At 72.0% G+C, this 46,588-nt stretch carries 47 protein-coding genes and 6 tRNA genes (1 of these 53 running past the window's edge); 34 read left to right on the top strand and 19 right to left on the bottom strand.

Annotation, left to right across the window (positions count from 1 at the left end; translation table 11 throughout):
• Window positions 1-223 precede the first annotated feature (223 nt).
• A complete protein-coding gene (locus ACFY9S_RS30200; protein WP_391134369.1) occupies window positions 224-916 on the bottom strand; it encodes a DUF6215 domain-containing protein in 693 nt (230 codons plus the stop codon).
• A 172-nt stretch (window positions 917-1,088) separates the two neighbouring features.
• Here ACFY9S_RS30200 and argC point away from each other — a divergent pair, with 172 nt between their 5' ends.
• From argC to ACFY9S_RS30175, 5 genes are read left to right on the top strand one after another with little or no spacing between them, the layout of a single operon-like run.
• Window positions 1,089-2,117, top strand: a complete 1,029-nt coding sequence (gene argC / locus ACFY9S_RS30195; protein ID WP_391134366.1) for an N-acetyl-gamma-glutamyl-phosphate reductase — start codon at window positions 1,089-1,091, stop codon at window positions 2,115-2,117.
• The gene (gene argJ / locus ACFY9S_RS30190; RefSeq protein WP_391134363.1) at window positions 2,114-3,265 is read left to right on the top strand and encodes a bifunctional glutamate N-acetyltransferase/amino-acid acetyltransferase ArgJ; all 1,152 of its coding nucleotides are present in this window, start codon (window positions 2,114-2,116) and stop codon (window positions 3,263-3,265) included. Before argC ends, argJ begins: the two co-directional genes overlap by 4 nt.
• Window positions 3,262-4,185: an acetylglutamate kinase gene (gene argB / locus ACFY9S_RS30185; RefSeq protein WP_102907703.1), complete on the top strand. Its 924-nt coding sequence runs from the start codon at window positions 3,262-3,264 to the stop codon at window positions 4,183-4,185. The genes argJ and argB overlap by 4 nt, the downstream gene beginning before the upstream one ends.
• On the top strand, window positions 4,182-5,381 hold the full coding sequence (locus ACFY9S_RS30180) for an acetylornithine transaminase (protein WP_391134360.1): 1,200 nt from the start codon (window positions 4,182-4,184) through the stop codon (window positions 5,379-5,381). The genes argB and ACFY9S_RS30180 overlap by 4 nt, the downstream gene beginning before the upstream one ends.
• 7 nt (window positions 5,382-5,388) lie before the next feature.
• On the top strand, window positions 5,389-5,940 hold the full coding sequence (locus ACFY9S_RS30175) for an arginine repressor (RefSeq protein ID WP_391134357.1): 552 nt from the start codon (window positions 5,389-5,391) through the stop codon (window positions 5,938-5,940).
• A 261-nt stretch (window positions 5,941-6,201) separates the two neighbouring features.
• Here ACFY9S_RS30175 and ACFY9S_RS30170 read toward each other — a convergent pair whose 3' ends face one another.
• The 6 genes from ACFY9S_RS30170 to ACFY9S_RS30145 form a co-directional block, all read right to left on the bottom strand.
• Complete coding sequence (locus tag ACFY9S_RS30170) at window positions 6,202-7,005, bottom strand: FAD:protein FMN transferase (RefSeq protein ID WP_391134354.1); 804 nt, start codon at window positions 7,003-7,005, stop codon at window positions 6,202-6,204.
• Window positions 6,998-8,083: an FMN-binding protein gene (locus tag ACFY9S_RS30165; RefSeq protein ID WP_391134351.1), complete on the bottom strand. Its 1,086-nt coding sequence runs from the start codon at window positions 8,081-8,083 to the stop codon at window positions 6,998-7,000. Before ACFY9S_RS30165 ends, ACFY9S_RS30170 begins: the two co-directional genes overlap by 8 nt.
• 40 nt (window positions 8,084-8,123) lie before the next feature.
• Window positions 8,124-9,506, bottom strand: coding sequence for a ferric reductase-like transmembrane domain-containing protein (locus tag ACFY9S_RS30160; protein ID WP_180989401.1), 1,383 nt, complete (start codon window positions 9,504-9,506; stop codon window positions 8,124-8,126).
• Between the two features lie 127 nt (window positions 9,507-9,633).
• Complete coding sequence (locus ACFY9S_RS30155) at window positions 9,634-10,332, bottom strand: L,D-transpeptidase family protein (protein ID WP_391134347.1); 699 nt, start codon at window positions 10,330-10,332, stop codon at window positions 9,634-9,636.
• A gap of 3 nt (window positions 10,333-10,335) precedes the next feature.
• The gene (locus ACFY9S_RS30150; RefSeq protein ID WP_102907708.1) at window positions 10,336-10,923 is read right to left on the bottom strand and encodes a pyridoxamine 5'-phosphate oxidase family protein; all 588 of its coding nucleotides are present in this window, start codon (window positions 10,921-10,923) and stop codon (window positions 10,336-10,338) included.
• 140 nt (window positions 10,924-11,063) lie between these two features.
• A complete protein-coding gene (locus ACFY9S_RS30145) occupies window positions 11,064-11,984 on the bottom strand; it encodes a hypothetical protein (RefSeq protein ID WP_391134343.1) in 921 nt (306 codons plus the stop codon).
• A 282-nt stretch (window positions 11,985-12,266) separates the two neighbouring features.
• Here ACFY9S_RS30145 and argH point away from each other — a divergent pair, with 282 nt between their 5' ends.
• The 4 genes from argH to ACFY9S_RS30125 all read left to right on the top strand — a co-directional run bounded on the left by argH (window position 12,267) and on the right by ACFY9S_RS30125 (window position 16,997).
• Window positions 12,267-13,700: an argininosuccinate lyase gene (argH, locus tag ACFY9S_RS30140; protein WP_391134340.1), complete on the top strand. Its 1,434-nt coding sequence runs from the start codon at window positions 12,267-12,269 to the stop codon at window positions 13,698-13,700.
• 151 nt (window positions 13,701-13,851) lie between these two features.
• Window positions 13,852-14,823 (top strand): aldo/keto reductase, encoded by a 972-nt coding sequence (locus ACFY9S_RS30135; RefSeq protein ID WP_391134337.1) that lies wholly within the window; start codon window positions 13,852-13,854, stop codon window positions 14,821-14,823.
• 90 nt (window positions 14,824-14,913) lie between these two features.
• Window positions 14,914-15,465, top strand: coding sequence for a TetR family transcriptional regulator (locus ACFY9S_RS30130; RefSeq protein WP_391134334.1), 552 nt, complete (start codon window positions 14,914-14,916; stop codon window positions 15,463-15,465).
• Window positions 15,462-16,997, top strand: coding sequence for an MFS transporter (locus ACFY9S_RS30125; protein ID WP_391134331.1), 1,536 nt, complete (start codon window positions 15,462-15,464; stop codon window positions 16,995-16,997). The genes ACFY9S_RS30130 and ACFY9S_RS30125 overlap by 4 nt, the downstream gene beginning before the upstream one ends.
• 213 nt (window positions 16,998-17,210) lie before the next feature.
• On the opposite strand, the gene ACFY9S_RS30120 is transcribed toward ACFY9S_RS30125, so the two are convergent.
• Complete coding sequence (locus ACFY9S_RS30120) at window positions 17,211-17,885, bottom strand: lysophospholipid acyltransferase family protein (RefSeq protein ID WP_359637538.1); 675 nt, start codon at window positions 17,883-17,885, stop codon at window positions 17,211-17,213.
• Between the two features lie 385 nt (window positions 17,886-18,270).
• Between ACFY9S_RS30120 and ACFY9S_RS30115 the strand changes: the two genes are divergently transcribed.
• From ACFY9S_RS30115 to ACFY9S_RS30105, 3 genes are all read left to right on the top strand, one after another.
• A complete protein-coding gene (locus tag ACFY9S_RS30115) occupies window positions 18,271-19,461 on the top strand; it encodes a glycerophosphodiester phosphodiesterase family protein (protein ID WP_391134328.1) in 1,191 nt (396 codons plus the stop codon).
• Between the two features lie 90 nt (window positions 19,462-19,551).
• Window positions 19,552-20,046 carry an RNA polymerase sigma factor gene (locus tag ACFY9S_RS30110; protein WP_102907715.1) on the top strand — a complete coding sequence of 165 codons (495 nt, stop codon included), beginning with the start codon at window positions 19,552-19,554 and terminating at the stop codon, window positions 20,044-20,046.
• Window positions 20,047-20,103: 57 nt separating this feature from the next.
• Entirely contained in the window at window positions 20,104-20,601 is a 498-nt protein-coding gene (locus ACFY9S_RS30105; RefSeq protein WP_102907716.1) for a GNAT family N-acetyltransferase, read from the top strand.
• A gap of 52 nt (window positions 20,602-20,653) precedes the next feature.
• Here ACFY9S_RS30105 and ACFY9S_RS30100 read toward each other — a convergent pair whose 3' ends face one another.
• Both ACFY9S_RS30100 and ACFY9S_RS30095 read right to left on the bottom strand, forming a co-directional pair.
• Window positions 20,654-21,085, bottom strand: coding sequence for a hypothetical protein (locus ACFY9S_RS30100; protein WP_391134324.1), 432 nt, complete (start codon window positions 21,083-21,085; stop codon window positions 20,654-20,656).
• Complete coding sequence (locus tag ACFY9S_RS30095; RefSeq protein ID WP_391134321.1) at window positions 21,066-21,425, bottom strand: hypothetical protein; 360 nt, start codon at window positions 21,423-21,425, stop codon at window positions 21,066-21,068. The genes ACFY9S_RS30100 and ACFY9S_RS30095 overlap by 20 nt, the downstream gene beginning before the upstream one ends.
• A gap of 69 nt (window positions 21,426-21,494) precedes the next feature.
• Between ACFY9S_RS30095 and ACFY9S_RS30090 the strand changes: the two genes are divergently transcribed.
• The 10 genes from ACFY9S_RS30090 to ACFY9S_RS30045 all read left to right on the top strand — a co-directional run bounded on the left by ACFY9S_RS30090 (window position 21,495) and on the right by ACFY9S_RS30045 (window position 34,538).
• Entirely contained in the window at window positions 21,495-22,145 is a 651-nt protein-coding gene (locus ACFY9S_RS30090; protein WP_391134318.1) for an HAD-IA family hydrolase, read from the top strand.
• A gap of 376 nt (window positions 22,146-22,521) precedes the next feature.
• Complete coding sequence (locus tag ACFY9S_RS30085; protein ID WP_391134315.1) at window positions 22,522-23,556, top strand: ATP-binding cassette domain-containing protein; 1,035 nt, start codon at window positions 22,522-22,524, stop codon at window positions 23,554-23,556.
• Window positions 23,553-24,260: a methionine ABC transporter permease MetI gene (locus ACFY9S_RS30080; protein WP_391134312.1), complete on the top strand. Its 708-nt coding sequence runs from the start codon at window positions 23,553-23,555 to the stop codon at window positions 24,258-24,260. The genes ACFY9S_RS30085 and ACFY9S_RS30080 overlap by 4 nt, the downstream gene beginning before the upstream one ends.
• A gap of 61 nt (window positions 24,261-24,321) precedes the next feature.
• Window positions 24,322-25,140 carry a MetQ/NlpA family ABC transporter substrate-binding protein gene (locus ACFY9S_RS30075; RefSeq protein WP_391134309.1) on the top strand — a complete coding sequence of 273 codons (819 nt, stop codon included), beginning with the start codon at window positions 24,322-24,324 and terminating at the stop codon, window positions 25,138-25,140.
• A 138-nt stretch (window positions 25,141-25,278) separates the two neighbouring features.
• A complete protein-coding gene (locus ACFY9S_RS30070) occupies window positions 25,279-25,911 on the top strand; it encodes a GNAT family N-acetyltransferase (protein ID WP_102907723.1) in 633 nt (210 codons plus the stop codon).
• 144 nt (window positions 25,912-26,055) lie between these two features.
• Window positions 26,056-27,276 (top strand): precorrin-6y C5,15-methyltransferase (decarboxylating) subunit CbiE, encoded by a 1,221-nt coding sequence (gene cbiE / locus ACFY9S_RS30065; RefSeq protein ID WP_391134306.1) that lies wholly within the window; start codon window positions 26,056-26,058, stop codon window positions 27,274-27,276.
• Window positions 27,277-27,643: 367 nt separating this feature from the next.
• Window positions 27,644-31,738, top strand: a complete 4,095-nt coding sequence (cobT, locus tag ACFY9S_RS30060; RefSeq protein WP_391134303.1) for a nicotinate-nucleotide--dimethylbenzimidazole phosphoribosyltransferase — start codon at window positions 27,644-27,646, stop codon at window positions 31,736-31,738.
• Between the two features lie 274 nt (window positions 31,739-32,012).
• Window positions 32,013-33,254, top strand: coding sequence for a uroporphyrinogen-III C-methyltransferase (cobA, locus tag ACFY9S_RS30055; RefSeq protein ID WP_391134300.1), 1,242 nt, complete (start codon window positions 32,013-32,015; stop codon window positions 33,252-33,254).
• Between the two features lie 63 nt (window positions 33,255-33,317).
• Window positions 33,318-34,136, top strand: coding sequence for a TrmH family RNA methyltransferase (locus ACFY9S_RS30050; RefSeq protein ID WP_391134298.1), 819 nt, complete (start codon window positions 33,318-33,320; stop codon window positions 34,134-34,136).
• Between the two features lie 9 nt (window positions 34,137-34,145).
• The gene (locus ACFY9S_RS30045; RefSeq protein ID WP_391134295.1) at window positions 34,146-34,538 is read left to right on the top strand and encodes an NUDIX domain-containing protein; all 393 of its coding nucleotides are present in this window, start codon (window positions 34,146-34,148) and stop codon (window positions 34,536-34,538) included.
• Window positions 34,539-34,571: 33 nt separating this feature from the next.
• Here the strand turns inward: ACFY9S_RS30045 and ACFY9S_RS30040 are convergent, their stop codons facing one another.
• Window positions 34,572-36,035 carry a protein kinase gene (locus ACFY9S_RS30040; RefSeq protein WP_391134292.1) on the bottom strand — a complete coding sequence of 488 codons (1,464 nt, stop codon included), beginning with the start codon at window positions 36,033-36,035 and terminating at the stop codon, window positions 34,572-34,574.
• Window positions 36,036-36,230: 195 nt separating this feature from the next.
• Between ACFY9S_RS30040 and ACFY9S_RS30035 the strand changes: the two genes are divergently transcribed.
• The 4 genes from ACFY9S_RS30035 (at window position 36,231) to ACFY9S_RS30020 (ending at window position 38,483) form a co-directional block, all read left to right on the top strand.
• A complete protein-coding gene (locus ACFY9S_RS30035) occupies window positions 36,231-36,470 on the top strand; it encodes a hypothetical protein (RefSeq protein WP_391134289.1) in 240 nt (79 codons plus the stop codon).
• Window positions 36,471-36,705: 235 nt separating this feature from the next.
• Complete coding sequence (locus tag ACFY9S_RS30030) at window positions 36,706-36,915, top strand: hypothetical protein (protein ID WP_391134286.1); 210 nt, start codon at window positions 36,706-36,708, stop codon at window positions 36,913-36,915.
• Window positions 36,916-37,117: 202 nt separating this feature from the next.
• A complete protein-coding gene (locus tag ACFY9S_RS30025; protein ID WP_391134283.1) occupies window positions 37,118-38,059 on the top strand; it encodes a phosphotransferase in 942 nt (313 codons plus the stop codon).
• A 79-nt stretch (window positions 38,060-38,138) separates the two neighbouring features.
• Entirely contained in the window at window positions 38,139-38,483 is a 345-nt protein-coding gene (locus tag ACFY9S_RS30020; protein WP_391134280.1) for a zf-TFIIB domain-containing protein, read from the top strand.
• A gap of 54 nt (window positions 38,484-38,537) precedes the next feature.
• On the opposite strand, the gene ACFY9S_RS30015 is transcribed toward ACFY9S_RS30020, so the two are convergent.
• From ACFY9S_RS30015 to ACFY9S_RS29995, 5 genes are all read right to left on the bottom strand, one after another.
• Window positions 38,538-38,609 (bottom strand) — tRNA-Val (locus ACFY9S_RS30015).
• 43 nt (window positions 38,610-38,652) lie between these two features.
• Window positions 38,653-38,724, bottom strand: a tRNA-Val gene (locus ACFY9S_RS30010).
• 24 nt (window positions 38,725-38,748) lie between these two features.
• A tRNA-Val gene (locus tag ACFY9S_RS30005) sits at window positions 38,749-38,820 on the bottom strand.
• Window position 38,821: 1 nt separating this feature from the next.
• Window positions 38,822-38,895, bottom strand: a tRNA-Cys gene (locus tag ACFY9S_RS30000).
• A gap of 36 nt (window positions 38,896-38,931) precedes the next feature.
• Window positions 38,932-39,004 (bottom strand) — tRNA-Gly (locus tag ACFY9S_RS29995).
• Between the two features lie 178 nt (window positions 39,005-39,182).
• Here ACFY9S_RS29995 and ACFY9S_RS29990 point away from each other — a divergent pair.
• The 3 genes from ACFY9S_RS29990 to ACFY9S_RS29980 are packed head-to-tail and all read left to right on the top strand — an operon-like array spanning window position 39,183 to window position 41,924.
• Window positions 39,183-40,211 (top strand): chorismate-binding protein, encoded by a 1,029-nt coding sequence (locus ACFY9S_RS29990; RefSeq protein WP_391134276.1) that lies wholly within the window; start codon window positions 39,183-39,185, stop codon window positions 40,209-40,211.
• An 11-nt stretch (window positions 40,212-40,222) separates the two neighbouring features.
• Entirely contained in the window at window positions 40,223-41,044 is an 822-nt protein-coding gene (locus ACFY9S_RS29985) for an aminotransferase class IV (RefSeq protein ID WP_102912853.1), read from the top strand.
• A gap of 55 nt (window positions 41,045-41,099) precedes the next feature.
• The gene (locus ACFY9S_RS29980; protein ID WP_391134272.1) at window positions 41,100-41,924 is read left to right on the top strand and encodes a GNAT family N-acetyltransferase; all 825 of its coding nucleotides are present in this window, start codon (window positions 41,100-41,102) and stop codon (window positions 41,922-41,924) included.
• Between the two features lie 32 nt (window positions 41,925-41,956).
• Here ACFY9S_RS29980 and ACFY9S_RS29975 read toward each other — a convergent pair whose 3' ends face one another.
• Window positions 41,957-42,481, bottom strand: a complete 525-nt coding sequence (locus ACFY9S_RS29975; RefSeq protein WP_391134269.1) for a DsbA family protein — start codon at window positions 42,479-42,481, stop codon at window positions 41,957-41,959.
• Window positions 42,482-42,656: 175 nt separating this feature from the next.
• Here ACFY9S_RS29975 and ACFY9S_RS29970 point away from each other — a divergent pair, with 175 nt between their 5' ends.
• Together ACFY9S_RS29970 and ACFY9S_RS29965 are read left to right on the top strand one after the other, a co-directional pair.
• Complete coding sequence (locus tag ACFY9S_RS29970) at window positions 42,657-43,085, top strand: hypothetical protein (protein WP_391134266.1); 429 nt, start codon at window positions 42,657-42,659, stop codon at window positions 43,083-43,085.
• 156 nt (window positions 43,086-43,241) lie between these two features.
• The gene (locus tag ACFY9S_RS29965) at window positions 43,242-43,418 is read left to right on the top strand and encodes a hypothetical protein (RefSeq protein ID WP_391134263.1); all 177 of its coding nucleotides are present in this window, start codon (window positions 43,242-43,244) and stop codon (window positions 43,416-43,418) included.
• A gap of 85 nt (window positions 43,419-43,503) precedes the next feature.
• On the opposite strand, the gene ACFY9S_RS29960 is transcribed toward ACFY9S_RS29965, so the two are convergent.
• Together ACFY9S_RS29960 and ACFY9S_RS29955 are read right to left on the bottom strand one after the other, a co-directional pair.
• Window positions 43,504-44,064 (bottom strand): CGNR zinc finger domain-containing protein, encoded by a 561-nt coding sequence (locus ACFY9S_RS29960; protein WP_391134260.1) that lies wholly within the window; start codon window positions 44,062-44,064, stop codon window positions 43,504-43,506.
• Window positions 44,065-44,356: 292 nt separating this feature from the next.
• On the bottom strand, window positions 44,357-44,770 hold the full coding sequence (locus ACFY9S_RS29955) for an SsgA family sporulation/cell division regulator (protein WP_004002642.1): 414 nt from the start codon (window positions 44,768-44,770) through the stop codon (window positions 44,357-44,359).
• A gap of 191 nt (window positions 44,771-44,961) precedes the next feature.
• On the opposite strand from ACFY9S_RS29955, the gene ACFY9S_RS29950 reads away from it, so the two are divergent.
• The 3 genes from ACFY9S_RS29950 to ACFY9S_RS29940 all read left to right on the top strand — a co-directional run.
• A complete protein-coding gene (locus tag ACFY9S_RS29950; protein ID WP_391134257.1) occupies window positions 44,962-45,420 on the top strand; it encodes a TIGR02611 family protein in 459 nt (152 codons plus the stop codon).
• A gap of 46 nt (window positions 45,421-45,466) precedes the next feature.
• Window positions 45,467-45,538: transfer RNA gene (locus ACFY9S_RS29945), tRNA-Val, on the top strand.
• Between the two features lie 902 nt (window positions 45,539-46,440).
• On the top strand, window positions 46,441-46,588 hold the 5' end (the start) of the coding sequence (locus ACFY9S_RS29940; RefSeq protein ID WP_391134254.1) for an extracellular solute-binding protein. Its footprint extends 1,142 nt past the window's final position; 148 of the gene's 1,290 nt are visible here — the first part of the coding sequence; its start codon is at window positions 46,441-46,443; the stop codon falls past the right edge of the window.

Genomic DNA, 46,588 nt, shown 5'->3' with positions numbered 1-46,588 from the left:
ATCCGTATGGCGTGGGCATGCGGCGACGATACGCGCTAATCAGACAAATCTCGCATAGGGGGCGGGTGTGGCGTGGGGGACCACTCGTCCCGCCCAGAGCACCCCCCCCCCCCCCCCCCCCCCCCCCCCCCCCCCCCCCCCACCCCCCACCCCCCCCCCCCCGGGGGGGGGGCCCCCCCCCCGCCCCCCCCCCCCCACACCGGCGCATTGGCCGGGCGCGGGCTCAGCCGCGCGCCTTCCAGCCCGGAACCGCGGGCAGGACCGTCTCCGCGACGCGCAGCAGCACCGCGTCGTCCGGCACCACTCCGTCCGCACGCCACAGAGTGACGTCGAGGGAGCCGCCGCGGTCCTTCGCGTCCTGGGCCACGGTGAGGGCCCGGGCCGGGACGCCGGGACCGCTGTCGGCGTCGCCGCCGTCGAGCCGGAAGCTGATGCTGATGGTGCGGTTCGAGTACAGCACCCCCGGGCGGCCCAGTACCTTCTGCCGGCGGGCGTCGCTTCCGAGCAGCGCTTCCGACCCGGCCACCGGAAGGCCGTCGTAGGTCGCCGAGAGCGTGACCGTGTACGTCTCGAACTCGACCTGCGCCTGCGGTGTGGCGACGTCCTTGCCGCCGGGGGACCCGATGGAGCTGTCGCTGCCGTAGGCGCTCTTCGCGATCTCGGCCGGGGTGCCCAGCAGCGCGGCCAGGTCGGACCGGTTCAGCGCCTCGCACAACTGGGCGCCGGAGAGGTGCTTGCCCTTCGGCGCCGGGGTCTCCCCGTCGGAGCAGGTGGCAGGCTTGGGCTCGCTCTGTGCGGCCGGCGTCTTCGCCAGCCCCCAGAAGCCCGCGCCGAGCGCCCCCACCAGCGCCACCGCCGCGAGCGCCTGCCCCCACGCGTTCGCGCTCTTCATGGGCGCGTCGTCTTCCTCGGCCATGTCCCCCACCCGCCGTGACCCCCTGAAACGTGCCCGGGGACCTTAACCTGTGGTCATGGCCCGGACAAAGCCGGTTTCCGGGGCCGTCGCCGCGACAGCCGCGCCGCTCCCGTATGGGATTGCATAAACGTGCAGCGAAACGTATAGTCATGCCCTCTAAGGAGGAGGATCCATGGCGGTACGTGCGGCAGTGGCCGGAGCGAGCGGGTACGCGGGCGGGGAACTGCTGCGTCTGCTCCTGGCGCACCCCGAGGTCGAGATCGGTGCCCTGACCGGCAACTCGAACGCGGGGCAGAGGCTCGGTGCGCTCCAGCCGCACCTGCTGCCCCTGGCCGGCCGAGTGCTCCAGGAGACCACCCCGGAGGTCCTCGACGGTCACGACGTCGTCTTCCTCGCGCTGCCGCACGGGCAGTCCGCCGCCGTCGCCGAGCGACTCGGCCCCGACGTGCTGGTGGTCGACATGGGCGCCGACTTCCGCCTCACGGACGCCGCCGCCTGGGAGCGGTTCTACGGCTCGCCGCACGCCGGAACCTGGCCCTACGGCCTTCCCGAACTGCCGGGCGCCCGCGCCGCGCTGGAGGGGTCCAAGCGCATCGCGGTGCCCGGCTGCTACCCGACCGCCGTCTCCCTGGCCCTCTTCCCGGCGTACGCCGCCGGCCTGGCCGGGGCCGAGGCCGTGATCGTCGCAGCGTCCGGCACGTCCGGCGCGGGCAAGGCACCCAAGCCGCACCTGCTGGGCAGCGAGGTCATGGGCTCGATGTCCCCGTACGGCGTAGGCGGCACGCACCGGCACACCCCCGAGATCACCCAGAACCTCAGCGCCGCCGCGGGAGAGCCGGTCACGGTGTCCTTCACGCCGACCCTCGCCCCGATGCCCCGCGGCATCCTCGCCACGTGCAGCGCCAAGGCCGCCGACGGCGTCACGGCCGAGTCCCTGCGCGCCGCCTACGAGAAGGCCTTCGCCGACGAGCCGTTCGTGCACCTGCTTCCCGAGGGCCAGTGGCCCGCCACGGCGTCCGTCCACGGTTCGAACGCCGTTCAGGTACAGGTCGCCTACGACGCCGCCGCCGGACGGATCATCGTGATCAGCGCCATCGACAACCTCACCAAGGGCACCGCGGGCGGTGCCGTCCAGAGCATGAACATCGCCCTGGGTCTCGACGAGACCACCGGACTGACGACGATCGGAGTTGCGCCGTGAGTGTGACGGCAGCAAAGGGGTTCACGGCGGCGGGCATCGCCGCCGGGATCAAGGAGAACGGCAACCCGGACCTGGCCCTCGTGGTCAACACCGGCCCCCGCCGCGCCGCCGCCGGCGTCTTCACCTCCAACCGCGTGAAGGCCGCGCCGGTCCTGTGGTCCGAGCAGGTACTGAAGAGCGGGCAGGTGTCCGCCGTCGTCCTCAACTCCGGTGGTGCCAACGCCTGTACGGGCCCCAAGGGCTTCCAGGACACCCACGCGACCGCCGAGAAGGCCGCCGAGGTCCTCGGGCGGGGCGCCGTCGAGATCGCCGTCTGCTCCACCGGCCTCATCGGTGTCCTGCTCCCCATGGACAAACTGCTCCCGGGCATCGAGACGGCCGCCGCCCAGCTCTCCGAGCACGGCGGCGAGAAGGCCGCCATCGCCATCAAGACCACCGACAGCGTCCACAAGACGTCCGTCGTCACCAAGGACGGCTGGACCGTCGGCGGCATGGCCAAGGGCGCGGGCATGCTCGCCCCCGGCCTCGCCACCATGCTCGTCGTCCTCACCACCGACGCCGCCCTCGACGACGAGGTGCTCGACAAGGCCCTGCGCGACGCCACCCGCACCACCTTCGACCGGGTCGACTCCGACGGCTGCATGTCCACCAACGACACCGTGCTGCTCCTCGCCTCCGGCTCGGCCGAAGTCACCCCGGAATACGCGGAGTTCGCCGAGACCGTACGGCAGGTCTGCGACGACCTCGGCCAGCAGCTCATCCGGGACGCCGAGGGCGCCAGCAAGGACATCAAGGTCGAGGTGATCAACGCCGCGACCGAGGCCGACGCCGTCGAGGTGGGCCGCTCCATCGCCCGCAACAACCTCCTCAAGTGCGCCCTCCACGGCGAGGACCCCAACTGGGGCCGCGTCCTCTCCGCGATCGGCACCACCCGGGCGGCCTTCGAGCCCGACCGGCTCAACGTCGCCATCAACGGCGTCTGGGTCTGCAAGAACGGCGGTGTCGGCGAGGACCGCGACACGGTCGACATGCGCTTCCGGGAGATCCACATCGTCGCCGACCTCGCCGCCGGCTCGGAGACCGCCACCATCTGGACCAACGACCTCACCGCGGACTACGTCCACGAGAACAGCGCGTACTCGTCATGAGCAGTGGAGCGACGCGCAAGCACACCGCGCTGCCCAAGGCCCAGATCCTCATCGAGGCGCTGCCCTGGCTGGTCCGGCACAACGGCAAGACGGTCGTCATCAAGTTCGGCGGCAACGCCATGATCGACGAGGACCTCAAGGCCGCTTTCGCCCAGGACGTGGTGTTCCTGCACCACGCCGGTCTCAAGCCCGTCGTCGTGCACGGCGGCGGTCCGCAGATCAGCGCCGCCCTCGACCGGCACGGCATCGTCAGCGAGTTCAAGGCGGGCCTCAGGGTGACCACCGAGGACGCCATGGACGTCGTACGGATGGTGCTGGCGGGGCAGGTCCAGCGTGAACTGGTCGGGCTGCTCAACCAGCACGGGCCGCTCGCCGTCGGCCTGACCGGCGAGGACGCGCACACCATCACCGCAACCAAGCACCAGCCCGAGATCGACGGCGAACTCGTCGACATCGGGCGGGTGGGCGAGATCACCGCGATCGACACGGGCGCGATCGAGGCCCTGCTCGCCGACGGCCGCATCCCGGTCGTCTCCTCGATCGCCCGCTCCCAGGACGACGGTGATATGGGGCATGTCTACAACGTCAATGCTGATACGGCGGCTGCGGCACTCGCTGCTGCACTGGGCGCCGAAACCCTCATGGTCCTCACGGACGTCGAGGGCCTCTACGAGGACTGGCCGAACAGCGACGAGGTGATCAGCCGCCTCACCGCCTCCGAGCTGGAGCGGCTGCTGCCGGACCTGTCGTCCGGCATGGTGCCGAAGATGGAGGGCTGCCTGCACGCCGTGCGGGGCGGCGTCACCACGGCCCGGGTCATCGACGGCCGGGTCCAGCACTCGATCCTGCTGGAGATCTTCACCGACGAGGGCATCGGCACGATGGTCGTGGCCGACGAACAAGAGGGGGAAGCCGTATGACCGCCCATCAGGAGTACGCCGAGCGGTGGCAGGGCGCACTCATGAACAACTACGGCACCCCGCTGCTGCCCCTGGCGCGCGGCGAGGGCACCCGTGTATGGGACGCCGACGGCACCACCTACCTCGACTTCGTCGGCGGCATCGCCACCAACGCCCTCGGCCACGCCCACCCGGCGATCGTCGAGGCGGTGAGCCGCCAGATCGGCTCCCTCGGCCACATCTCCAACTTCTTCATGGCCGAGCCGACCGTCGCCCTCGCCGAGCGGCTGCTCAACCTCTTCGGCCGGGACGGCAAGGTCTTCTTCTGCAACTCCGGCGCCGAGGCCAACGAGGCCGCGTTCAAGATCGGCCGGCTGACCGGGCGAACCCACGTCGTCGCCACCGAGGGCGCCTTCCACGGCCGGACCATGGGCGCCCTGGCCATGACCGGCCAGACCGGCAAGCGCGAGCCGTTCCTGCCGCTGCCCGGCGACGTCACCCACGTGCCCTTCGGCGACGCGCAGGCCCTGGCCGCGGCGGTCACCGAGGAGACCGCGCTCGTCATCCTCGAACCGATCCAGGGCGAGCTCGGCGTGGTCGTCCCGCCGGCCGGCTACCTCAAGGCGGCCCGGGCCATCACGGCCGCGACCGGGGCGCTCCTCGTCCTCGACGAGGTGCAGACCGGCATCGGGCGCACCGGGCACTGGTTCGAGTACCAGGCCCACGAGGGCGTCCTGCCCGACGTCGTCACCCTCGCCAAGCAGCTCGGCGGCGGGCTGCCGCTGGGCGCCACCGTCGCTTTCGGGCGTGCGGCCGACCTGCTCCAGCCCGGCCAGCACGGCACCACCTTCGGCGGCAACCCGGTCGCCTGTGCCGCCGGGCTAGCCGTCCTCGACACCATCGAGGACGAGGGGCTGCTGGACAACGTCAAGCGGCAGAGCGAGAGGTTGCGGGACGGAATCGAGGGCCTCGGGCATGAGCTGATCGATTTCGTCCGGGGGACGGGACTCCTCCTGGGTATCGTGCTGACCGAGCCGCTCGCGCCGCAGGTGCGCCAGGCGGCTCAGGAGGCCGGATTCCTGGTGAACGTGCCCGCCCCCGACGTCGTCCGGCTGATGCCGCCGCTGAACCTCCGCGACGACGAGGTGGACGCGTTCCTCGGGGCGCTGCCCGGCATCCTCCAGGCAGTGAGCGGGGACGGACGATCCGGGGAATGAGACGACGATGAGCCAGGCGCAGGACCACGAGCAGCCGGGGGCGAACGGGCCCGCCGTGCCGCAGACCCGCACCGCCCGCCACCGCCGGATCGTGGACATCCTCAACCGGCAGCCGGTCCGGTCGCAGAGCCAGCTGGCGAAGCTGCTCGCCGACGACGGGCTGAACGTCACGCAGGCGACGCTCAGCCGGGACCTGGACGAACTGAACGCGGTGAAGATCCGCAACACCGACGGCGACCTGATCTACGCGGTGCCCAGCGAGGGCGGTTTCCGTACGCCCCGGGCGCCGCTGGGCGGGTCGGCGAAGGAGGAGCGGATGCGGCGGCTCTCGCAGGAGCTGCTGATCTCCGCGGAGGCTTCGGCGAATCTCGTGGTCCTGCGTACCCCTCCGGGGGCGGCGCAGTTCCTGGCCTCGGCGATCGACCAGGCCGAGCTCCACGACATCCTGGGGACGATCGCCGGGGACGACACGTTGCTGCTGATCAGCAGGGAGCCGACGGGTGGGCAGGCGCTGGCGGATCATCTGCTGAGGCTGGCGCAGAACGGGCACGCGCCGTAGGGGTACGGGCGGGTGGCGGTGTGCGGGTGGTGTGTGGCTGATCGCGCAGTTCCCCGCGCCCCTGAGGGCGTACGCACCCGCCGCGGGCACGCGTGCCGCTCGGGGCGGCACCCGTTCCACAGAAGCGGCACCCTGTTTTCGCCGGGCTGCGTACCCGACCGGTGTCGGCGGGGGCTCACCCCGGCGGGGTAGTCAACCCGCCGGGTGTCGGCGGGGGCTCACCCCAGCCGGGTAGTCAACCCGCCCGGCGTCGGCGAGGACTCACCCCAGCCGCGTAGCCAACCCGCCCGTGCACCGGACCTCGTCGCCGGCCGTGATCAGCAGCGCCTCCACATCCGGCAGCGACTCCAGCCACGCCAGCCCCTGCCGTGAGCCCATCGCGAACGCCGCCGTCGCCCAGCAGTCCACCCACGTCAGCCGGGGGCCCACCACCGTCACGGCGACCAGGTCGGTCACCGCGGAACGCCCCGTACGGGGATCGACGATGTGGTCTCCCCGCTCCGCCGTGCCGGACGTGGCCACGGACAGTTCCGCCGTCCCGGCCGCGGAGACGACCGCCGCGAGGCCCCCCGGACGCAACGGGTCGGCCACGCCCACGCGCCACGGCCGCTGCCCACCCGGTGTCCCGAGCAACTGCACATCGCCGCCGCCGTTCAGGTTCACTCCGCACACCCCGGGCACGTCCGCCAGCCGCCGCGCCGCCCGCTCGACCGCCCAGCCCTTGACGATGCCGGTCGGATCGAGGCGGCCCCGGTACGACGTGCTGAACCAGCCGTCGCTTCTCCGCTCCGCCTCGGCGGCCAGTTCCAGCACCTCGGCGACCTCGGGGTCGCACTCCGCGACGGTCAGCTCCCCGCGCCGCAGGCGGGAGATCTGGCTGTCCTCGCGGTACGTGCTGAACACCTCGTCGACCCGGTGCAGCCCGGCGACGGCCTCGTCCAGGGCCGCGCGCACGGCGGCCGGTTCCCCGCCGCGGACGTCGAAGGAGAAGACGGTCCCCATCGTCTCCTCGGCATGACGTACCGCGGCGGGAGCCTCAGCGGAGTCGGCCACCGTGTCAGCCACCGGCCTGGTCCAGCGCGGACTGGAGGGACTGCTTGTACCCGGCGCTGGTGTAGGTGGCCCCGGACACGGCGTCGATCTGCGCGTTTCCGGCCGCCACGGCCGCCTGGTTGAGGCGGGGGACGGAGGAGGAGGTGACCTGGTCGCTGCGGCCGCCCTTGGGGGCCTGCACGGCCTCGGCCTTGGTGATCTTCCCGCCCGCCACGGTCACCCGCACCTGGACCGGCCCGTACTGCGTCTGCGCCACGCTGCCGGTCAGGGTCCGCGTCGCCGCCTGACCGCCGCCGGAACCCGCCGCCTGACCACCCCCCGAGCCCGAGCCCGCGCTCTGCGAGGAGCCGCCGCCGGCCGGAGCCTTGTCCAGGGCCGACTGGAGGGACTTCTTGTAGCCGGCGCTGGTGTAGGTGGCGCCCGAGACCGCGTCGATGTCCGCGTTTCCGGCCGCCACGGCCGCCTGGTTGAGGCGGGGGACGGAGGAGGAGGTGACCTGGTCGCTGCGGCCGCCCTTGGGGGCCTGCACGGCCTCGGCCCTGGTGATCTTCCCGCCCGCGACCGTCACCCGCACCTGCACCGGCCCGTACTGCGTCTGCGCGACATCGCCGGTCAGCGTCTGCGCGGTGCCCGACCCCTGCTGCGGTCCGGCCGACGCCTTCGCCTTGTCCAGGGCCGACTGCAGGGACTTCTTGTAGCCGGCGCTGGTGTACGTCGCCCCGGAGACCGCGTCGATCTCCGCGCTCTGCGCCGCGACCGCCGCCTGGTTCAGGCGCGGCACCGAGCTGGCCGTGATCTGGTCGCTGCGGCCGCCCTTGGGGGCCTGGACCGCCTCGGCCTGGGTGATCTTGCCGTTGTTCATGGTCAGGCGGACCTGCACCGCGCCGTACTGCGTCTGCGCCGCGTCACCGGTGACCGCGCCGTTCACGCCGCCCTGCGGGGCCTGTCCGGCCGCCGCGGGCGGCGCCTGACCTGCCGCCTGGGCGGAGCCCGGGTCGGAGGCCGGCTTCAGCGACAGCAGCAGCACGATCCCGGAGACGGTGGCTGCGCCGGCGAGCACGGCACGCCGGACGGGGTGAGACTTCCTCATCGTTTCCCAAACTCCTGAAAGACCGTTGGTGGCCCGTCGCTCACATCTCGAACGACTCGTGATGGATGCGGCGTGCGGGTACTCCCGCGCCGCGCAGTGCCTCGTAGACCGACTGGGCGAACCCGGGCGGACCGCACATGAAGACGTCGTGGTCGTCGATGTCCGGGATCTTGCGCTGGAGGGACTCCGCCGAGATGTCGGGGCGTTCTCCCTCCGGGCTGTTGACCGCGTACATCAGCCGGGCACCGCGCTCGTCGGCGATCTTGGCGAGTTCGCCCCACAGCGCCAGGTCCTGGGTGGTGTTGGCCCGGTAGAGAAGGGTGATGTCGCCGGACGCGCCCGGCAGCGTCTCGAACAGCGCCCGCATCGGGGTGATGCCCACGCCGCCCGCGACCAGCAGCACCTTGCCGCGGCTTCGGCGCTGCGCGGTCATCGCGCCGTACGGGCCCTCGGCCCACACCTTGGTGCCGGGCTCCAGATCACGCAGCCGGGAGGTGTGGTCACCGATCGCCTTGACCGTGATCCGCAGCATGTCCGGGCGGGGCGCCGCCGACAGCGAGTACGGGTGCGAACTGAAGCGCATCCCCGGTGCCTTGAACCGCCAGCGGAAGAAGTGCCCGGCCTCCGCGCCCATCCGGTGCAGCTTGCGCCCGCTGATCAGCACGGACACGATCCCGGGGGTCTCCTCGATGACCGCCTCCACCCGCATGCGGTGCCGCATGTTCAGCCGGATCGGGGTGAGGATCCGGTACCAGACGACCAGCGCGGTCACCACGCCGTACAGCCCGTACCAGAAGGTCTTCGCGGCGGGCTCGACGGCGAACTCGTTGCCGGTGGTGATCTGGTGCCAGAACGTCAGGTACACCGCCGCGTACGTCAGCAGGTGCACGTGGTACCAGGTGTCGTACCCGATCAGCCGGCGCACCCCGCCGATCGACAGGATCCCGATGACGAACAGCAGGCCCGTGCCGATGGCGGCCTTGCCCATGTCCGGAAGCTGGTTGATGGAGTCCGTCGTCTGCTGGACGATGTCGCCGAGCCCCTTGCCCGCCTGGAGGGCGTAGCCCCACATGATGAGGAAGACATGGGCTAGGACCAGGCAGAGCGTGTAGCGGCCGGTCATGGCGTGCCAGCGCGCGACCCGGTCGGTGCCCACCCGGCGCTCCAGCGCGGGCACCCGGGCCATCTGGAGCACCACCAGCGCCATGAGGTAGCCGGCGAGCAGGCCGGTGATCCGTCCGGCGGCCAGGATCTTGCTCGTGTTGTCCGCGAGGGACGGTGTGTTGTCCCACCACAGCCACAGCACGGCCGCCGCACCGGCCCACAGGGCGATCAGCAGCGGGACGGCCGGGGAGCGGCGCGGGCGGATGCGGCGCATCGTCTGGCGGCGGGCGGCACGTCCGCCTGCGAGCGTGGTGGTCACGGTTCCTCCGTGGGGACTTGACCCTTGGCCCACAGATACGTGCCGGGACACAGGAGTGTTCAGCTGCGTCCCGAGTCGGGTGCGAACAGGGGTGACCGCTGGTAACGCGCGTTCGGCCGGCGCCCCGTCACAGACGCGTGACGGCCGTCTTCCCGCTCTTCGTCCCGACGGCGATGTGCGGCCGCCGCGAGGGGTCGGCCCAGGTCAGGATCCGCCGCATGGCGTCCTCGGGCACGGAGACGCAACCCGCCGTCGCGCCCCGCCCGTCGGCGTGGAGGAAGATGCCCGCGCCGCGCCCTCGCACGGGACGCTCGTAGTTGAAACCGATGACGAGCGCGTGCGCGTACTGGGCGCGGTAGGTGATCAGCTGCTCGGCCTCGGCGGCCCGGCAGTCGGCCGCGCGCGGCTCGCTCCATCGGTTGTAGGAGCGGGAGTCGTTGTCCTGGCACCACCAGGAGTCCCGGTGCACCCTGCGGTAGCTGTACGCCGTCCCCCGCGGCGCCGCCTTGATGCCGAAGGCGTACGGCAGACCGTAGAGGCCGGTGGGTGTGGTGCTGGTGCCCTGCTTGCGGGAGGCGCCCGCGACGAGCCCGTTCGCTCCGAAACGGGCGGGCGCGGAACCCTTTCGCACCCAGCGTCCGTCCCCACCGCGGTCCCACCAGACCACCGTGCCCGTCGTCGAGGCTCGCTCCGGGGCCACCGCGGTGATCAGCTGGGTGCCGCCGCCGGTGTCCGCCATCCGGGCCGGCAGCGGCGGCGGGGCGGGCTGCCCGGCGCCGAGCGCGATCAGACAGGAGGCGGCGAGGGCGACGGCACCGGGGCGCATGCCTCAGACCGTAGAGGGAGGCAGCGGCAACGGCAGCCCGGGTAGTCCGTCCAGGCTGCTGGCGATGTGCTCCTTCTTGCTGAAGTACGCGCTGAGTGAGGCGTCGTCCTCCCGGGCGAACCGCTTGCCGTGCAGGTCCCGGTCCTCCTCGTACGCCATGAAGGGCACCCCGTAGCCGCAGGTGTCGCGGACGAGTTCGGCGGTGACGACGATGATCGCGCGCAGGCCGTGCCGCGTCGGGTCGATGTCCGGGAAGTGCGCGAGCAGCTCCCCGAAACGGGGGTCGTCGCGGAAGACCGGTTCACCTCTGCCGTGCACGCGGACGATGTTCGGCGGGCCCTGGAAGGCGCACCACATCAGGGTGATCCGCCCGTTCTCCCGCAGATGGGCGATGGTCTCGGCGTTGGAACCGGCGAAGTCGAGGTAGGCCACCGTGAGCTCGTCGAGGACCGCGAAGGAGCCCGTGAGTCCCTTGGGCGACAGGTTGACCGTGCCGTCGGCGGCCAGGGGAGCGGTGGCGGTGAAGAAGACCGGCTGCGCCTCGATGAACGTGCGGAGCCGGCCGTCTATGCACTCATGAGTCTTTCCCATGTCGAACGATTATGCGCGCAGATCTTTCGACTGTCTAAGGAATTGCGGGATCCGGTCACCTCTGCCGGATCCCGCAAGCAGGTGCCGTCCGTGGCCGCCCCGGCCGGCGCTCCCACGGGGCGGCCACAGCGCCTGTCACCTCACTTGGTGAGCGTGCAGGCGGCCAGGGAGTCCAGTCCGGCCGGCTTCTCGGCCGTGCGGCCGATGGCCGTGGCGATGCGGTTGACGGTGGAGATCCGCTTGTCCTCCAGGGGGCCGAGGATGGCGTTCTGGACGAAGTTGGGGCCGCCCTGGCCGACCGTGTCGACCAGGCGCTTGTTGGCCTCGGCGACCTGCGTGTCCAGCAGCGTCAGGTTGCGGTCGACCTCGGCCTGGGCCGAGGCGGGGATCGCCGGCAGCTGGGAGGCGACGTCCGGGCAGCTGATGGTGCCGGCCCCGGCGCCCGCCGCCTCGCCCGCACCGGCGCCGCCCTCCTGGGCGCCCCCGCCGGCCTCCGCGCCGGCACCCGCCTCGGCACCCGCGCCGCCTTCTTCGGCGCCCGCGCCCGCGCCGGCTCCGGCCCCGGCGCCCGCGCCCGCCTCACCGCCCGCCGCCTCGCCCGCACCGGCGCCACCGTCGGCGTTGAGCTGGCAGGCGGCGAAGGCCTCGAGGCCCTCGGGCTTCGCGGCGGCCCGCCCGATCGCGGTCTCGATGCGGTTCAGCGCCGCGACGCGCTTGTCCTCCAGGGGGCCGAGGATGGCGTTCTGGACGAAGTTGGGGCCGCCCTGGCCGACGGTGTCGACGAGGCGCTTGTTGGCCTCCTCGATCTGGGTCTGCAGATCGCCGAGGTTGCGGTCGACCTCAGCCTTCGCCGAGGCGGGGACGGCGGGCAGCTGACCCGTGACGTCCGGGCACGTGATGGTGCCGGGGCCCGCCAGCGTCCGGGCGTTCGCGCCACCGCTGTCGGGGGTCTCCCCGGCGAGGGCGAAGCCGGCGATCACCGTGCCGGACAGCGCCACCGCGGCGGCGCCGCCGATGAACGTGACGCGACGCTTGTTGTACTTCGGAAGAGCCCTGGACATGCGGATGCCTCACTAGGGGGTCGGGGGTGTCGTCGGTGTCGTAACGCGGCGCCTGCGTTCGGCGAGAGGTACGAGCAAGCGGTTTCCCGTGTTCAAAGGATCTTCAAATTCCTCTCACCTGGCCGGAATCCGACCTCTGGTCCGCCTGGATTGACGAATCATGCATTGGACTGCATACTCATGCATATCGAGGATCCGCCCCGAGCAGTAGCGTGACGACCGTCTCCCCGCCCCCGGGCGGGAAGGCGCCGGCACATCCACACCCATCGAGGAGCGCAGCAGGTGAGCAGCAACAGCGGTGACGTCCGGCTCTGGGGCGGGCGTTTCGCCGACGGTCCCGCAGAGGCCCTGGCGAAGCTGTCCGCGTCCGTCCACTTCGACTGGCGCCTCGCGCCGTACGACATCGCCGGTTCGCGTGCCCACGCGCGCGTGCTGCACAAGGCGGGCCTGCTCACCGAAGACGAACTGACCCGCATGATCGCCGGTCTCGACCAGCTGGAGGCGGACGTCGCCGACGGCTCCTTCGTGGGCACGATCGCCGACGAGGACGTCCACACCGCCCTGGAGCGCGGCCTCCTGGAGCGCCTCGGCCCCGACCTGGGCGGCAAACTGCGCGCGGGCCGGTCCCGCAACGACCAGGTCGCGACCCTCTTCCGCATGTACCTGCGGGATCACGCCCGGATCGTCGGCGGCCTCATCGCCGAGCTCCAGGACGCGCTGATCGGCCTCGCCGAGGCGCACTCCGACGTGGCGATGCCCGGCCGCACACACCTCCAGCACGCCCAGCCCGTCCTCTTCGCCCACCATGTCCTGGCCCACGTCCAGTCCCTCTCCCGGGACGCGGAGCGGCTGCGCCAGTGGGACGCGCGCACGGCGGTCTCGCCCTACGGCTCGGGTGCCCTCGCGGGCTCCTCCCTCGGGCTGGACCCGGAGGCGGTGGCCGAGGAGCTCGGCTTCGAGCACGGATCGGTCGGCAACTCCATCGACGGCACGGCCTCCCGCGACTTCGTCGCCGAGTTCGCGTTCATCACGGCGATGATCGGGGTCGATCTCTCCCGGATCGCCGAGGAGATCATCATCTGGAACACGAAGGAGTTCTCCTTCGTGACCCTGCACGACGCGTTCTCCACGGGCTCGTCGATCATGCCGCAGAAGAAGAACCCGGACATCGCGGAGCTGGCGCGCGGCAAGTCCGGCCGCCTGATCGGCAACCTGACCGGCCTGATGGCGACGCTGAAGGCGCTGCCCCTCGCCTACAACCGCGACCTCCAGGAGGACAAGGAGCCGGTCTTCGACTCCATCGACCAGCTGGAGGTCCTGCTCCCGGCCTTCACCGGAATGATGGCCACCCTCACCGTCCACGGCGAGCGCATGGCCGAACTGGCCCCCGCCGGCTTCTCCCTCGCCACGGACATCGCCGAGTGGCTGGTCAAGCAGGGCGTCCCGTTCCGGGTGGCCCACGATGTCGCGGGTGAGTGTGTGAAGACCGCCGAGGCCGAGGGCAAGGAGCTGGACGGGCTGACGGACGACCAGTTCGCGAAGATCTCCAGCCACCTGACCCCCGAGGTCCGCACGGTCCTCAACGTCACCGGCGCCCTGGCCTCCCGCAACGGCAGGGGCGGCACGGCCCCGAGCGCGGTCGCCGTCCAACTGGCAGAGGTGAAGGCGGACGTGGCGGCCCAGCACGAGTGGGCGGTGGCCAGGAAGCAGGCCTGAGGGCATCGCCCTCAGGGGCGCGGGGAGCATCGCGAACAGGCGAAGACGACCCGCACTCGCCGAAACACCGCAACGTTCGAGCTCTGAGGCGAAGGTCATCGCGGGTACGTTGGTCGGAAGCCGTACCGGACCCGACCCAACGGAGCCCGCGATGCCCTTCGCTCGACTGGCAACCGCAACGACCCCCACCTGCCACATCGGACTGGGCCTCGCCGCCGTAGGGCGCCCCGGCTATATCAACCTCGGACGGGACCAGGATCTCGGAGAGGACCGCAGCGTCGAGGCGCTCCGCCACCGCACCCACGAACTCCTCGACGCCGCCTACGCCCAGGGCGTCCGCTACTTCGACGTCGCCCGCTCCTACGGCCGCTCCGAGGAGTTCCTCGCCGACTGGCTCAAGGCGAGGCCGGGGTTCCGCGACATCGTCGTGGGCAGCAAGTGGGGTTACACCTACACCGCCGACTGGTCGACGGACGCCGAGAAGCACGAGGTCAAGGACCACACCCTCGCCACCTACGAGCGCCAGCGCGCGGAGAGCGAGACCCTGCTCGGCGACCTGCTCGACCTCTACCAGATCCACTCGGTGACCCCGGACAGCCCGGCCCTCACCGACAAGGAGTTGCACGCCAGGCTCGCGGAAGCCGCCGAGCGGGGCCTCACCGTCGGCTTCTCCACCAGTGGCCCCGCACAGGCGGACGCGATCCGCGCCGCCCTCGCCGTGACGGTCGACGGCGAACCGCTCTTCCGTACGGTGCAGTCCACGTACAACGCGCTGGAGACCTCCGCCGCCCCCGCCCTCGCCGAGGCGCACGACGCCGGACTCACCGTGATCGTCAAGGAGGGCATGGCCAACGGCCGGCTCGCCGGGCCGCACGCCCCGGAGGCCGTGCGGGAGATCGCCGAACAGACCGGGTTGGGCTGCGACGCCGTCGCCCTGGCCGTGGTCCTCCGGCAGCCCTGGGCCGGTGTCGTCCTCTCCGGTGCCGCGACCACCAACCAGCTCGCCTCGAACCTGCACGCGGCGGTCGTGGATCTCGACGACGACCAGCTGACCCGCCTCGCCGCTCTGGTGGAGGAGCCGCAGGCGTACTGGGAGCGGCGCGCGCAGCTGCCCTGGCACTGATCAACCCCTTCCCCGTCCCGCTGTCCGCAGCCGTGAGTCACGCATGCCCCGAGTGAGACATTCATGTCTCATCTGCGGTAGGTTCGTCTCATGGCTGTCGATCCCGAGCACGTGCTGCGCGCCGCCGCGGCCCTGCTGACCCGCAAATCCACCGCGACCATGGACGAGGTCGCCAGGGCCGCCGGAATCAGCCGGGCCACGCTGCACCGCCACTTCGCCGGACGTGACGCCCTCGTCCGGGCGCTGGAGGCGCTCGGCATCGCGGAGTGCGAGGCCGCGCTGGACGCGGCCCGGCTCGACGAGGGCACCGCGAGCGAGGCCGTACGCCGGCTGGTCGGAGCCGTCGAGCCGGCCGCCGGACTGCTCGCGTTCCTCTACACCGAGAACCAGCTGTTCGAGGGCGAGGAGCAGCACGCGGGCTGGGCCCAGATCGACGACCGGATCTCCGCCCTGTTCCGGCGCGGCCAGCTCAGCGGCGAGTTCCGCATCGACCTCACGCCCGCCTGGCTCACCGAGGCGCTGTACGGCCTGCTGGCCTCCGGCGCCTGGCTGGTGCAGAGCGGCAAGGGCGCCCCCAAGGACTTCCAGCACATGATCGTCGAGCTGTTGCTCGGCGGCGCACTCAGGAGAGACGAACCATGACCAGCACCCTGCAGCCGGTGTCGACGACCGAGGTGGTGAAGCGCCCGGGCCGCTGGCTCGCTCTCGGCGTTCTCGTGCTCGCCGTGCTGCTGGTGGCCGTCGACGCGACCGTTCTCGGTCTCGCGACCCCCTACATCAGCGAGGATCTCAAGCCCTCCGGCACCCAGCTGCTGTGGATCGGCGACGTCTACTCGTTCGTCATCGCCGGTCTGCTCGTCTCCATGGGCAGCCTCGGCGACCGGATCGGCCGCAAGCGGATCCTGCTGGTCGGTGCCACGGCGTTCGGCGCGATATCCGTGTTCAACGCCTACGCGACGACCCCCGAGATGATGATCGTCGCGCGGGCACTGCTCGGCGTCGCCGGCGCGACTCTTATGCCGGCCACCCTCGCACTGATCCGCAACCTCTTCCACGACCCGCGCGAGCGCAGTCTCGCCGTCGGCGTCTGGGGCGCCACCGCCTCCGCCGGTACGGCCGTCGGCCCGATCGTCGGCGGTTTCCTGCTGGAGCACTTCTGGTGGGGGTCGGTCTTCCTGATCAACCTGCCCGTGATGGCCGTGCTGGTCGTGGTCGGGATCAAGCTGCTGCCCGAGTCGCGTACCGCGAACCCCGGCCCCTGGGATCTGGTCAGCGTCGTGCTGTCGCTGATCGGCATGATCGGTGTCGTGTACGCCATCAAGGAAGCGGCGACCCACGGCTTCGCGTGGACCACCCTGGCCGTGGGCCTGCTGGGTGCGGCCGCCCTGTACGGGTTCGTCCGCCGCCAGTTCAGGCTCCCGACGCCGCTGCTGGACATGCGGCTGTTCAGCAACCGCGGTTTCAGCGGGGCGGTGCTGGCCGATCTGCTGACCATCCTCGGCCTGTCCGGCCTGGTGTTCTTCCTGTCGCAGTACCTGCAACTCGTCCAGGGCAGGCGCCCGTTCGAGGCCGGACTGGCCGAACTGCCCGCGGCGATCGGCGCGGTGGTGGCCGGACTCCTCGCGGGGCGAGCGGCCCGGCGCTTCTCGGTGCGTACCGTCGTCTCCGGAGGTCTCGCGGCCATCGGCCTCGCGCTGGCCGCGCTCACGGTGCTCGACCAGTCCACCGGCTACCCGCTGCTCGGTACCGCGCTGCTGGTGGTCGGTGTGGGGGCCGGCCTCTCGTTCACCGTCACCGCCGACGTGATCCTCTCCAGCGTGCCCAAGGAACAGGCCGGCTCCGCGTCCGCGGTGTCCGAGACGGCGTACGAACTGGGTGCCGCGCTCGGCATCGCCGCGCTCGGGTCGATCGTCACCGGCGTCTACCGCGACTTCACCGGTCCCGCGGGCACACCGGCCGCGGCCCACGAGTCGCTGGGCGGCGCGGTCGAGGCGGCCGCGAGCCTGCCGGCCCACAGCGCCGCCGCGATGCTGGACGCGGCCCGCACCTCCTTCGTCGACGGCCTTGCCCTCGCGGCGGGCGTGGGCGCGACGGTCCTGCTGGCCGCGGCGGTGGCGGCGTGGTTCCTGCTGCGGGGCCAGCGCCTGGAGAACGCCGAACCGGACCACGCGTAGCCGAGGACCCAAACCTGACACCGAAGGACGACGCCCTCAGGGGCGGCGCGGGGAACTGCGCAAGAGGCCAGACGCACTCGCACTGGTCCGGCACCGAAGGACGACGCCCTCGGGGGCGCGGGGAACGGCGCGACAAGCCCCCACGCACCCGCACGGAACCTCAGGGGCGCGGGGAACTGCGCGACAAACCCCCACGCACCCGCACCGGAAAACCTACGCCGCTTCCTTCGCCTTGCTCGCGTACATGTCCACGTACTCCTGCCCGGACAGCCGCATGACCTCGGCCATCACCGAGTCGGTCACGGCCCGCAGAACATACCGGTCCCGGTCCATCCCCTCGTACCGGGAGAACTCCATCGCCTCACCGAACCGCACGGTGACCTTGCCCGGCCGCGGCAGCCCCGCCCCGCCCGGCTGGAGCTTGTCCGTCCCGATCATGGCGAAGGGCACCACCGGCGCACCCGTCATCAGGGTCAGCCGGGCGATTCCCGTCCGCCCCCGGTACAGCCGGCCGTCGGGCGACCGCGTCCCCTCCGGGTAGATGCCGAACATGCGGCCTTCCTCGAGCACCCGTCGCCCGGTCATCAGCGCGGCGACACCGCCCCGGCCACCGTCGCGATCCACCGGGATCATGCCGACGCCGGTGAAGAACCAGGCCATCAGCCGGCCCTTGAGGCCCTTGCCGGTCACGTACTCGTCCTTGCCGATGAAGACGACCTGACGGTCGCAGACCAGCGGCAGGATCATCGAGTCGATGAACGTCAGGTGGTTGCCGGCCAGGATGACCGGGCCGTTGCCGGGAATGTGCTCCGCACCCTCCACCCGTGGGCGGAACATCAGGCGCATGGCCGGGCCGAGCACTGCCTTGATGAGCGCGAAGCGGGACAACGGACCCTCCGGTGTCAAGGGGTTCTGTATGAGTCTGTGCAGGTGAGGACGATACTCGTGGCCCCGGGTATCGCGCACATCGGGCCGGGCGACTTCACCGAGACCTTACGCATTGTTGACGCGTGTTTACCTGCGGTGGCGCGCCGCCAGAAGGGCGTAACGCGGCCGACTTGATGTGACGCACATCGCCCCGGAGCACACCGGTCGCGTTCCCAGAACCGTCGGACCGAATCGAACAGACTCGACGAACCGTCAATTCATCCTTCCCGCCAGCCACTACGACATCCGACGTCACCCGCGTGTTCCGTCCGAGGTCTCCCACCGGTCATGTACGCGCCCCTACGATCGGGCCGCACTGACGAGCCGAACGGCAGGGAGGGCGCTCATGGGAACGCACGAGTCGAACGAAGAAACGAGCGGTACCGGGCCGAGCGGAACCGGGCCGAGCGGGACCGGGCGGCGGGCCCTGCTCGGCGCGGCGGTACTCGGCGCCGGGGGAGCGGTCCTCGGCATGGCCGGCGCCGCGCGAGCGGACGGCGCCCGGCACGGCGGCGGACCGGGGAGCCTGCCCAGGCCGACGATCATCGGCCACCGCGGCGCCAGCGGCTACCGCCCGGAGCACACCCTCGGTGCGTACCAGCTGGCCCTCGACATGGGCGCCGACATCGTCGAGGCGGGCGACCTGGTCCCGACCAGGGACGGGCACCTTGTCTGCCGTCACGAGCCGGAGATCGGCGGCACCACGGACGTCGCCGACCATCCCGAGTTCGCCGGCCGCAAGAAGACCAAGCTGCTCGACGGCGTCCCCACCACCGGCTGGTTCACCGAGGACTTCACGCTCGCCGAGCTGAAGACGCTGCGCGCCGTCGAGCGCATCCCGGCCAACCGTCCGCACAACACCCTCTACAACGGCCGCTGGGAGATCCCCACCTTCGAAGAGGTCCTCAGATGGCAGGACGAGCAGACCCGCAAGCGCGGCAAGCGGGTGTGGATCTACCCCGAGCTCAAGCACCCCACCTACTTCCGCAAGCAGGGCCTCCCGCTGGAGGAGCGCGTCGCCAAGCTGCTGCGCAAGTACCGCAAGGACCGGCGGACCTCCCCGGTCATCCTCCAGTCCTTCGAGCCGACCAGCATCCAGCGTCTGCACAGGCTCGTCGACAACCCGCTGGTCGTCCTGCTGTCCTCGGCGGACTCCCGCCCCTGGGACTTCGTCGAGACCGGTGACCCGCGCACGGTCGCCGACCTGGTCAAGCCGGCCGGCCTCAGGGAGATCGCCTCCTACGCGCGCGGCATCGGCCCGACCCTGGACCTGGTCATCCCGCGCGACGCCCAGGGCAAGCTCACCCGGCCGACCTCGCTCGTCTCCGACGCGCACAAGGTGGGCCTGATCCTGCACCCGTACACGATGCGCAACGAGAACCCCTTCCTGCCCGCCGACTTCCGCAGGGGCTCGGACGCGGACGCCTACGGTGACGTCTTCGGCGCGTACCGGGCGTACTTCGCGACCGGCATCGACGGCGTCTTCACCGACCAGCCCGACACGGGTGTGCTGGCCCGCGAGGACTTCAACGGCTGAGCCCGTCAACACCCGAGGTCACACCCCCCGGTCGGGTGGGCTTCGGCCGCCCGGGCAACCCGCAGCCCGGGCGGCCGCGTCGCTCCGCATATGACGCACGACCTGGTCACCGCCCTGCGCCCGCTGCTCACCGCCGAGGCCTCCGCGGAGGCATATTCCACCGGAACCGAGCCGGGCGACCTGGAGCAGGCGGTCTGGCTCCGCCTGCTGGAGCGCCTCGACACCGAGGGCCCGCCGCTCGACCCGCAGCAGTGGCTCCGCCGCGCGGTCCGCTCCGAGGTGCGCCGCACCCGCCGTACGAACCGTCTCGAACGGCCGTACGCGGGTGAACCGGCCGACGACCCGGACCGCGATCCCGAACAGCTCGCCCTCGCCGCGGCCCGCGGCCGGGCCCTGCGCGAGGCCGTGCGCCGCCTCCCGGGCCGCTGCCCCCGGCTGATGGAGGCCCTGCTCTCGCCGGAGGACCCGACATACCGGGAAATCGCAGGGGAGTTGGGTATCTCACAGGGGAGTCTTGGCCCGGAACGTTCCAGATGCCTGGGATGTCTCCGAAGATTGCTCACACCGGAGGTTGCGGCCCGCTGAGGACGGGGATAGGAGTGGAGGACGACTGGTGATCAGATGAGCGGGAGGCGTGCGCACATGGGCATGAGCGTGACCATCTCTGCGGCGACCGAGCAGGACGCGGAGCAGATCTTCAGACTGCAGTACCTGTGCTTCCAGACGGAGGCGGCGCTGTACGGGAACTACCGCATCGACCCGCTCGTCCAAACCCTCGACTCGGTCCGCGAGGAGGTCACCCGCGACTGCGTCTTCGTGGCCCGGCTCGGCGAGGAGGTCGTGGGCTCGGTCCGCGGCTCGGTCACCGAGGACGGCGCCGCCGGGATCGGCAAGCTCTGCGTCCATCCCCGGCTCCAGGGGCACGGCATCGGCGCCCGCCTGCTCCGGGCGGCCGAGACGGCCCTCGCCGACCAGCACGGCGCCACCCGCTTCCGCCTCCACACCGGCCACCGCAGCGAGGGCAACCTCCGCCTCTACCGCAAGGTCGGCTACGAGACGGTGGGCACGTCCCAGGGCTCCGACGGCGTACCGATGATCGTCCTGGAGAAGCCGGCCGGGGCCTACGCGGCGACGGCTTGACACTCAGGGGCGCGGGGAGCTGCGCGATCAATCCCGCACTCGCCGACGCCCCTCAGTCGCTGTCCCCCTGCCGCGCACGCGACGTCCGCAGCCAGTAGATCGCCGACACCGGCAACAGAATGGGGATGAACACGTACCCCAACCCGAAGTCCGACCACACGGTCGCGTCCGGGAAGGCCGACGGCTCGATCAACGTCCAGGTCCCCACCGTCAGTACACCCACCAACTCGGCCACACAGCACGCCAACGCGGCCTTTCGCGCCTTCTCCCCGCCCCGCACCAGCGAGTACGTGATGAACCCGTACACCAGCCCCGCCACCGCCGACAGCGAGTACGCCAGCGGTGCCCGGTCGAACTCCGTCGCGATCTGATACGCGGACCGCGACACCGCGCCCACGACCATCACGCCGTACAGCCACACCAGCAGCGTGCCCGGCCCGCTGATCAGTCGCCGACGGCTCACCTCAGCCTCCCCAGATGTCATGGAGACGCACCTCCAGCACCGCCAGCACCACACCGCCGGCGGCCACCGTCACCGAACCCCACCGCGTCCGCTCGGCCAGCGACAGGAATCCGGCCGCCGGGACACAGGCGAACGCCCCCAGCAGATACGCCACGAAGATCGTCGTCCCCTGCTCCGGCTCCTCGCCCCGCGCCAGCAGCACGATCCCGACCACCAACTGGACCAGCGACAGCAGTGTGACCACGGCCATCCCGATGAAGTGCCAGTCCTTCGTCGGCTGGTCACGGTAGGCGGCCCAGCCGCACCAGGCGGCGAGCAGCAGCGCGGCGACGCCGATCACCAGCGTCAGGGCATCAAGCATGCTGCGACCCTATTACGGCCGAAAAGGCCCGATGCCCGCGGCCCTGGCCTGCACCGTAGGGTCGAGGGCATGACGATCCACGCCCAGGCCCTGCTGTTCGACAACGACGGAACCCTCGTCTCCTCCCTCGCCTCCGTGGACCGCTGCTGGACGCGATGGGCCACGGAGTACGGCATCACGGCCGAGGAGTTCGCCCGGATCGAACTGCACGGCCGGCCGGCCGCCGAGATAGCCGCCGACCTGCTGCCCGCCGAGATCGTCCCGCGGGCCGTCGCCCGCATCGAGGACCTGGAGGTCGACGACGTACCGAACGGCGGTGTGCACCTGTTGCCCGGCACCCGCGGCTTCCTCGACTCCCTGCCCGGCGACCGCTGGGCCGTCGTCACCTCCGCCACCCGGCGCCTCGCCGAGGCCCGGCTCGACGCCGTCGGCATCCTGCCCAAGACGCTCGTCGCGGCCGACGACATCACGCGCGGCAAGCCCGACCCCGAGCCCTACCTCCTCGCCGCCCGCGCCCTCGGCGTCGACCCGGCACACTGCGTCGTCTTCGAGGACGCCCCCGCGGGCCTGGCGTCCGGCCGCGCCGCCGGCATGACCACCGTGGCGTTGACCACAACCCACCAGGCGCACGAACTCCGGGCCGATCTGGTCGTCGAGAACCTGTCGGCCCTGTCCGCACTGGTCACCGACCAGGGCGTGGAGATTTCCCCGCGCGCCTGAACGCTCACGACCTTGTCCACCGCTGTCCAGCATCCGGACAGCGGAGGGTCGGTAAGGACCGTACGCGTGTTTTACTGACGGCATGACCACGACGAGCGACCGCATCCCTGCGACCGAGGCGACCATGACGCCCGGTGCTCGTTGTATGTGTCGAATGTGCGCCTTCTAGAGGGCCCCCGCACCACCCCCTGAGCTCGCGCCCCGAAGCGAGACCGCGGCCTGTCCGCACGCCCTGAGCGCCGCGTGACCCCAAGCCGCCCCGCGCGCCCGTTCTCCCCGGTTCCACTTCCCAGCGAGAACCGTGTCGCGTCTCTGACCGAACGCACCTGTGCCCGGGCACACCCACGCCCGCGCACTCGACAGTGACGGAATCCCAGTGATCACCACCTCGGGCCTGACCAAGGTCTACCGTGCACGCGGCCGCGAGGTCACCGCCCTGGACGGCGTCGACCTGCACGTCCGCGAAGGCGAGGTGTACGGCGTCATCGGCCAGTCCGGCGCCGGCAAGTCCTCGCTCATCCGCTGCGTCAACCTGCTGGAACGCCCCACGGCCGGCACCGTGACCGTGGCCGGGCAGAACCTCACCGCCCTGGCCGGCCGAGGTCCGCGCGCCGGGAGGGAACTGCGGCAGGCGCGCAGCCGCATCGGCATGGTCTTCCAGCACTTCAACCTGCTGTCCTCCCGGACCGTCCAGGACAACGTCGAACTGCCGCTGGAGATCCTCGGCACGGCAGGGCGGGAACGCTCCCGCAAGGCACTGGAGCTGCTCGACCTGGTCGGCCTGGCCGACAAGGCGAAGTCCTACCCGGCCCAGCTCTCCGGCGGCCAGAAGCAGCGGGTCGGCATCGCCCGCGCGCTCGCCGGCGACCCGAAGGTGCTGCTGTCCGACGAGGCCACCAGCGCCCTCGACCCGGAGACCACCCGCTCGATCCTGGCGCTGCTGCGCGACCTCAACCGGCAGCTCGGCCTGACGGTTCTGCTCATCACTCACGAAATGGACGTCGTGAAGTCCGTCTGCGACTCGGCCGCCCTCATGGAGAACGGGCGCATCGTCGAGTCCGGCACGGTCAGCGAGCTTCTCGCGACCCCCGGCTCGGAACTCGCCTCGGCGCTGTTCCCGCTCGGCGGCGAGGCCTCCGGCGAGGACCGCACCGTCGTCGACGTCACCTTCCAGGGCGAGAGCGCCACCCAGCCCGTCATCTCGCAGCTGGCCCGCACCTACAACATCGACATATCGATCCTCGGCGCCGCCATCGACACCGTCGGCGGCCTCCAGGTCGGCCGGATGCGCATCGAACTGCCCGGCCGCTACGAGGACAACGTCGTGCCGATCGGCTTCCTGCGTGAGCGGGGGCTCCAGATCGACGTGGTGGGCCACGAGACCGAACCGGTGAAGGAAGGTGCCAAGTGACCTGGTCCGAGATGCAGCCCCTGCTGGAGCAGGCGTGTTGGGACACGCTCTACATGGTCGGCTGGTCCACGCTCATCGCCGTCGTCGGCGGACTGCCGCTCGGCATCCTGCTGGTCCTCACCGACCGGGGCGGCCTCCTGCAGAACCTCACGGCCAACAAGGTCATCGGGCAGGTCGTGAACATCGCCCGCTCCCTGCCGTTCATCATCCTGATGGTCGCGCTGATGGGCTTCACCCGCTCGATCACCGGGACGACCATCGGCGTCGAGGCAGCCATCGTGCCGCTCGCCGTCGGCGCCATCCCGTTCTTCGCGCGCCTGGTCGAGACGGCCGTCCGCGAAGTGGACCACGGACTCGTCGAGGCCGTGCAGTCCATGGGCGGCAACACCTGGACCATCGTCCGCAGGGTCCTCGTCCCCGAGTCCCTGCCGTCGCTGATCTCCAGCACCACCACCACGATCGTCGCCCTCATCGGCTACTCGGCCATGGCGGGCACCGTCGGCGCCGGCGGCCTCGGCGACATCGCCATCCGCTACGGCTACCAGCGCTTCGAGACCCAGCTGATGTGGGTCACCGTCGCGATCCTCGCCGTCGTCATCTCGGTCATCCAGTTCGCCGGCGACTACGCGGCCCGCTCCCTGCACCTCCGCGGCTCCCACGCGGGCCCCGCCCCCAAACTGCGGCTCCTCAAAGCCGCCTCCTGAACACCCCGTCACCCTCAACGGGGTCGCACCACCCGCAAGGCCATAAGGAAAGGCACTTTTCGTGCGTAACACCGCCAAGATCACCACCGCCGTCCTCGCCGCCGGAGCCCTCACCCTCGGGCTCAGCGCATGCGGCGCCGGCAGCTCCGGCACCGACGGCCCCCTGATCGTCGCCGCCAGCCCCGTCCCGCACGCCGAGATCCTGAACTACGTCAAGGACAACCTCGCCGAGAAGGAAGGGCTCGACCTCCAGGTCAAGGAGTTCACCGACTACGTGACCCCGAACACGGCGACGCAGGACGGCTCGGTCGGCGCCAACTACTTCCAGAACAAGCCGTACCTCGACGACTTCAACAAGAAGAACGGCACCGACATCGTGCCCGTCGTCACGGTCCACCTGGAGCCGCTCGGCCTCTACTCCCACAAGGTCAAGAAGGCCGGCGACCTGAAGAGCGGTGCCACCGTCGCCATCCCCAACGACACGGTCAACGAGGCCCGAGCCCTCAAGCTCCTCGCCGCCGACGGACTCATCACCCTCAAGGCGGGCGTCGGCAACGAGGCGACCCCCTCCGACATCACCAAGAACCCCAAGAACCTCGAGTTCAAGGAGCTGGAGGCGGCCCAGACGCCGCGCTCCCTCGACGACGTGGACGCCGCCGTCGTCAACGGCAACTACGCCATCGAGTCCGACCTCAAGCCCTCCGAGGACGCCCTGATCCTGGAGTCGCCGAAGAGCAACCCCTACGGCAACTTCCTCGCCGTGAAGAAGGGCGACGAGGACGACCCGCGCGTGAAGAAACTCGCGAAGCTCCTCACCTCGCCCGAGGTGAAGAAGTTCATCCAGGACAAGTACGCCGGCTCCGTGCTCGCCTCGTTCTGAGCCGACGCCCGGCACCCGCGCACGGGCCCTTCCTCCATCCACGGGGGGAGGGCCCCGTGATGCGGACCGATGCTTTCATGCTGCATGCTGGGCAGTTCAGCATGCCCAGAAGGTTCACCGAAGGTTACGGAGCGGCGCATGACGAGCACCTTCCCCAACATCTCCATCAGCACGGAGCGGTTGGTGCTGCGTCCCCTCGACGAAGACGACGTCGCCTCCCTGGCCGCGATGATGAACGACGAACAGGTGGCCGCCTGGACCCGTGCTCCCCAGCCCTTCACGGAGGACGGCGCCCGCACCTGGATCACCGACCACGCCCCCGCCGAGCGCACCGGGGGACGCGGAATCGACTTCGCGGTCACCGAGTTCCTCACCCAGCGCCTGGTCGGCGTCATCCAGCTCACCAAGACGAACTGGCGCGTGCGCTCCACCGAGATGTCGTACATCATCGCCCCCTGGGCCCGCGGCGAGGGCTACGCCTCCGAGGCGGCCCTGGCCACCGCCCAGTGGCTCCTGGGGGACCAGAAGTTCGAGCGCATCGAACTGCGCACGGCGGCCGACAACACCGCCTCCCAGCAGGTCGCGCAGAAGATCGGCTGTATCAGCGAGGGCGTGCTGCGCAACGCCTGTATAGCCCGGGCCCGTGCCGAGGACGGCACATGGACCGACGTGCGCACCGACTTCATCGTCTGGAGCCTGCTCCCCGAGGACCTGGAAGGCGTCGGCGAGCAGTTGCGGGACGGCTTCACGTCCTTCGGCGACTGGAACTGACCGGAACCACCCGCAGGACGACGGCGACGACGACGCCGCGGCTCCCTCCGAGGCCTCCACCGGGTACCCTCACGGAGCCCACCCGCGGGCTGCCCCCCACAACGCCACGCAGACGACCTGCGAAAACCCAGGAGGCTGACGACGATGGCCGACCGGGTCACGGTGATCGGCTGGGACGGTTCGCCGCTGACCGCCGCGGCGAGCGCCGCCCTGGGTGCCGCCACGCTCGTGGCCGGTGCCGCCCACCACCTGGCGCTCCCCGAGGTACCCGCCGGCGCCGAGCGCATCCGCCTCGGCAGTGTCGCCCTCGCCGCCCGCCGCATCGCCGGCCACCGCGGCACGGCCGTCGTGCTCGCCGACGGCGACCCCGGCTTCTTCGGCGTCGTACGCACGCTGCGCGCCCCCGAGTTCGGCCTTGAGGTGGAGGTCGTCCCCGCCGTCTCCGCCGTCGCCGCCGCCTTCGCCCGGGCCGGCATGCCCTGGGACGACGCACAGGTGGTCGCCGCACACCCCCGTACGCTGCGACGCGCCGTCAACGTCTGCCGCGCCCACACCAAGGTCGCGGTCCTCACCTCACCCGGCGCCGGCCCCGCCGAACTCGGTCTGCTCCTCGACGGAGTCCACCGCTCCTTCGTCGTCTGCGAGGAACTCGGCACCACCCGCGAGCGCGTCTCCGTCGTCACCTCCGACAAGGCCGCCGACCACACCTGGCGCGACCCCAATGTCGTCATCGTCCTCGGCGGTCCGTCCCGGCCGGACGCGGCGGTGGAGGCAGGCGGCTGGATCTCCGGCCGCGACCCGTCCGCCGGACCGCGCGGCTGGACCCTGCCCGCCGACGCGTACGGCGCGGATCTCGGCGAGGGGGAGACCCACCTGCTGCGCGCCTCCCAACTCGCCCGCCTCGGGCCCCGCGTCGGCGACCTCGTCTGGGACATCGGCTGCCGCAGCGGCGCCTTCGCCGTCGAGGCCGCACGGGCCGGTGCCGCCGTCCTCGCCGTCGACAGCGACCGGTCCGCCTGCGCCCGCACCGACGCCGCCGCCCGCCGCCTCGGCGTCCAGCTCCAGATCGTGCACGGCACCGCCCCGCACATCCTGGAGAACCTCCCCGAACCCGATGTCGTCCGGGTCGGTGGCGGGGGAGCGGCCGTCGTCTCGGCGGTCGCAGACCGACGCCCGCAGCGCATCGTCACGCACGCCGCCACCCGCGACGCCGCCGAACTCATCGGCCGCGACCTCACCGAGCACGGCTACGGCGTCGAGTGCGCCCTGCTGCAGTCCGTCGAACTCGACAGCAAGGCCTGGACGGAGAAGGAGCGGAGCGTCGCGTTCCTGCTCAGCGGCGTGCTGCCGCGGCGCGGCGCCTGACCACGCCGCCGTCCCCGTGATCGGCTTGTCGTACTGCGCGCGGTAGGCTGGCCGATCGCTGCACCGCACAAGGACGCCCGGCGCTTCGTCGGCCAATGTCCGGAAAACGCGCCCGTTTTGGGCTGTGTGTGGTACGGCAGAACCGAAGGGCGCGCAACGTGGCGCAGTCCACAGCGGAACCGTCGCGGATCAAGCTGCCGAGAGGGTGGTACGGCCGCAACAATGCCAGTGAATGGCTTTGTCGCCTTTTCGGGGCGGACCGTTCGTGCCGCTGGGGACGCACGCTCGTTCTTCACTGCGGGGCGGTCGGTGCGCCGTTCCGGGCGAGCAGGTCGTAGGAGCACTAACCGATGGGCGAGGGGTACGCATGACCGACACCGGCCAGGTCCCGGGCGAGGGGCTGCCGGAGAGTGCAGGCATGGTGGAGCAGCCGGGCGTCGCCGCGCCCGGTGCGTACACCTACCTCTCCGAGACCACCGCAGAGGCAGAGGACGAAGACCTGCTGCTGTTGCCCGGTGCCCAGGGCGCCTGGGGCAACGAGGTCCCTCCGCCCGCGCCGGAGCCGGTCCTCGAGGCCGTGCACCAGCCGGGCCCGCACGAGATCTCCGGCCGCGACAGCGGCTCGGTCGACCTCGGCGGCGTCCGTCTGCCCGACCCGCCGCCGATCCCGCCCGTCACCCCGCGCCGGCCCCTGCACCTCGGCCCGCCGCTGCCCGACAGCTCCGCCAGCCCGGTCCGCTCCCTCGCCGACCGCGGCCCCGCGGACGCGCCCGTGCGCCAGCCGGTGCCGTCCGCCGCGGGCCCCGAGTACCTCGACGGCCCCCGCGCTCCCGAGATGCCCGCGCAGCCCGCCGCACCCTGGGGCGTACCGGGCACGCCTCCGGCCCCGGTGAGCGCCGGGGCGGCGCCTGCGGAAACGGTTGTTCCGGCGGCGGAGCCAACGGTGGCGGAGCCGACGGGACCGGCCCAGGCGGTCACGACCAGTGAGATGACGGAGACCAGCCACACGGCACCTCCGGCACCGGCCGAGGCCGGGCAGGTCTCGGTGGGTGACCCCGTCGGTCCGGGCGTCGCCTCTGCCGAGGGCCGGGCAGCTGCGGCTGAGGCCGGTCAGATGGCCGAGCCCGGCCCCGCGGGTGCGGGCGCCGGCCCGGACGGAGCCCCCGTGGCCGCCGCGGAGCAGGTCATGCCCGTACCGGGGGCGGACGCCGTTGGGCCGGGCATGGACGCGGAGGAGCGAGCGGCCGTCGCCCAGGCCGGCACCGTAGCCGCCCCGGCGGTTGCCGTGCCGTCGGCTGCGGAGCCCGGGCACGCCGTGGACGGCTCTGCGCAGGGCGGTGCACCTGCCGGTGTCTCCTCGGAGTTCCCCGTACCGGACGCCGTCGGCGGACAGAGCCCGGTGGCGGTCGCCGAGCAGGCCGCCGCGCCGGCTCCTGCCCCGGAGGCCGGTCAGGTCCCGGAAGCGGTCCCGTTCCCTGAGGCTGCCGCCGCCCCGGAGTTCGCCGTCGTCACTCCGCCCGAGGCCGTCGGTGCGGAGGCCCCCGCCCCGGTACCGGACGCCGCTCACGCCCCCGACGCAGTAGCCCCGGAGGCCGTTGCGCAGGTGCCGGCGGCGGGCGTGGGCGTTGCCCCCGAGGCCGCCGCACCGGGCCCGGCCACGGAAGCCTCCGAGGCCGCCGCACCGGAGCCGGAGGCCACCGCCGCGGAGGCTGCGCCCCAGCCCCCTGCGGCAACTGACGCCACGCCGGTCGCGGTCGCGCAGGAGCCCGAGGCGACGGCTCCGCAACCCGGCACCCCTGGCCCTGAAGCCCCTGGCCAGGGCGCTGCCCCTCCGCCCGCGGAGTCGGTCGGTCAGGAACCGGCCGTTCTGCCCGCGGAGTCCCTCGGTCAGGAACCGGCCGTTCTGCCCGCGGAGTCGGTCGGTCAGGAACCGGCCGCTCCATTCGCCGAGCCGGTCGGCAAGGATGCACTCGCGCCCGTTCCACCCGCCGAACCTGCCGCTGCCGTTGCCCCGGAACCGGCTGCCGAATCCGTCGCCACCCCCGGCCCGGCCCCGGTCGCGGAGACCGTCGCTGCCCCGGTCCCGGCCCCGGTAGCCCAAGGCGCCGAGCCCGCCGGCGCCGCCCCCGCCTCTGACTCCGCTTCGCCGGAGTCGGCCCAGGAGGCGACCGCCCCGGCTCAGCCCTCTCCGGAACCGACCCCCACGGACGCCGTCGCACCCGCTCAAGCACCCGAGGCGCCTTCGGCACCCGGCACCCCTTCGGCACCGCAGACCCCTTCGGTACCCGAGGCCCGCGAGCCCGCAGAGGCCCCCGCGCCCACCGCGCCCGCCGCCGAAGCGCCAGCCCCGGCCCAGGCCCCCGAACCGGTCACAGCCATCTCGGTCGCCGAAGCCGTCGAGCCCGCCGCCGCCCCTCAGGGAACCGCCCCGGGCACCCCGGCACTCGGCGAGGACGTCACCGTCGTACTACCCGCCCCGGCCGCCGAAGAGCAGGCGGGGCAGGCCGGGCCGACCGTGCAGGGCCCGCAGCGGTCCCGGCCGGCGGCGCCCGAGACGCTGGAGTCCCCGGCGGTCGCGGCCACCGTTCCGGCTCCCCGCGACGGCGACGCCGAACTCGCCCAGAGCGCCGACGACCTGGACACCCGGGCCGCCGAGCAGGAAGACATCGCCGACCAGGAACGCCGAGAAGAGAGTGCGGCCGCAGTGGCAGAAGCCCGACAGTCCACCGGCCCCGCGGCCCCCGGCTACGACCCCGCCGAGCGCGAGGCCGTCCTGAAGGTCATGCGCGAACGCCGTGACATCCGCAACGGCTTCCGCAGCGACCCCATCCCGCACGAGGTGCTCCTCCGCGTCCTGGAGGCCGCCCACCACGCGCCCTCCGTCGGCCACTCGCAGCCGTGGGACTTCGTCGTCATCCGCTCCGCCGACACCCGGCGCGCGATGCACGAACTGGCCGTGCGCCAGCGCGACGCCTACGCGAAGTCCCTCCCCAAGGGCCGGGCGAAGCAGTTCAAGGAACTGAAGATCGAGGCCATTCTCGACACGCCGGTGAACATCGTCGTCACCGCCGACCCGACCCGAGGCGGCCGGCACACCCTCGGCCGCCACACCCAGCCCCAGATGGCCCCGTACTCGGCCGCCCTGGCCGTGGAGAACCTGTGGCTCGCCGCCCGTGCCGAAGGCCTCGGCGTCGGCTGGGTCAGCTTCTTCGACGAGCGCGAGATGGTCCGCGCCCTCGGTCTGCCCGAGCACCTGGAGATCATCGCCTACCTGTGCGTCGGCTACGTCGACGAGTTCCCGGACGAGCCCGAGCTGTTGCAGGCCGGCTGGTCCAAGCGCCGCCCGCTGTCCTGGGTCGTGCACGAAGAGACATACGGCCGCCGTGCCCTGCCCGGAGAGGAACCCCACGACCTGCTCGCCGAGACCGTCGCGCAGATCCGCCCGCTGGACGCCAAGGCGCTCGGCGAGGCGTGGGAGCGCCAGAAGCGTATGACCAAGCCGGCCGGTGCGCTGGGCATGCTGGAGATCATCTCCGCGCAGCTGTCCGGCCTGTCCCGCCAGTGCCCGCCGCCCATCCCGGAGCCCGCGGCCGTCGCGATCTTCGCGGGCGACCACGGAGTCCACGCCCAGGGCGTCACCCCCTGGCCGCAGGAGGTCACGGCCCAGATGGTGGCCAACTTCCTCGGCGGCGGTGCCGTATGCAACGCCTTCGCCACCCAGGTCGGTGCCGAGGTCTGCATCGTGGACGTGGGCGTCGCCGCCGACCTCCCGGCCACCCCGGGCCTGCTGCCCCGCAAGATCCGGGCCGGCACGTCCGACATGACGACCGGCCCCTCGATGAGCCGCGAGGAGGCCAGGCAGGCCATCGAGATCGGCATCGAGACCGCCCGCGACCTGGTCGCCGCCGGCAACAAGGCCCTGCTGACCGGTGAGATGGGCATCGCGAACACCACCGCGTCCGCCGCCCTGATCTCCGTCTTCACGGGTGCGGACCCGGCCGAGGTCACGGGCCGGGGCACCGGCATCAACGACGAGACCCTCGCCCGCAAGACCGAGGTCGTGCGCCGCGCCCTGGAGCTCCACCAGCCGGACCCGGCCGACCCGATCGGCGTGCTCGCCGCGATCGGCGGTTTCGAGCACGCCGCAATCGTCGGCCTCCTCCTCGGCGGCGCCTCCCTGCGTACGCCGGTGATCCTGGACGGCGTCAGCGCCGGCGCCGCCGCCCTGGTCGCCCGGGCGATCGCCCCCGAGGTCCTGGCCGCGTGCATCGCGGGCCACCGAAGCGCCGAGCCGGGCCATGTCGCCGCCCTCAACAAGCTGGGCCTGCGTCCCCTGGTCGATCTCGACCTCCGCCTCGGCGAGGGCACCGGCGCCCTGCTCGCCCTGCCGCTGGTCCAGAGCACGGCCAGGGCGATGCACGAGGTGGCGACGTTCGATTCGGCCGGAGTGACCGAGAAGTAGGGCTCCCGCAGCCCGACGTGGACCCGTGAGCGGTCGTTCCTGGACGGAGCGCCCGCCCACGGCCCACGCGCCGACAGACGGGCCGGGCGCCCGGCCACTGGACCACCGTGCCGCCTCGGTGGACGAACGGGGTGCCGGCCACTGGGCCGCCCTCGCCGCGTCGGCGGCCGGGCGGGGCGCCCAGCCACTGGACCACTCGCGCCGCCCTCCCTCCTGCCCACTAAAATCCGCACGTCAGGGCATCGAACACCGCCGCAAACAGGAGCCGCACCTCATGGCCGAACACCCCGCCTACCCTGTAGGCCTCCGCCTCACCGGCCGTCGCGTGGTCGTCCTCGGCGGCGGCCAGGTCGCCCAGCGCCGCCTGCCGGCATTGATCGCGGCGGGCGCGGACGTCCTCCTGGTGTCCCCGGAGGCCACCCCCTCGGTCGAGGCCATGGCGGACGCCGGCGAGATCACCTGGCACCGGCGCCCGTACCAGGAGGGCGACCTCGCGGACGCCTGGTACGCCCTCATCGCCACCAGCGACCCCGCTGCCAACTCGGCCGCCTCCGCGGAAGCCGAGCGCCACCGGGTCTGGTGCGTCCGCTCCGACGACGCCGACCGGGCCACCGCCTGGACCCCGGCCACCGGTCACAGCGAGGGCGTCACGGTCGCGGTCCTCACCACCGACGCCAAGGGGCGCGACCCCCGCCACACCGCCGCCATCCGGGACGCGGTCGTCGAGGGTCTGCGTGACGGCACGCTGGTCGCCCCGCACCACCGCACCCGCACCCCCGGCGTCGCCCTGGTCGGCGGCGGCCCCGGTGACCCGGACCTGATCACCGTGCGCGGCCGCCGCCTGCTCGCCGAGGCCGACGTGGTCATCACCGACCACCTCGGCCCGCGCGACCTGCTCGCCGAACTGTCCCCGGGCGTCGAGGTGATCGACGCGGCGAAACTGCCCTTCGGCAGGTTCATGGCCCAGGAGGCGATCAACGACGCCCTCATCGAGCACGCGCGCAAGGGCAGGTCGGTCGTCCGGCTCAAGGGCGGCGACCCCTTCGTCTACGGGCGCGGCATGGAGGAGGTCCAGGCGCTGGCCGAGGCCGGCATCCCGTGCACGGTCGTGCCCGGAATCTCCAGCTCCATCTCGGTCCCGGGCGCCGCCGGCATCCCGGTGACCCACCGGGGCGTCGCCCACGAGTTCACCGTGGTCAGCGGCCACATCGCCCCCGACGACGAGCGATCCCTGGTCGACTGGCCGTCCTTGGCCAAGCTGACCGGCACGCTGGTGATCCTCATGGGCGTCAGCACGATCGGCAAGGTCGCCGAGACGCTCATCGCCCACGGCAAGTCCCCGGACGCACCCGTCGCCCTGGTCCAGGAGGGCACGACGGCCGGCCAGCGCCGCGTCGACGCCACGCTCGCGACGGTCGCCGAGACCGTGCGGACCGAGGACGTGAAGCCCCCGGCGGTCATCGTCATCGGCGAGGTCGTGAAGGTCGGCCCCGCGGCCCCCGCGCCCCGGAAGTAACCCCGGGTAACACAACCGTACCGAGCCGTTGGCACCACACCCAGGACAAGGCAGTATCACCCTGTGGCCGATCTCATCACCGTCGAGGATCCCGACGACCCGCGTCTGCGCGACTACACCGGCCTGACCGACGTGGAGCTGCGCCGCAAGCGCGAACCCGCCGAGGGCCTGTTCATCGCCGAGGGCGAGAAGGTCATCAGAAGGGCCAAGGAAGCGGGCTACGAGATGCGGTCCATGCTGCTCTCGGCCAAGTGGGTCGACGTCATGCGCGACGTCATCGACGAACTCCCCGCCCCGGTCTACGCCGTCAGCCCGGAGCTCGCCGAGCAGGTCACCGGCTACCACGTGCACCGCGGCGCGCTCGCCTCCATGCAGCGCCGACCTCTGCCCACCGCGGCCGGTCTCCTCCAGACGGCCCGTCGCGTCGTCATCATGGAGTCGGTCAACGACCACACCAACATCGGCGCCATCTTCCGCTCGGCCGCAGCCCTCGGCATGGACGCCGTCCTGCTCTCCCCGGACTGCGCCGATCCCCTCTACCGACGCAGCGTGAAGGTCTCCATGGGAGCGGTCTTCTCCGTCCCGTACGCCCGCCTGGACACCTGGCCCAAGGGCCTGGAGTCGGTCCGCGAGGCGGGCTTCACCCTCCTCGCCCTCACCCCCGACGAGAAGGCCCGGCCCCTCGACGAGGCCGCCCCCCACACCATGGACCGCGTCGCCCTCATGCTCGGCGCGGAGGGCGACGGCCTGTCCACCCAGGCCCTGGTCGCCGCCGACGAATGGGTCCGCATCCCCATGTCCCACGGTGTCGACTCCCTCAACGTCGGCGCGGCGGCGGCAGTCGCCTTCTACGCCGTGGCCACCGGCCGGCCCCAGGTCTAGGGGCAGCACGTGGAGCAGCGCGAAGCCGTCGTGGCCGTACTCCTGCGCGGTGAGCGCCTGCTCGCGATCCGGCGCGGCCCCGGGGTCGCCCGCCCCGGCTACTGGCAACCGCTCAGCGGCAAGGTCGAGCCGGGCGAGACCCAGGAGGAGGCGGTCGTCCGGGAGGTCCGCGAGGAAGTGGGGCTCACCGTCGTACCGGAGGCGAAACTCTGGGAGTCGGAGACCGACGACCATCGCTTCCGGCTCCACTGGTGGACCGCCCGCGCAGACACGGGCGAAGTGGTCCCCGACCCGCGCGAGGTCGCCGAGACCCGCTGGGTCACCCCGCGGGAGTTCCTGGCCCTGGACCCGGTCTTCGCCGGCGACCGGGAGTTCTTCGAGCGGATCCTGCCGGAGTTCTGACGCCCCGCCGACCGGCGGGCCGTCGTCGTACGGCTACGGGTCCCGGGGGTGGTCGTCCTGCTGGACGCGCTCCTGCCGTACGACGCCCCCGTCGCCGCCGAGCCCCCGCGCCGGGCCCTGACAACCCTGCACCAGGGCGATACCGACCGCCACCAGCAGCGTCACGACGACGAACACGAACAACCGCTGCCGCAGCAACCGCGGATTGGCGGGCCGCAGCCTGGTCCCCGTGCTCCGGGACGCCGGACGCCCGGTGCCGCTGTGCGGTGCGGGGCGGCTGCCGCTGCCGCTGCCCGACCGCCTCCCGTTGCGCCCGGTGGGCGTCGGTCGCGACCCGGACCGTGACGAGGTGCCGCCGCGCGAGGCGCCGGGACCCCGCATCGGAGTCCTGCCGCGGTTTCCGCCGCCTGTCGACCGGTTCCCGTCACCGGCCGCCCGGGCTCCGCCCCGCGCACCGGTACCGCTCTGGGAGGCCGGGCCGTCCGGAGACGGCTGACCGTCCCGGGAGGGAGCCGGCCCCCGCGGCGGGGGAGTACCCCGGCCCCGCTGGGCCCCGGACGTCCCGGCGCCCTGCTGCCCCTGCGGACGCCGGGTGCGCTCCGGGTAGGTGTCGGCGAGCCGTTCGGTCTCGGCACCGCGGGGCGCGGGCGGCCGGACACCGGCGAGGTCCTGCGACTCCCGGGCCGCGATCTCCTTGAGCCGCAACGACAGTTGGAGCGTGCTGGGCCGGTCCTCGGGGTCCTTCGCCAGACACGCCCGGACGAGCGGGGCCAGCGCGTCGGGCACGCCGTGCAGCTGGGGCTCCTCGTGCACCACGCGGTAGAGCATCACTTCGGAACTGCCGTGCCCGAAGGGCGAGTCACCCATCGAGGAGTACGCGAGCGTGGCACCGAGCGAGAACACGTCCGTGGCCGGTGTGACGGTCGCCCCGCGCACCTGCTCCGGCGCGAGGAAGCCGGGGGAGCCGACCGCCGTGCCGACGTGGGTGAGCGTCGAGGCACCGGTCGCCCAGGCGATGCCGAAGTCGATGATCCGCGGCCCCTTGGGGGACAGCAGGATGTTGGACGGCTTCAGGTCCCGGTGCACCACCCCGGCCTCGTGCACCGCGACCAGGCCCTCGGACAGGGCGGCGCCGATGGCCGCGACATCGGCGGCGCCGAGCGGTCCCTCGGCCGCGACCTTGTCGTGCAGGGACGGGCCGGGCACGTACTGCGTGGCGAACCAGGGGCGGTCCGCGTCGAGGTCGGCGGCCACCAGCCGGGCCGTGCAACCGCCGCGGATCCGCCGGGCCGCCGAGACCTCACGGGCGAACCGGGAGCGGAACTCCTGGTCCTCCGCCAGGTCGGGGCGGATGACCTTGAGTGCGACCCGCTGCCCCTTCTTGTCGGAGCCCAGGTACACCACGCCCATCCCGCCCGCGCCGAGCCGTCTGTGAAGCCTGAACGAGCCGACGACGCGCGGGTCCTCGCGCCTCAGGCGCATCATCGCCATGTTCATCCCCGCTGCCCGGTCCTGTGACGAGCCACAGCTTACGTTTCCACGGCCGCCCGCGCGCAGAGGCCGCGCCCTCTCAGGGTGATGGATTGTCAGTGGTGGGTGGGAGACTTGAAAGGTGGTCAGGGAGGGTGCGAAGAGGCGGACTTCGCGCTGCGAGTGATCCCAACCACCCGTCGCAGAAGGGGGATTGGTCCTGTGAAGGGTGATCGCGTGGAGATAGTCGTGGACGCGGGGGACACGACGCGCACGTATGAGGTGGTGGCGAGCAGGGCGGGCCGCAGGGTGGAGACGGCGGTACGCCGAGGTGTCGTGGAAGTGAGCGAAGTCACCCGTAGCGGTACGGTCGTACGTACCGCCCGTTTCATGGCGAATCGGGTGCTGGCCCTGGTGGAACAGCCGGTCCCTCGGGAGCAGAGCTCGGACAAAGAGGGGTGATCCGGCCGCCCCGTCGGGGAAGACCCTGAGACCCGCGTCCCCGTCTCCACCCAGGGGAGTACATCGCAGGTGGCGGCTCATCCTCCGGGAGGCCCGGCAATCGGTACGAGGGCATGACGCCCCGGAAGGGCCGGACACCTAGATTTGAGGTCAAGCGGCGGGTGCAGCACTCGTCCCCCGAGGTCAGACGCCCGCCGCTGCCAAACGACAACTGAGAACGGTCAGGAGAGGGACCATGGCCCAGACGGCTCCGCGGACACTGCTCCGCGAGGAGGGACGCAAGGTGTACGCCGCCGCGTTCCGCCCCCGCCGCCAGGGTCGTCGCCACCCGGTGGTGGCGACTCTGATGGCCCTTCCCCTGGCGGCCCTGCTCCTCCTCGTCTTCGACGGGTGGGAGACAGTGGCCACACAGGCGTCGTCCGTGGGCGAGATGCTGGGGCGCTGAGCGGCGACCCCAGGCCCGGAAGAGCGGTCCGGGCGGGGACATCCCGACCATGAAACCCCGTGGGGACGGGGGTGCGGCGGACGGCAAAAAATGCCGGCGCAGCTGGGGAGCTGCGCCGGCATTGCTTTTGCCCCCACCGCCGAGCACCTGGAACGAACCCGTCCCCTCCGGCCGGGTTCCGTCTGCGCGTACGCTCACCCCGGTGAACTCCGCCTCCGGCCCGCTCCTGGCCGGCCTCACCGCCACGGCCCGAGCCGCCGCCCACGCCCGCTCACCGGCCTGCCCCTGCGGCGCGGCCACGCTCGCGGACCGCCCGGACGGCACCGTCGTACGCCATGCGGACACCGTCGCGAAGGCCCACCCCCTGGACACGACTCCCGCCGAGCTCACGAGCCGTCTCGCCCTCGCCGCCCACCACCCCGACATCCTGCTGCCTCCACTGGACCCCGCTCCGGTGGTACTGCACGGCCGACTGGTGACGTTCTGGCCGTACGGCACCCCCGTGGATCCCGGCGACCCGGACGCCGCGCCCTGGGAAGCCGCCGCCGCACTCCTCGCCCGCCTCCACCGCGTCCCGGCTCCGAAGAACCTGCCCGTCATGCGTGGCCCCGCCAAAGCGGCCAGGGCCATCGCCCGGCTCCGTGAGGCCGGCCCGCACCCGGCGGCAGCGCCCGTGCTGCGCGCCTGGGCCACCCTCCCGCCCTGGGCCCGGGCCGAGGTACCGATGCCGCACACCGGCACGCTCTGCCACGGCGACCTCCACCTCGGCCAGCTCGTACGACACCCCGCCGCCGATGGGCCCTGGCTGCTGATAGACGTGGACGACCTCGGCGTCGGCACCCCCGTCTGGGACCTCGCCCGTCCCGCCGCCTGGTACGCCTGCGGCCTGCTCCCGCCCGGTGAATGGGTCCGCTTCCTCACCGCCTATCGGGAGGCCGGCGGCCCGGCCGTCCCCGCCGAGGGCGACCCCTGGCCCGCCCTCGATGTCCCCGCGCGTGCCCTCACCGCGCAGACCGCGGCCCGGGCCGTCGCCAAGGCGGTCGCGGCCGGCCGTCCACTGGACGAGGTGGAGCGGTCGGTCGTGGACGCCTGTGACCGAATGGCTGCCGTCCCGCCCCAGTTGGTGCAGGGGCACGCGAAGTAGGGTGCAACCGAGCACAGCGGGACGCAGTCTGTCCTGGTGAGACGCGAAGCAGGACCGACCGGCGAGGAGTTGAACGACCATGCAGTGTCCGAAGTGCCGTGCGCCGATGCACACGTACAACCGCAACGGTGTCCAGATCGAGCAGTGCAGCGGGTGTCGCGGGATCTTTCTCGACTACGGCGAACTGGAGTCGCTGACCCGCCTGGAGGCCCAGTGGTCCCAGAGCGCCCCGCCGCCCCCGGCCACCCCGCAGGCCTACCCCGCCCCGCCTGCCCCGCAGGCCTACCCAGCCGCTCCGGCCCCGCAGGCCTATCCCGCCCCGGCGGCCCCCGCCTGGGGCGCCCCGCACGGCGGTCATGGACATCACGGCCACCACGGACACCACCGCAACAAGAGCTTCGGCCACATGCTGTTCTCGTCCTGAGCCGTGACACGACAGGAGCCCCCGGCCGCGAACGGCCGGGGGCTCCTTGTGATGTGGACGATACTGGGATTGAACCAGTGACCTCTTCCGTGTCAGGGAAGCGCTCTCCCGCTGAGCTAATCGTCCGCGGGACCATGACCACCAACTGCAGCGGATCATGGGCACTGCGTGCGCGATACTGGGATTGAACCAGTGACCTCTTCCGTGTCAGGGAAGCGCTCTCCCGCTGAGCTAATCGCGCGGGTCGGGATCTCGGGAGATCCAGTGGACGATACTGGGATTGAACCAGTGACCTCTTCCGTGTCAGGGAAGCGCTCTCCCGCTGAGCTAATCGTCCTTGGAGGTGGAGACGGGATTTGAACCCGTGTAGACGGCTTTGCAGGCCGTTGCCTCGCCTCTCGGCCACTCCACCAGGAGTGTAGGGGGCCGGGAAGCCCCCTCTTCCTCGAGCGGACGACGAGGTTCGAACTCGCGACCTCAACCTTGGCAAGGTTGCGCTCTACCAACTGAGCTACGTCCGCCTGTCGGTTCGGTCCGCCCTCGCGGCCCGGCGACGTGTTGAACTCTAGCGGATTCCGGTGCCAGTACAAAAACGCGTTTGTGCAGCGTGCTGCGCTTCCCCTGCTCAGGTAGGTCACAGCGCCACCCCACCGGACATCCGCCGGTCGCCCGCGAGACCCCCGCCATAGACTCGACTGCGTGCTCGACCTCCCTCCTCTCGCCCGCTTCGGCGACCGCGTCGCCACCGGGCTCCTCGACGTCACCGACGATCCCGAGGCCCTGGAGTCCAGCGGCTTCTGGGCCGTCTGCGCGGACTTCGAGGGCCGTCTGACCTGCGCACGCTTCGCGGAGGTCCGGACGGCGGACGGGCCGGCTCCCGTGCCCGGCGCATGGCGCGGGCCGGCCGCCGGTGACTGGACGTCCTCGCTCGACCGCGCCGCGTACACGGCCGCCGTACGGCGGATCCGCGACCACATCGCGGCCGGCGAGGTCTACCAGGCGAACCTGTGCCGGGTGCTGTCCGCGCCCGTCCCGCCCGGCGCCGACGTGGATGCCCTCACCGCGCTGCTGGCCCGCGGCAACCCGGCGCCCTACGCAGGAACGATCCGCCTGCCCGGGCACGGCGTCGAGATCGCCACCGCGTCCCCCGAACTGTTCCTGCGGCGCGACGGCCGGGTCGTCGAGTCCGGGCCGATCAAGGGCACCGGCCGTACCGAGGCGGACCTGCTGGAGAAGGACTTCGCCGAGAACGTGATGATCGTGGACCTGGTCCGCAACGACATCGGACGGGTGTGCGCCACGGGCAGTGTGACGGTGCCCGACCTGTGTGCCGTCGAGAAGCACCCCGGGCTGGTCCATCTCGTCTCGACGGTCCGCGGCGAGCTGGCGGACGGGGCCGGCTGGGCCCAGCTGCTCGGCGCCGCCTTCCCGCCCGGCTCGGTCACGGGCGCGCCCAAGTCCAGCGCCCTGCGGATCATCGACGCGCTGGAGACGGCGCCCAGAGGGCCCTACTGCGGCGGGATCGGCTGGGTCGATGCCGACCGGGGAACCGCAGAGCTGGCCGTCGGTATCCGCACCTTCTGGATCGACCGGGCGGACGGCGTGCTGCGCTTCGGCACCGGCGCCGGCATCACCTGGGGCTCCGATCCCGAGGGGGAGTGGCGGGAGACCGAACTCAAGGCGGCCCGGCTGCTCGCGATAGCGTCGGGAACGTACGAAGTGAGTTGAGAGGACCTGACGTGAAGATCTGGCTCGACGGCGGGCTGCAGGACACCGAGTCCGCCCGCGTCTCCGTCTTCGACCACGGGCTGACCGTGGGCGACGGCATCTTCGAGACGGTCAAGGCCGTGGACGGCCGGCCTTTCGCGCTCACCCGGCACCTCGACCGGCTGACCCGGTCCGCGCGCGGCCTCGGCCTGCCGGATCCGGACCACGACGAGGTGCGCCGCGCCTGCGCCGCCGTCCTCGAAGCCAACCCCGCGCCGCTCGGCCGCCTCCGCATCACCTACACCGGCGGCCACGGCCCCCTCGGATCCGACCGCGGCGAGCACGGCCCCACCCTCGTCGTCGCCCTCGGCGAGACGACCCGCCGTCCCGACTCCACCGCCGTGATCACGGTCCCCTGGACCCGCAACGAGCGCGGCGCGCTCACCGGCCTCAAGACCACCTCGTACGCCGAGAACGTCGTCGCCCTCGCCCGAGCGCGCGAACGGGGCGCGTCCGAGGCACTGTTCGGCAACACGGTGGGGCAGCTGTGCGAGGGCACCGGGTCGAACGTCTTCGTCGTCCTCGACGGCGAGATCCACACCCCGCCGCTCGCCTCGGGCTGCCTCGCGGGCATCACGCGGGCGCTGACGGCCGAATGGACCGGCGCCGAGGAGACCGATCTGCCACTCGACGTGCTGGAGCGGGCCGACGAGGTCTTCCTGACGTCCACCCTGCGGGACGTGCAGGCCGTGCACCGGGTCGACGGCCGTGAGCTGCCCGGCGCGCCGGGCCCGGTGACCGCCAAGGCCATGCGGATCTTCGAGGAGCGCGCCGGGCACGACCTCGACCCCTGACAGCCCCGGCGAATTTCGGCTGAACGGGACCCCGGTTGCGGGTAGAACACCCCTGATGACCACGACCCTGCGGCCGAACGAGCCGCTTCAGCAGAACGCCGACGGGACGCGCTCACGCCGCTACCGGGTATGCGTGAACAGCCGTCCCGTGGGCGCGATACACCTCGACACGCATCCCGTGTTCGGCACCGCGGTGGCCCGGATCACGAAGCTGCACATCGATGAGGCGGACCGCAGACGGGGCCGGGGCACGGTCGCCGCGCTCGCCGCCGAGGAGGTGGCGCGCGGCTGGGGGTGCCGTCGCATCGAGGCGGTGGTCCCCGCCGCGTCCGAGGCGGGACTCCGGCTCGCCACGGCGCTCGGCTACGTCGTCCGCAACCGCGGCTTGGAGAAGCAGCTCGGCGACACCCCGCCGGAGCTGCCGGAGGGCAGCCGCGCCCGGCCCATGACCGAGGCGGAGTTCGGTCCCTGGCTGGAGAAGGGCAAGGAGCACTACGCGCGCAGCTGGATGGACCGGGGGGTCCCGGAGGCCGAGGCCCGGGTCAAGTCGGAGCGCGACCACGCGACCCTGCTGCCCGACGGCCTCGCCACCCCGGGCATGCTCATCAGCGTCGTCGAACACCTGGGGACGCCCGTGGGAACGCTGTGGCTCGCGGTGCGCGAGAGCAGCGCCTTCGTCTTCGACGTGGAGACCGAAGCCGCCCACCGCGGGAAGGGCCACGGCCGCACCCTGATGCTGCTGGCCGAGGCCCAGACCATCGCCGAGGGCAGGCGGACCCTCGGCCTCAACGTCTTCGCGGGCAACACCCCGGCCGAGCGGCTCTACGCCTCACTCGGCTACGAGACCGAGCGGTACGCCCTGTACAAACCGTTGCTGTAGCGGCCCGGGATCCGAAGGCCGGGTGCGGGTGATCAGTGCTCCTGCCCGGCCAGCAGCCGGTCCGCGATCTCCTCGATCCGCTCGCGCAGCCCCTCCTGGCTCTTGCCGCCGTCGAGCCGCTCCCCGCCGATGACGTACGTCGGGGTGCCGGTCACACCGATCGCCTTGCCCTCGGCCTGGTCGGCGTCCACGATCAGGATGTGCCGGCCGTCGATCAGCGCGGTGTCGAACTCCTCGGCGTCCAGGTCCAGTTCGCGGGCCACCTCGACCAGGAAGGATTCTCCCTCACGGGCCAGCTCCTCGACCCGCCCCAGCAAGGCCTCGGCGTACGGCCATCCCCGGCCCTGCTCCCACGCCTCCTCCGCGGCCTGGGCGGCGGCGAAGGCGTGCTTGTTCTTCTCCAGAGGGAAGTGCCGCAGCCGCAGCTCCAGACGGTCGCCGTAGCGGGCGCGCAGGGCACGGAGGTCGTCCAGCGCGGTACGGCAGTCCCGGCACTGGAGGTCGCACCAGACCTCGAGGACGGGGGCGGCGGAACGGTCGGGGGAGGAGTCGCTCATGCCGACAGTCTCCCAGCAGCCGCGGCCGGGGTGCAGCCCGCACCGGCACCTGCGGAGGAGGTGACCCGGAGATCTCCCTGATGTCGGGCCGGAGCATGGCCCGCCGGGGTGCGGCGGGTGCAGGATGGAAGGGACGAAGTGCCTCGACCCGACCGCGCCACGCCTGGAGGACCGGATGATTGCCGAGACCGTCTGCTCCGCCGTGTCCGCGGCAGGCCTGGGCATTGCGATCGTCACGGCGTACCGCAAGCGCTACCTCTCCGCGGTCCGTGTCGCGGCCTACTCCCTCGTCCCGATCGGCCTCGTGATGACGGGGGTCGTCGAGTGGCTGGCCGACACCGCGTTCAGCCCGGCGGCCTGGGCCGGGTTCGGGGTGCTCGGCCTCGCATGGGTGCTCTTCATGACCACACGAGCCGTGGAGCGCCGCCGCGGCGGCACCCGCAAGGAGCGCAGGGCGGCGGCCCGCGCCGCCGACCGGCCCGACACGGTGGCCCCCGCCTCGGCGCCTTCCCTGGGCCCAGGCTCCCGTCCGGCGACCAGGCCTGCGTCCCGCGACGACGACTTCAGCGACATCGAGGCCATCCTCAAGAAGCACGGCATATGACGGCAGCCCCTCCCGGGGCCGTATCGTCACAGTGGGTCCGCCGGTGCGCGGAAATGATCACAACTCGAACCGGACCTCGCGGAATAGGTGCACTCACGCACGGAACGAGGCCGCTGATCGCGCCGGCCGGGGCGACTGCGTCATCATCGCCGCGAGATGCTGGACACGACGGAACAGAGCGACCCCGTACCGCCGCTGGACGCACCACGTCCCCCGCGGGATGAGCCACGTGGTTGCCTCTTCGCCCTCTCCCAGCCACCGCTGATGATCTTCCTGGCGGTGATCGGGAGTCTGCTGCTCATGGCCTCGTTGCACGATCTGCTGTTGCTGTGAGCCTTACCCGCGGTACCCGGCGCCACCCGCCGGGACCGCGTCGGCATCGACATCCTCCACACCCCGCGGTCCGGCAAGCCGCGGGTCAGCCCGCTGCCTCCTTGCGGCGCGCCCGGTAGGCGGCCACGTGCAGGCGGTTTCCGCAGGTGCGGCTGTCGCAGTACCGCCGCGAGCGGTTGCGGGACAGGTCGACGAAGGCGCGCCGGCAGTCCGGTGCCTCGCACCGCCGCAGCCGCTCCTGCTCCCCGGCGACGACGAAGAAGGCCAGCGCCATGCCGCAGTCGGCGGCCAGGTGATCGGCGACGGAGGCACCGGGTGCGAAGTAGTGCACGTGCCAGTCGTAGCCGTCGTGGTCCGTGAGCCTGGGCGTCGTGCCGGCGGCTGCGACCAGCTCGTTGATCGTGCCGGCGGCGGCCCGGGCGTCCGGGGCGGCGAAGACGGAGGCGAAACGCCCGCGGATCTTGCGCACCGCGGAGAGGTCGAACTCCGAGAGCACTCCGACGTCGCTGATCTCGTGGTTTCGCACGAAATCCGCGAGGGTCGCCACGTCCGGCAGTCCGTCCGGCGCCGTGTCGTCCTCCGGTGCGGTGTTCACCAGATCGACCACGGTGTCGAGGGCGCACCGGGTGTCGTGGGTGATCAGCACGATTCGCTCCCTGGCCTGAGGGTCGGGCGGGCGCCCGCCGATGCTGGCCGATGGTAACGGCTCCGCCTCCGCCGGGCCGCCTCATGCCCGTACATGGCTTCGAATACAACGCCGCCCGGCCCGCCGGGGTTCCCCGTGCGGCGCGACACCCGGGGGAGGGGGCTACCACGCGAACCGGCGCCGTACCGCGTGATCCGCGGTGCCGGCGCCGGTGTCATTCCGTATGCGGTTGTCCGGGCCCGAGCCGTCTCCCCGAGTCGACGGCGCCGGGCGGCTTTGTGGGGGCCTCGCCCTAGCTCTCCGCCAGGATGTGCGAGAGCTCCTGGTCGAGGTCGAAGTGCCGGTGTTCCGTGCCGGGCGGCACGGCGGCGTCGGTCCGCTTCAGGAAGGACTCCAGGGCCCGTGCCGGGGCCTCGAGCAGGGCCTCGCCCTCCGGCGAGCTCAGGGCGATGCACACGACGCCCTGGCCGTGACTGCGCGACGGCCAGACGCGGACGTCGCCGGTGCCCGTGGGGCGGTGAAGTCCCTCGGCGAGGAGGTCGCGGGCGAACACCCACTCGACGGTTTCCTCGGCTCCGGTGTGGAAGGTGGCGTGCACGGCGTAGGGGTCGGCCGTGTCGTACCGCAGGCCTGCGGGGACAGGCAGGGAGGACTCGCTCGACACAACGAGGCGCAGGTGCAGCTCGCAGCTGACCGTGGTGTTCATAAGCGCCAGGGCCTTTCGCTCAGTGTGCGCTCGGGGATTCGCACGTCGGCGAAATCGACATGCCACCTACGGTGCCGTTGTAAACCCCTCTGAGTGTTTTGCGTGCCTTTACGTAACTCTTCCGGCCGAGCGGTCGTTCGTGTCCTGCGTCCATTCCGGTGACCGGTTTCGCTCGGGTAGTGTTTGGCCGTATGAATACGGGGAGTAACGAGCCGGGCGAGGTGGCCGTGGCGTCGAACGAGACGGGGACGGGCGAAGCGCACGGCGAGCAGGACCGCGGGCTCGGCTCGCGCGCGCCGGAATTCATCAAGGCCCGCCGGGCGCTGCACCTCAGCTGGCAGGTCGGCGTCTTCATCATCGGGCTCGCGGTCGTCGTGACCGGCATCATCATGCTGCCCCTGCCCGGACCGGGGTGGGTCGTGATCTTCGGCGGCATGGCGATCTGGGCGACGGAGTTCGTCTGGGCCCAGCTGGTGCTTCGCTGGACCAAGCGGAAGGTCACCGAGGCGGCGCAACGCGCGCTCGATCCCAAGGTGCGGCGCCGCAACATCATCCTGACGTCGATCGGGCTGGTGATCATCGGTGTGCTGGCCGGCATCTACCTGTGGAAGTTCGGCATGACCATGCCGTGGAAGATCAAGGACCAGTGAGCGTCACAGGCACCCGCTGACATGGGGTAATGTTCTCTCTGCGTCCGGGCGATTAGCTCAGTGGGAGAGCGCTTCGTTCACACCGAAGAGGTCACTGGTTCGAACCCAGTATCGCCCACCCGGACCGGCGGCCCACCTGCGATTGCGCAGGTGGGCCGCCGTTGTTGTGTGGGATTGAGGGCAACGCCGGGTTGCGAGATCCAGCCAGGACCGACCGGTCCGCCGTCAGGGCGCCCTCACCCGTCCCGGTGCTCGCCCCCGAACCTGCCATCGCCCAGCAGAGCGGACGACCGCCCGGACGATCACTGAGCCCCCGGACCGCCGTATCCCCGCGTCCTCCAGGCCGGCCGTAGCGATCACCGAGTCCTGGACGTCAGGCCGCCCGAGTCGCCCCCGTACGTTCACCGAGCCCCGAGCACCACAGCTCCCGCGCCGCCTCCCGAATCAGCCGTACTGGTCACCGCGCCCCGGGCACCAGCTCGCCCCCGCGCCGCGGCTTCAACTGGCCTTACGGCCCCGGCTCTGAGCATCACCCACCCGCGCCGCGCTGTCCGCTCACCGGCTCACCGTCGACCCGCCCGCCTCCTCTGCCCACGCCCCGTCACCTCCAGTCACGGTCACTCCCGCCGGCCTCGCCCGCCCACAACACCCCGCACCCCACGCCGCCTGGCCGAAACCGACCCCACGCCCACAGAACCCCTCGCCCAACGCCGCATGGCCGAATCCGGCCCCTGCCCTCTTAATCCCGTCCCCCCACCCCACCGTCGTCTTTCGGTCGCGCCCGCAATCAACCCGACCCACCCCTGTCGGTTCGGCGCTTCGGACGTGTGGCCGTCACCAGGGATGTCGTCCAGCTCCGCTTCCAGCCCCACCAGCTCGGTCCGCTACGCAGCCTGCCCTGTCGGTAAGAAATTCTTGTCCGAATCATTGACGCACCCTCAGCCCCTCCGTACCTTGTGCCAGCAAGCGCTTACTTGAAACGATTCATGCGAGCGGGACGACGTGCGGGGAGGTCCAACCGTGGTGAACGGCAGGAATGTTGAGAGACGAACCATCCTGAAGGCGGCCGGAGCCACGGCAGCCACGCTGGGGCTGGCCGCGACGACCGGCTGCGGTGGTGACGGAGGGGCCTCCGCGGACGGGACGGTGACGATCCGTTACGCGTGGT

Origin of the sequence: Streptomyces sp. NPDC012474 (assembly GCF_042955185.1) — a bacterium.
Lineage (GTDB): Bacteria > Actinomycetota > Actinomycetes > Streptomycetales > Streptomycetaceae > Streptomyces > Streptomyces cahuitamycinicus.
Note: the sequence above shows the minus strand (reverse complement) of the source record. Positions and strands in the feature narration are given on the sequence as shown.

Excerpts from the sequence above, each read along its gene's own strand:
- ACFY9S_RS30200 (WP_391134369.1), bottom strand. The coding sequence starts at position 916 with ATGGCCGAGGAAGACGACGCGCCCATGAAGAGCGCGAACGCGTGGGGG.
- argC (WP_391134366.1), top strand. The coding sequence starts at position 1,089 with ATGGCGGTACGTGCGGCAGTGGCCGGAGCGAGCGGGTACGCGGGCGGG.
- argB (WP_102907703.1), top strand. The coding sequence starts at position 3,262 with ATGAGCAGTGGAGCGACGCGCAAGCACACCGCGCTGCCCAAGGCCCAG.
- ACFY9S_RS30180 (WP_391134360.1), top strand. The coding sequence starts at position 4,182 with ATGACCGCCCATCAGGAGTACGCCGAGCGGTGGCAGGGCGCACTCATG.
- ACFY9S_RS30175 (WP_391134357.1), top strand. The coding sequence starts at position 5,389 with ATGAGCCAGGCGCAGGACCACGAGCAGCCGGGGGCGAACGGGCCCGCC.
- ACFY9S_RS30165 (WP_391134351.1), bottom strand. The coding sequence starts at position 8,083 with ATGAGGAAGTCTCACCCCGTCCGGCGTGCCGTGCTCGCCGGCGCAGCC.
- ACFY9S_RS30155 (WP_391134347.1), bottom strand. The coding sequence starts at position 10,332 with ATGCGCCCCGGTGCCGTCGCCCTCGCCGCCTCCTGTCTGATCGCGCTC.
- ACFY9S_RS30150 (WP_102907708.1), bottom strand. The coding sequence starts at position 10,923 with ATGGGAAAGACTCATGAGTGCATAGACGGCCGGCTCCGCACGTTCATC.
- ACFY9S_RS30145 (WP_391134343.1), bottom strand. The coding sequence starts at position 11,984 with ATGTCCAGGGCTCTTCCGAAGTACAACAAGCGTCGCGTCACGTTCATC.
- ACFY9S_RS30135 (WP_391134337.1), top strand. The coding sequence starts at position 13,852 with ATGCCCTTCGCTCGACTGGCAACCGCAACGACCCCCACCTGCCACATC.
- ACFY9S_RS30130 (WP_391134334.1), top strand. The coding sequence starts at position 14,914 with ATGGCTGTCGATCCCGAGCACGTGCTGCGCGCCGCCGCGGCCCTGCTG.
- ACFY9S_RS30125 (WP_391134331.1), top strand. The coding sequence starts at position 15,462 with ATGACCAGCACCCTGCAGCCGGTGTCGACGACCGAGGTGGTGAAGCGC.
- ACFY9S_RS30115 (WP_391134328.1), top strand. The coding sequence starts at position 18,271 with ATGGGAACGCACGAGTCGAACGAAGAAACGAGCGGTACCGGGCCGAGC.
- ACFY9S_RS30110 (WP_102907715.1), top strand. The coding sequence starts at position 19,552 with ATGACGCACGACCTGGTCACCGCCCTGCGCCCGCTGCTCACCGCCGAG.
- ACFY9S_RS30105 (WP_102907716.1), top strand. The coding sequence starts at position 20,104 with ATGGGCATGAGCGTGACCATCTCTGCGGCGACCGAGCAGGACGCGGAG.
- ACFY9S_RS30100 (WP_391134324.1), bottom strand. The coding sequence starts at position 21,085 with ATGACATCTGGGGAGGCTGAGGTGAGCCGTCGGCGACTGATCAGCGGG.
- ACFY9S_RS30095 (WP_391134321.1), bottom strand. The coding sequence starts at position 21,425 with ATGCTTGATGCCCTGACGCTGGTGATCGGCGTCGCCGCGCTGCTGCTC.
- ACFY9S_RS30090 (WP_391134318.1), top strand. The coding sequence starts at position 21,495 with ATGACGATCCACGCCCAGGCCCTGCTGTTCGACAACGACGGAACCCTC.
- ACFY9S_RS30070 (WP_102907723.1), top strand. The coding sequence starts at position 25,279 with ATGACGAGCACCTTCCCCAACATCTCCATCAGCACGGAGCGGTTGGTG.
- cbiE (WP_391134306.1), top strand. The coding sequence starts at position 26,056 with ATGGCCGACCGGGTCACGGTGATCGGCTGGGACGGTTCGCCGCTGACC.
- cobT (WP_391134303.1), top strand. The coding sequence starts at position 27,644 with ATGACCGACACCGGCCAGGTCCCGGGCGAGGGGCTGCCGGAGAGTGCA.
- cobA (WP_391134300.1), top strand. The coding sequence starts at position 32,013 with ATGGCCGAACACCCCGCCTACCCTGTAGGCCTCCGCCTCACCGGCCGT.
- ACFY9S_RS30040 (WP_391134292.1), bottom strand. The coding sequence starts at position 36,035 with ATGAACATGGCGATGATGCGCCTGAGGCGCGAGGACCCGCGCGTCGTC.
- ACFY9S_RS30030 (WP_391134286.1), top strand. The coding sequence starts at position 36,706 with ATGGCCCAGACGGCTCCGCGGACACTGCTCCGCGAGGAGGGACGCAAG.
- ACFY9S_RS30020 (WP_391134280.1), top strand. The coding sequence starts at position 38,139 with ATGCAGTGTCCGAAGTGCCGTGCGCCGATGCACACGTACAACCGCAAC.
- ACFY9S_RS29980 (WP_391134272.1), top strand. The coding sequence starts at position 41,100 with ATGACCACGACCCTGCGGCCGAACGAGCCGCTTCAGCAGAACGCCGAC.
- ACFY9S_RS29975 (WP_391134269.1), bottom strand. The coding sequence starts at position 42,481 with ATGAGCGACTCCTCCCCCGACCGTTCCGCCGCCCCCGTCCTCGAGGTC.
- ACFY9S_RS29970 (WP_391134266.1), top strand. The coding sequence starts at position 42,657 with ATGATTGCCGAGACCGTCTGCTCCGCCGTGTCCGCGGCAGGCCTGGGC.
- ACFY9S_RS29965 (WP_391134263.1), top strand. The coding sequence starts at position 43,242 with ATGCTGGACACGACGGAACAGAGCGACCCCGTACCGCCGCTGGACGCA.
- ACFY9S_RS29955 (WP_004002642.1), bottom strand. The coding sequence starts at position 44,770 with ATGAACACCACGGTCAGCTGCGAGCTGCACCTGCGCCTCGTTGTGTCG.
- ACFY9S_RS29950 (WP_391134257.1), top strand. The coding sequence starts at position 44,962 with ATGAATACGGGGAGTAACGAGCCGGGCGAGGTGGCCGTGGCGTCGAAC.